Annotated in this window: 51 protein-coding genes and 2 pseudogenes (1 of these 53 running past the window's edge); 30 read left to right on the forward strand and 23 right to left on the reverse strand. The window is 73.8% G+C overall.

Annotated elements, in window-relative coordinates; genetic code table 11:
- A pseudogene (locus AB7J25_RS09555) lies at positions 1-127 on the forward strand (IS630 family transposase); the annotation flags it as partial.
- 75 nt (positions 128-202) lie between these two features.
- On the opposite strand, the gene AB7J25_RS09560 reads toward AB7J25_RS09555, so the two are convergent.
- Both AB7J25_RS09560 and AB7J25_RS09565 read right to left on the reverse strand, forming a co-directional pair.
- Complete coding sequence (locus AB7J25_RS09560) at positions 203-700, reverse strand: SRPBCC family protein (RefSeq protein WP_428507263.1); 498 nt, start codon at positions 698-700, stop codon at positions 203-205.
- The gene (locus AB7J25_RS09565; protein ID WP_428507265.1) at positions 697-1,086 is read right to left on the reverse strand and encodes an ArsR/SmtB family transcription factor; all 390 of its coding nucleotides are present in this window, start codon (positions 1,084-1,086) and stop codon (positions 697-699) included. The genes AB7J25_RS09560 and AB7J25_RS09565 overlap by 4 nt, the downstream gene beginning before the upstream one ends.
- Positions 1,087-1,131: 45 nt before the next feature.
- On the opposite strand from AB7J25_RS09565, the gene rsmD reads away from it, so the two are divergent.
- The 8 genes and pseudogenes from rsmD (at position 1,132) to mutM (ending at position 6,892) form a co-directional block, all read left to right on the forward strand.
- Complete coding sequence (gene rsmD, locus AB7J25_RS09570) at positions 1,132-1,695, forward strand: 16S rRNA (guanine(966)-N(2))-methyltransferase RsmD (protein WP_428507267.1); 564 nt, start codon at positions 1,132-1,134, stop codon at positions 1,693-1,695.
- A gap of 146 nt (positions 1,696-1,841) precedes the next feature.
- On the forward strand, positions 1,842-2,324 hold the full coding sequence (gene coaD, locus AB7J25_RS09575; RefSeq protein WP_428507269.1) for a pantetheine-phosphate adenylyltransferase: 483 nt from the start codon (positions 1,842-1,844) through the stop codon (positions 2,322-2,324).
- Between the two features lie 71 nt (positions 2,325-2,395).
- Complete coding sequence (locus AB7J25_RS09580) at positions 2,396-3,109, forward strand: DivIVA domain-containing protein (RefSeq protein WP_428507271.1); 714 nt, start codon at positions 2,396-2,398, stop codon at positions 3,107-3,109.
- A 60-nt stretch (positions 3,110-3,169) separates the two neighbouring features.
- Positions 3,170-4,291: a MinD/ParA family ATP-binding protein gene (locus AB7J25_RS09585; RefSeq protein WP_428507273.1), complete on the forward strand. Its 1,122-nt coding sequence runs from the start codon at positions 3,170-3,172 to the stop codon at positions 4,289-4,291.
- A gap of 72 nt (positions 4,292-4,363) precedes the next feature.
- On the forward strand, positions 4,364-4,864 hold the full coding sequence (locus AB7J25_RS09590; protein ID WP_428507384.1) for a YceD family protein: 501 nt from the start codon (positions 4,364-4,366) through the stop codon (positions 4,862-4,864).
- A gap of 30 nt (positions 4,865-4,894) precedes the next feature.
- Positions 4,895-5,077: a 50S ribosomal protein L32 gene (gene rpmF, locus AB7J25_RS09595; RefSeq protein ID WP_428507275.1), complete on the forward strand. Its 183-nt coding sequence runs from the start codon at positions 4,895-4,897 to the stop codon at positions 5,075-5,077.
- Between the two features lie 8 nt (positions 5,078-5,085).
- Positions 5,086-5,856, forward strand: a pseudogene (rnc, locus tag AB7J25_RS09600) (ribonuclease III); the annotation flags it as partial.
- 139 nt (positions 5,857-5,995) lie between these two features.
- A complete protein-coding gene (gene mutM, locus AB7J25_RS09605) occupies positions 5,996-6,892 on the forward strand; it encodes a bifunctional DNA-formamidopyrimidine glycosylase/DNA-(apurinic or apyrimidinic site) lyase (RefSeq protein ID WP_428507277.1) in 897 nt (298 codons plus the stop codon).
- Between the two features lie 66 nt (positions 6,893-6,958).
- On the opposite strand, the gene AB7J25_RS09610 is transcribed toward mutM, so the two are convergent.
- The 3 genes from AB7J25_RS09610 to lat are packed head-to-tail and all read right to left on the reverse strand — an operon-like array spanning position 6,959 to position 10,859.
- A complete protein-coding gene (locus AB7J25_RS09610; RefSeq protein WP_428507279.1) occupies positions 6,959-7,990 on the reverse strand; it encodes a magnesium and cobalt transport protein CorA in 1,032 nt (343 codons plus the stop codon).
- Between the two features lie 17 nt (positions 7,991-8,007).
- Positions 8,008-9,564: an aldehyde dehydrogenase family protein gene (locus tag AB7J25_RS09615; protein ID WP_428507281.1), complete on the reverse strand. Its 1,557-nt coding sequence runs from the start codon at positions 9,562-9,564 to the stop codon at positions 8,008-8,010.
- Complete coding sequence (lat, locus tag AB7J25_RS09620; protein ID WP_428507283.1) at positions 9,561-10,859, reverse strand: L-lysine 6-transaminase; 1,299 nt, start codon at positions 10,857-10,859, stop codon at positions 9,561-9,563. Before lat ends, AB7J25_RS09615 begins: the two co-directional genes overlap by 4 nt.
- An 81-nt stretch (positions 10,860-10,940) precedes the next feature.
- On the opposite strand from lat, the gene AB7J25_RS09625 reads away from it, so the two are divergent.
- On the forward strand, positions 10,941-11,381 hold the full coding sequence (locus tag AB7J25_RS09625) for an Lrp/AsnC family transcriptional regulator (protein ID WP_428507285.1): 441 nt from the start codon (positions 10,941-10,943) through the stop codon (positions 11,379-11,381).
- Between the two features lie 7 nt (positions 11,382-11,388).
- Here AB7J25_RS09625 and AB7J25_RS09630 read toward each other — a convergent pair whose 3' ends face one another.
- Positions 11,389-14,013, reverse strand: coding sequence for a CHAT domain-containing protein (locus AB7J25_RS09630; RefSeq protein ID WP_428507287.1), 2,625 nt, complete (start codon positions 14,011-14,013; stop codon positions 11,389-11,391).
- A 96-nt stretch (positions 14,014-14,109) separates the two neighbouring features.
- Between AB7J25_RS09630 and AB7J25_RS09635 the strand changes: the two genes are divergently transcribed.
- The 7 genes from AB7J25_RS09635 (at position 14,110) to AB7J25_RS09665 (ending at position 24,146) form a co-directional block, all read left to right on the forward strand.
- Positions 14,110-15,249 (forward strand): S8 family peptidase, encoded by a 1,140-nt coding sequence (locus AB7J25_RS09635; protein WP_428507289.1) that lies wholly within the window; start codon positions 14,110-14,112, stop codon positions 15,247-15,249.
- A 7-nt stretch (positions 15,250-15,256) separates the two neighbouring features.
- Positions 15,257-15,826, forward strand: coding sequence for an RNA polymerase sigma factor (locus tag AB7J25_RS09640; RefSeq protein ID WP_428507291.1), 570 nt, complete (start codon positions 15,257-15,259; stop codon positions 15,824-15,826).
- On the forward strand, positions 15,823-16,275 hold the full coding sequence (locus AB7J25_RS09645) for a hypothetical protein (RefSeq protein WP_428507293.1): 453 nt from the start codon (positions 15,823-15,825) through the stop codon (positions 16,273-16,275). Before AB7J25_RS09640 ends, AB7J25_RS09645 begins: the two co-directional genes overlap by 4 nt.
- Before the next feature lie 74 nt (positions 16,276-16,349).
- Positions 16,350-17,273: a M12 family metallopeptidase gene (locus tag AB7J25_RS09650; protein WP_428507295.1), complete on the forward strand. Its 924-nt coding sequence runs from the start codon at positions 16,350-16,352 to the stop codon at positions 17,271-17,273.
- 34 nt (positions 17,274-17,307) lie between these two features.
- The gene (locus tag AB7J25_RS09655; protein ID WP_428507297.1) at positions 17,308-19,305 is read left to right on the forward strand and encodes a hypothetical protein; all 1,998 of its coding nucleotides are present in this window, start codon (positions 17,308-17,310) and stop codon (positions 19,303-19,305) included.
- Positions 19,305-20,921 carry a YncE family protein gene (locus AB7J25_RS09660; protein ID WP_428507299.1) on the forward strand — a complete coding sequence of 539 codons (1,617 nt, stop codon included), beginning with the start codon at positions 19,305-19,307 and terminating at the stop codon, positions 20,919-20,921. Before AB7J25_RS09655 ends, AB7J25_RS09660 begins: the two co-directional genes overlap by 1 nt.
- Positions 20,922-21,572: 651 nt before the next feature.
- A complete protein-coding gene (locus AB7J25_RS09665) occupies positions 21,573-24,146 on the forward strand; it encodes a DNA translocase FtsK (RefSeq protein ID WP_428507300.1) in 2,574 nt (857 codons plus the stop codon).
- 129 nt (positions 24,147-24,275) lie between these two features.
- Here AB7J25_RS09665 and AB7J25_RS09670 read toward each other — a convergent pair whose 3' ends face one another.
- Positions 24,276-25,079, reverse strand: coding sequence for a helix-turn-helix domain-containing protein (locus AB7J25_RS09670; RefSeq protein ID WP_428507302.1), 804 nt, complete (start codon positions 25,077-25,079; stop codon positions 24,276-24,278).
- Between the two features lie 30 nt (positions 25,080-25,109).
- Positions 25,110-25,601, reverse strand: coding sequence for an amino-acid N-acetyltransferase (locus AB7J25_RS09675; protein ID WP_428507386.1), 492 nt, complete (start codon positions 25,599-25,601; stop codon positions 25,110-25,112).
- Positions 25,602-25,662: 61 nt separating this feature from the next.
- Here AB7J25_RS09675 and rimO point away from each other — a divergent pair, with 61 nt between their 5' ends.
- The 4 genes from rimO to AB7J25_RS09695 all read left to right on the forward strand — a co-directional run bounded on the left by rimO (position 25,663) and on the right by AB7J25_RS09695 (position 29,899).
- Entirely contained in the window at positions 25,663-27,168 is a 1,506-nt protein-coding gene (gene rimO, locus AB7J25_RS09680; RefSeq protein ID WP_428507304.1) for a 30S ribosomal protein S12 methylthiotransferase RimO, read from the forward strand.
- The gene (pgsA, locus tag AB7J25_RS09685; protein WP_428507306.1) at positions 27,165-27,761 is read left to right on the forward strand and encodes a CDP-diacylglycerol--glycerol-3-phosphate 3-phosphatidyltransferase; all 597 of its coding nucleotides are present in this window, start codon (positions 27,165-27,167) and stop codon (positions 27,759-27,761) included. The genes rimO and pgsA overlap by 4 nt, the downstream gene beginning before the upstream one ends.
- A gap of 154 nt (positions 27,762-27,915) precedes the next feature.
- On the forward strand, positions 27,916-28,296 hold the full coding sequence (locus tag AB7J25_RS09690) for a helix-turn-helix domain-containing protein (RefSeq protein ID WP_428507308.1): 381 nt from the start codon (positions 27,916-27,918) through the stop codon (positions 28,294-28,296).
- 763 nt (positions 28,297-29,059) lie between these two features.
- The gene (locus tag AB7J25_RS09695; RefSeq protein ID WP_428507310.1) at positions 29,060-29,899 is read left to right on the forward strand and encodes a PspA/IM30 family protein; all 840 of its coding nucleotides are present in this window, start codon (positions 29,060-29,062) and stop codon (positions 29,897-29,899) included.
- Between the two features lie 194 nt (positions 29,900-30,093).
- On the opposite strand, the gene AB7J25_RS09700 is transcribed toward AB7J25_RS09695, so the two are convergent.
- The 5 genes from AB7J25_RS09700 to AB7J25_RS09720 all read right to left on the reverse strand — a co-directional run bounded on the left by AB7J25_RS09700 (position 30,094) and on the right by AB7J25_RS09720 (position 36,064).
- Positions 30,094-30,897, reverse strand: coding sequence for a DNA-formamidopyrimidine glycosylase family protein (locus AB7J25_RS09700; protein ID WP_428507311.1), 804 nt, complete (start codon positions 30,895-30,897; stop codon positions 30,094-30,096).
- A gap of 20 nt (positions 30,898-30,917) precedes the next feature.
- Positions 30,918-31,790 carry a serine protease gene (locus AB7J25_RS09705; RefSeq protein ID WP_428507313.1) on the reverse strand — a complete coding sequence of 291 codons (873 nt, stop codon included), beginning with the start codon at positions 31,788-31,790 and terminating at the stop codon, positions 30,918-30,920.
- 116 nt (positions 31,791-31,906) lie between these two features.
- Complete coding sequence (locus tag AB7J25_RS09710; RefSeq protein WP_428507315.1) at positions 31,907-33,760, reverse strand: helix-turn-helix domain-containing protein; 1,854 nt, start codon at positions 33,758-33,760, stop codon at positions 31,907-31,909.
- A 117-nt stretch (positions 33,761-33,877) separates the two neighbouring features.
- Positions 33,878-35,245 carry an MFS transporter gene (locus AB7J25_RS09715; RefSeq protein WP_428507317.1) on the reverse strand — a complete coding sequence of 456 codons (1,368 nt, stop codon included), beginning with the start codon at positions 35,243-35,245 and terminating at the stop codon, positions 33,878-33,880.
- Between the two features lie 51 nt (positions 35,246-35,296).
- Positions 35,297-36,064, reverse strand: a complete 768-nt coding sequence (locus tag AB7J25_RS09720; protein ID WP_428507319.1) for a 3-hydroxybutyrate dehydrogenase — start codon at positions 36,062-36,064, stop codon at positions 35,297-35,299.
- 258 nt (positions 36,065-36,322) lie between these two features.
- On the opposite strand from AB7J25_RS09720, the gene AB7J25_RS09725 reads away from it, so the two are divergent.
- The 3 genes from AB7J25_RS09725 to AB7J25_RS09735 all read left to right on the forward strand — a co-directional run bounded on the left by AB7J25_RS09725 (position 36,323) and on the right by AB7J25_RS09735 (position 38,098).
- Positions 36,323-36,946 (forward strand): DedA family protein, encoded by a 624-nt coding sequence (locus tag AB7J25_RS09725; protein ID WP_428507321.1) that lies wholly within the window; start codon positions 36,323-36,325, stop codon positions 36,944-36,946.
- A 169-nt stretch (positions 36,947-37,115) separates the two neighbouring features.
- On the forward strand, positions 37,116-37,373 hold the full coding sequence (locus AB7J25_RS09730) for a hypothetical protein (protein ID WP_428507323.1): 258 nt from the start codon (positions 37,116-37,118) through the stop codon (positions 37,371-37,373).
- Positions 37,374-37,381: 8 nt separating this feature from the next.
- Positions 37,382-38,098: a 2'-5' RNA ligase family protein gene (locus tag AB7J25_RS09735; protein ID WP_428507325.1), complete on the forward strand. Its 717-nt coding sequence runs from the start codon at positions 37,382-37,384 to the stop codon at positions 38,096-38,098.
- 158 nt (positions 38,099-38,256) lie between these two features.
- Here the strand turns inward: AB7J25_RS09735 and AB7J25_RS09740 are convergent, their stop codons facing one another.
- Together AB7J25_RS09740 and gltB are read right to left on the reverse strand one after the other, a co-directional pair.
- The gene (locus AB7J25_RS09740; RefSeq protein WP_428507327.1) at positions 38,257-39,711 is read right to left on the reverse strand and encodes a glutamate synthase subunit beta; all 1,455 of its coding nucleotides are present in this window, start codon (positions 39,709-39,711) and stop codon (positions 38,257-38,259) included.
- 68 nt (positions 39,712-39,779) lie between these two features.
- Positions 39,780-44,348, reverse strand: coding sequence for a glutamate synthase large subunit (gene gltB / locus AB7J25_RS09745; protein ID WP_428507329.1), 4,569 nt, complete (start codon positions 44,346-44,348; stop codon positions 39,780-39,782).
- Between the two features lie 377 nt (positions 44,349-44,725).
- On the opposite strand from gltB, the gene AB7J25_RS09750 reads away from it, so the two are divergent.
- Entirely contained in the window at positions 44,726-45,655 is a 930-nt protein-coding gene (locus AB7J25_RS09750) for a hypothetical protein (RefSeq protein ID WP_428507331.1), read from the forward strand.
- 73 nt (positions 45,656-45,728) lie between these two features.
- On the opposite strand, the gene AB7J25_RS09755 is transcribed toward AB7J25_RS09750, so the two are convergent.
- The 6 genes from AB7J25_RS09755 to AB7J25_RS09780 all read right to left on the reverse strand — a co-directional run bounded on the left by AB7J25_RS09755 (position 45,729) and on the right by AB7J25_RS09780 (position 50,016).
- Entirely contained in the window at positions 45,729-46,307 is a 579-nt protein-coding gene (locus AB7J25_RS09755; RefSeq protein ID WP_428507333.1) for a beta-class carbonic anhydrase, read from the reverse strand.
- 43 nt (positions 46,308-46,350) lie between these two features.
- Positions 46,351-47,358, reverse strand: a complete 1,008-nt coding sequence (locus AB7J25_RS09760) for an aromatic/alkene monooxygenase hydroxylase subunit beta (protein WP_428507335.1) — start codon at positions 47,356-47,358, stop codon at positions 46,351-46,353.
- Positions 47,359-47,361: 3 nt separating this feature from the next.
- Positions 47,362-47,667 (reverse strand): MmoB/DmpM family protein, encoded by a 306-nt coding sequence (locus tag AB7J25_RS09765; protein ID WP_428507388.1) that lies wholly within the window; start codon positions 47,665-47,667, stop codon positions 47,362-47,364.
- 114 nt (positions 47,668-47,781) lie between these two features.
- Entirely contained in the window at positions 47,782-48,150 is a 369-nt protein-coding gene (locus tag AB7J25_RS09770; protein WP_428507337.1) for a Rieske 2Fe-2S domain-containing protein, read from the reverse strand.
- 53 nt (positions 48,151-48,203) lie between these two features.
- Positions 48,204-48,467, reverse strand: a complete 264-nt coding sequence (locus AB7J25_RS09775; RefSeq protein ID WP_428507339.1) for a toluene-4-monooxygenase system B family protein — start codon at positions 48,465-48,467, stop codon at positions 48,204-48,206.
- Positions 48,468-48,498: 31 nt separating this feature from the next.
- Positions 48,499-50,016, reverse strand: coding sequence for an aromatic/alkene/methane monooxygenase hydroxylase/oxygenase subunit alpha (locus AB7J25_RS09780; RefSeq protein ID WP_428507341.1), 1,518 nt, complete (start codon positions 50,014-50,016; stop codon positions 48,499-48,501).
- A 251-nt stretch (positions 50,017-50,267) separates the two neighbouring features.
- On the opposite strand from AB7J25_RS09780, the gene AB7J25_RS09785 reads away from it, so the two are divergent.
- The 3 genes from AB7J25_RS09785 to AB7J25_RS09795 all read left to right on the forward strand — a co-directional run bounded on the left by AB7J25_RS09785 (position 50,268) and on the right by AB7J25_RS09795 (position 52,058).
- Entirely contained in the window at positions 50,268-50,411 is a 144-nt protein-coding gene (locus tag AB7J25_RS09785) for a hypothetical protein (RefSeq protein ID WP_428507343.1), read from the forward strand.
- Positions 50,412-50,530: 119 nt separating this feature from the next.
- Positions 50,531-51,169, forward strand: coding sequence for a MarR family winged helix-turn-helix transcriptional regulator (locus AB7J25_RS09790; RefSeq protein WP_428507345.1), 639 nt, complete (start codon positions 50,531-50,533; stop codon positions 51,167-51,169).
- A gap of 163 nt (positions 51,170-51,332) precedes the next feature.
- The gene (locus tag AB7J25_RS09795; RefSeq protein WP_428507347.1) at positions 51,333-52,058 is read left to right on the forward strand and encodes a (2Fe-2S)-binding protein; all 726 of its coding nucleotides are present in this window, start codon (positions 51,333-51,335) and stop codon (positions 52,056-52,058) included.
- 125 nt (positions 52,059-52,183) lie between these two features.
- On the opposite strand, the gene AB7J25_RS09800 is transcribed toward AB7J25_RS09795, so the two are convergent.
- Positions 52,184-53,617 (reverse strand): maltokinase N-terminal cap-like domain-containing protein, encoded by a 1,434-nt coding sequence (locus tag AB7J25_RS09800; protein ID WP_428507348.1) that lies wholly within the window; start codon positions 53,615-53,617, stop codon positions 52,184-52,186.
- Between the two features lie 73 nt (positions 53,618-53,690).
- Positions 53,691-55,433, reverse strand: coding sequence for a maltose alpha-D-glucosyltransferase (treS, locus tag AB7J25_RS09805; RefSeq protein WP_428507350.1), 1,743 nt, complete (start codon positions 55,431-55,433; stop codon positions 53,691-53,693).
- Positions 55,434-55,521: 88 nt separating this feature from the next.
- On the opposite strand from treS, the gene AB7J25_RS09810 reads away from it, so the two are divergent.
- Together AB7J25_RS09810 and AB7J25_RS09815 are read left to right on the forward strand one after the other, a co-directional pair.
- Positions 55,522-56,181 carry a RibD family protein gene (locus tag AB7J25_RS09810; RefSeq protein WP_428507352.1) on the forward strand — a complete coding sequence of 220 codons (660 nt, stop codon included), beginning with the start codon at positions 55,522-55,524 and terminating at the stop codon, positions 56,179-56,181.
- A 114-nt stretch (positions 56,182-56,295) separates the two neighbouring features.
- Positions 56,296-56,576 carry the 5' end (the start) of a GDSL-type esterase/lipase family protein gene (locus AB7J25_RS09815; protein ID WP_428507354.1) on the forward strand. 316 nt of this gene lie beyond the right edge of the window, so the window shows 281 of its 597 coding nt (coding positions 1-281); it begins with the start codon at positions 56,296-56,298; its stop codon lies off the right edge, out of view.

Here is a 56,576-nt window from a genome sequence, read left to right on the forward strand (position 1 = left end):
CGACATCCGCGACTGGATCACGACCTGGAACGACAACCCGCGGCCCTACGTCTGGACCAAGACTGCCAACGAGATCCTCGACAGCATCGCCCGATACTGCGCCCGAATTAACGACTCAGGACACTAGCGGACCCGCGCCACCTGTCGAACGTGACGAACCGCCCGGCGAGGGCGAGCAGGGAGGCGTCCGTGTCGCCCCGGGTCAGAGCGTCTTCGCGAGCGCCACGAGCTGGTCCAGCGCGGCGCCCCACCCCTCGTGGAAGCCCATCCCCTCGTGGGTCTTGCGCGCCGCGGGATCGGCGTGCAGCGCCGTCGCGGTGTAGCGGGTGCCGTCGCCGTCGGGGGCGATGTCGACCACGGCGGTGAACGGGAAGCCACCCTCCTCCGCCTGCGCGGGGCGGAAGCCCGGCCCGAGGCCGGAGGTGAAGACCAGCCGGCGACCCTCCTCGACGTGCAGGACGCAGCCGGCGTTGGGGAACTCCTGGCCCTCCGGGGAGCGCATGACCGAGTTGAACGCGCCGCCGGGCCGCAGGTCGAGCTCGACCGAGACGGTCGACCACGGCTTCGGGGTGAACCACTGGACGAGCAGGTCCGGGGTGGTCCAGGCCCGCCAGACCAGTTCGGGTGCGACGTCGACGGTGCGCTCCAGCACGAGGTCGAGGTCGGGGTTGGGGGTGGCTGTGGCCATCGCCGTGGTCATCGGTGCTCCTCGGTGTCGGGTTCGGTGTCGGTGTCGTGACCGGAGCGGCCCAGGTCGCGCAGGAGGGCGTCGAGCTGGTCCAGACGCCGGGTCCATTCCGACCGCTGGCGTTCGAGCCAGGCGCCCGCCTCCTCCAGCGGCTGCGGGGCGAGCCGGTAGGTCCGCACGCGCCCGCGCTTCTCGGACGTGACGAGGCCCACACGTTCGAGCACCCCCAGGTGCTGTGTGAACGAGGCCAGCGCCATGTCGAACGGGCGCGCCAGCTCGCTGGTGGACGCCGGGCCGAGGCCCAGGTGCTCGACGACGCGGCGACGGGTGGGATCGGCGAGGGCGTGGAACACCCCGCTCAGACCTCCCGGGTCCGCGAGCGCCGAAAACTTAGGCATATACCTGAGTATCAGCTCGGGGTGGGGTCGGTCAACACTCGCCCGGTGACGCGGATCATCGCCGGGACCGCGGGCGGGCGCCGGATCGCCGTGCCCCCGCGGGGCACCCGCCCGACGTCCGACCGCGTACGGGAGGCCCTGTTCAGCGCGCTGGACGTCGATCCCGGCCTCGACGGCGCCTGCGTCCTCGACCTCTGCGCTGGCTCCGGTGCCCTCGGCCTGGAGGCGCTCTCGCGGGGGGCGACGCGGGCGACGTTCGTCGAGTCGGACCGGCGGACGGCGACCGTCCTGCGCCGCAACGTCGCCGCGCTCAGCGCCGATCTCGGGCTGCCCGCCGTGGAGGTGCACGTCGCGGCGGCCGCCACCGTCCTCGCGCGCCCGGCGCCCGCCGTCCACGATGTGATGCTCGTCGACCCGCCCTACGACGTCCCGGACGCCGAGATCGCCCGCTGGCTCGTCGACGCCGCCGCGCACGGCTGGCTCGCCCCCGACGCCGTCGTGGTCGTCGAGCGGGGGGCGCGGTCGGGCCGATTCCCCTGGCCGGAGGGGTTCGCGCCCGTCCGGGAACGTCGCTACGGCGACACGGTGCTGCACGTGGCCCACCGTTGATGATCCGCTGTTGATCCGTTGATGATCCGCGGTTGCGGTACCCGGCGGACATCGGTGACCGCTTCCCACCGCGGATGCGGATCATGGGAACGTGATGCTCGTCGGTTCGCGGGGGTGCCGGCCCGCGGAGCTGTTACGGTCCGCGCATGCGGCGCGCCGTCTGCCCCGGATCGTTCGACCCGGTGACCAACGGGCACCTCGACATCGTCGTCCGGGCGGCGGCCCTGTTCGACGAGGTCGTCGTCGCGGTGCTGGTGAACAAGAACAAGCGGAGCCTGTTCACCGTCGAGGAGCGGATCGCGATGCTCGTCGACGTCACGGCGGGGTATCCCAACGTGACGATCGGGTCGTTCCACGGCCTGCTCGTCGACTACTGCCGCGAGCACGACATCCGCGCGATCGTCAAGGGCCTGCGCGCGGTCACGGACTTCGACTACGAGCTGCAGATGGCGCAGATGAACCAGCGCCTCTCCGGGGTGGACACGCTGTTCATGTCCACCAGCCCCGAGTACAGCTTCGTCTCCAGCTCCCTGGTCAAGGAGGTCGCCACCTACGGGGGCGACGTCGCGCACCTGCTGCCCCCGCAGGTGCACGCGCAGCTGCTCGCCCGGATCGCCGAGCGCGCCTGAGGAGCCCCAGGACACGCCGGGTGCGCTGTCAATGGCCCGTCCGGGCGGCGTCCGATGGGAGGATGCGCCGCGTGTACCGGGTCTTCGAGTCGCTGGACGCGCTGGTCACGGTCGTCGAGGAGGCTCGCGGCCTGCCCATGACGGCGCTGTGTGCGGTGCCGCGCGGCGACGTCCTCGAGCTGCTCGACGACGTCCGCGAGGCGCTGCCCGCCGAGGTCGACGACGCCCAGGACGTCCTGGACCGCCGCGACCAGATCCTCGGCGACGCCGAGCAGGAGGCGGACCGGGTCCGCTCGGACGCCCGCACCGAGGCCGACGAGCTGACCGGGCGGGCGCGGGCGGCGGCGGAGGAGACGCTCGCGCACACGCGCCACGAGGCCGAGCGGATCGTCGCCGAGGCCCGCCGCGCCGCGGAGGACCTCGCCGACGCCGCCCGGGACGAGGCGGACCGCGTCGCCGCGGCGGGTCAGGCCGCGCAGGAGCGCTTCGTGGCCGACGGCCGCAGCGAGCAGGCCCGGCTCGTGTCGCAGGCCGAGGTCGTGCGCGCCGCCCGCGCGGAGGCGACGCGGATCGTGGACGACGCGGAGGCCGAGTCCGCGCGGCTGCGCGAGGAGTGCGACGCCTACGTGGACTCGCGTCTCGCCCAGTTCGAGGACGCGCTCACCCAGGCGCTGCGCACGGTCGGCCGCGGCCGGACGACGCTGCGCCGCACGCCGGGTGCGGCGAACGGGCGGATCCCCACCGGGACGGGCCGCACGGGCACGGGGATGGACCTGATCGACTGACCCTGATCGACTGACACTGCGCTCCACGTCGGACGGTGATCGACGCGCTACGCTGCGTCGATGGCGCGTGATCCGGAGACCGACGGCTGGTGGGACCGCTACGGGCACCGGCTCGAACTGCGCCACGCCTCCCCGGCGGATCCGCCGATCGCGCCCGCCCCGCAGCGACCACCGTCCGCACCGCGCCCCCCGGCGTCCGACATCCTCCCCGAGCTCAGCGAGGAGGCGATCCTCCGCCCGCGCAACGAGCTGCCCACCGGCGGCTGGCGCCGGGCCCTGCTCACCGCCACCGGGGGCCTGGTCAACCCGGGTCCCGGGGAGGCCGAGCTCGCCCGCCGCGAGCTGCTGCACCGGGTCCGGCGCCCGCTCGCCGGCTCCCACCGCATCGCCGTCACCTCCATGAAGGGCGGCGTCGGCAAGACCACCGTCGCCACCTGCCTCGGCCTCGTGCTGGCCGAGAACCGCGGCGACCGCGCGATCGTCGTGGACGCCAACCCGGACGCGGGCACGCTCGCGGACCGGCTCACCGGTGAGTGCACCGTCACCGTCCGGGAGCTGCTCCACGATCTCGACCACGTCCGCTCCTGGGCGGACGTGTCGCGCTACACGAGCCTCGCCGGGCGCCTGCAGGTGCTGGCCTCCGAGCAGGACCCGGCGTCGGGCGCGGCGTTCCACCGCGACGAGTACGAGCGGGTCATCGGCGTCCTGGCCCGGTACTTCGACCTCGTGGTCACCGACTCCGGGACCGGGCTCGTGCACTCGGCGATGGAGGGCACCCTCGCGCTGGCCGACTCCGTCATCGTCGTCGGCGCGCCGACGGTGGACGGGGCGAGCCGGGCGAGCAAGACGCTGGACTGGCTCGCCGCGCACGGGCACGCCGATCTCGCCGCGGCCGCGATCGTGGTGCTGTCCTGCGACCGCGGCAGCGCCGAGGTGGACCGCGAGCGGATCCGTGGGCACTTCGCCGCCCGTTGCCGGGCCGTCGTCGAGGTGCCCCAGGACCCGCACCTCGCCACCGGCGGCCGGGTCGAGCTCGCCCGGCTGCGCGGCGCGACGCTCGACGCGTTCCTGGAGCTCGCCGCGCTCGTCGCGGACCGCTTCGGCGAGGGGGGCGGTGCACCGCCGGGCGCGGTCGGCCCGCCCGCCCCGGCCGCACCGGCCCTCGGGCATGCGCCCGCCTGAACGGCCTACCCTGGTCCGGTGAGTTCTGGATGGGTGTTCAGCACGCGCGAGCTGGGCCGGCGGGCCGGGGCCATGCGCAGCTACCACCGCACCGTCCCCGCCCCGGCCGATCCGCCGCTGGGTATCGACGTGATCGGCGTGCCCGCGGGTGCTCCCGTCGAGCTGGAGGTGCGGCTGGAGTCGGTGTCGGAGGGCGTCTACGTCTCCGGCAGCGTGCAGGCGCCCCTGGCCGGTGAGTGCGCCCGCTGCCTCGACACGGTCACCGACGCCGTGGACGTCGAGCTGGGCGAGCTCTTCGCCTACCCCGACAGCGTCACCGACGAGACGACGGACGCCGACGAGCTGCCGCGCGTGGTGGACGAGCAGGTCGACGTCGAGCAGGTGGTGCGTGACGCCGTCGTCCTGGGGCTGCCGCTGTCCCCGCTGTGCGCCCCGGACTGCGCCGGGCTCTGCCCGGACTGCGGCGAGCGCCGGGCCGACCTCGCGCCCGACCACGGGCATGAGACACTGGATCCTCGATGGGCCGCGCTGCGCGGTCGCACCTTCGGCGAGGCGACACCGTCCGCCGACTGACACCAGCTCTGCACCGCAAGGAGAAATGCCGTGGCCGTTCCCAAGCGCCGTATGTCGCGCTCCAACACGCGCTCGCGACGGGCGCAGTGGAAGGCCGCCGTGCCGACGCTCGTCGCCTGCTCCAACCGCGCCTGTAAGGCCATGAAGCCGCCGCACCACGCCTGCCCGGAGTGCGGTCTCTACGACGGCCGGCCGGTCGTCACCCCGGCCTGATCCCAGGCGTGGCCCGGGACGGCCAGGCAGGACGCGGCCGCCGGGGCGCGGTCACGGACCGCGCCCCGCTCCTCGTCGCGCTCGGCGTCGACCTCGACGACGAGCTGCTGGTCCTTGCCCTCACCCACCGGTCCTACGCCTACGAGCACGGCGGCCTGCCCACGAACGAGCGCCTCGAGTTCCTGGGCGACTCCGTGCTGTCCATCGTCGTCACCGAGCGGCTCTACCGCGACCACCCGGAGCTGCCGGAGGGCCAGCTCGCGAAGCTGCGCGCGAGCGTCGTCAACATGCACGCGCTCGCCGGGGTGGCGGCGTCGCTCTCGTCGTCGGGGCTGGGCGCCTATCTCTACCTGGGACGCGGCGAGGAGCTCACCGGCGGCCGCACCAAGACGAGCATCCTCGCGGACGCCACCGAGGCCCTGATCGGCGCGATCTATCTCGAGCACGGGCTGGAGACGGCCCGCGCGGTGATCCACCGGCACTTCGCCACGCTGCTGCGCAACGCCCCCCTGCTCGGCGCGGGCCTGGACTGGAAGACCAGCCTCCAGGAGCTCACCGCGGCCCAGGAGCTGGGGGTGCCCGAGTACCGCATCGCCGAGGACGGGCCGGACCACCTCAAGACCTTCACCGCCACCGCCGTCGTCGGCGGCCGGGAGCTGGGATCGGGCGACGGGCGCACCAAGAAGGAGGCCGAGCAGAAGGCCGCCGAGATCGCGTGGCGCACCCTCACCGCTGAGGCGAACGGCACGGCGAACGGGACGGCGAACGTTCGCGTCGACGTCCAGGCGGGCGAGGCGGCCGACGGCCCGCAGGGCGCGGTCGAGGACGCGCCCGACGGCGCGGTGTCCGGAACGGTCGGCGACCCGGAGGGCACGCCCGCCGAGGGCGGCTCCGCCGCCACCTCCGTCTGAGCGTCCGATGCCCGAGCTGCCCGAGGTCGAGGTCGTCCGCCGCGGCCTCGCCGAGCACGTCGTCGGGCGCGCCATCGCGTCCGTCACGGTCACGCATCCCCGCGCCGTCCGCCGCCATCCGGCCGGATCCGCGGACTTCACCGCCCGGCTCGCCGGACGCACGATCACCGCCGCGCGCCGCCGCGGCAAGTACCTCTGGCTCGAGCTGGACGATCCCGCACCCGGCGCCGACGCCGTCCTCGCCCATCTCGGGATGAGCGGGCAGATGCTCGTCGCGGACCCGGGGCGGGCGGCGGAGAAGCACCTGCGGGTGCGCTTCCGGTTCACCGACGGCGGCCTCGAGCTGCGCTTCGTCGACCAGCGCACCTTCGGCGGGCTGTCGGTGCATCCCCTCGCGCCCGAGACCCCCGGGGTCGAGCTCCTGCCCGAGCCGATCGCCCACATCGCCCGCGACCCCATGGACCCCGCGTTCGACCTGGACGCCGCCGTCGCCGGCATCCGCGGGCGCCGCACCGAGATCAAGCGCGCTCTCCTGGACCAGACGGTCGTCTCCGGCATCGGCAACATCTACGCCGACGAGGCCCTCTGGCGGGCGAGGCTGCACGGTGCCCGGCCCACCGAACGCCTCACCCGCGCCCAGGGGCGCACGGTCCTCACCGCCGCGGCTGAGGTGATGGACGCGGCACTCGCCGCCGGCGGCACGAGCTTCGACGCGCTCTACGTCAACGTGAACGGCGCCTCCGGCTACTTCGACCGCTCGCTCGCGGTCTACGGGCAGGCCGAGCGGCCGTGCCCGCGCTGCGGCACCCCGGTGCGTCGCGAGGCGTTCATGAACCGGTCGTCGTACTCCTGCCCGCGCTGCCAGCCCCGCCCGCGGGTACCGTCGAGAACGACATTGGGCTGATCAACTAGCCGAGTTGATCAGCGTAACGTCGTTCTCGACGGCACACGCGCGGGCGGCTCGGATCGGCTAGAGCCAGCTGTTGCGCTTGAACAGCAGATACAGGCCCACCGCGGAGAGCAGCATCAGCGCCAGCGCGAACGGGTAGCCCAGCGCCCAGTGCAGCTCGGGCATGAGGTCGAAGTTCATGCCGTAGATCCCGGCGACGAGCGTCGGCGCGAAGGCGATCGCCGCCCACGCCGAGATCCGCTTCACCTGCTCGTTCTGCTGGAAGCCCGCCTCGGTCAGGCGTGCCATCTCCTCGTTCTGCCGCTGCGCGACCAGCGTCGAGTTGACGGTGAGGATGTTCTCCAGCAGGGCCCGCAGCCCTTGCGCCCGCTCGCGCACCCGGGTGGCGTGGTCGCGGACGTCGCGCATGAGGCGGCGCAGTTCGAGGTCCGGCGTGCTGCTCTGCTTGCCGAACCGCTCCCGCATCTCGTCGAAGATCTCGTTCAGCGGCTCGACCGCCCGCTGGAACTCGATCACCTCGCGGGAGAGGTGGTAGATGCGCCGCGACACCGCCGGGTCCCCGCCCCACACCTGGGACTCGATCTGGTCGATGTCGTCCTGCAGGCCGTCCAGGACGGGCCCGTAGTCGTCGACGACCCGGTCCAGCACCGCGTAGAACACCGCGAACGGCCCGTGGGCGAGCAGCTTCGGGTCCTTCTCCAGGCGCTGGCGCACCCCGGCCAGGTCCGGCTCCACGGCGTGGCGGACGGTGACGACGAAATCCGGGCCGAGGAACAGGTGCACCTCGCCGATCTCGATCGACTCCCGCTCGTCCACGTAGCGGGCGGGGCGCAACACCGCGAACACGGTGTCGCCGTAGCGCTCCAGCTTGGGCCGCTGGTGGCCGTTCAGCGTGTCCTCGACGGAGAGGTCGTGCAGCCCGAACTCGTCGGCGATCTCCCGGATGTCCGGCTCCTCCGGGCGCAGCAGCCCGATCCAGCAGAAGCCGCTGTCGGCGCCGCACTCGCGCAGCGTCTCGACGGTACGGTCCAGCGACTCCGGCTCGCGGAACCGGTGCCCGTCCACGTAGATGGCGTTGTCGACGACCGACATGCGACCGAGCGTAGGTGCTATCCGAGCCGGAATCCGAGATCCGCCGGTAGATCGGCGACGTCCATCTGCGCCTTCTGGAGGGTCCCGGCGTAGTCCCAGTTGAGTGCCTGCCAGCGGGTGAACTGGTCGAGCACCCAGATCCCGGACTGGCGCGAGCCGTTGCCGGAGCGGCCGTTGCCGCCGAAGGGCAGGTGCGCCTCGGCACCGGAGGTCGAGTTGTTGACGCTGATCATCCCCGCGCCCACCCGCTCCCGGAACCGGAAGGCGTGCACCGGGTCGCGGGTGTAGATCGCCGCCGAGAGCCCGTAACCGGGGCCGTTCGCGAGCGTGACCGCCTCGTCGAAGGTCGCGAACGACGCCACGCCGACGATCGGACCGAACGTCTCGGTGTTCGCGAGCGCGTCGCCGGCGCGCACGCCCGAGACGACCGTCGGGTGGGCGTAGCAGCCCGCGAGGTCGCCCACGAAGCCCTCCCGCTGGCTGGCCGCGGTGATCCGCCCGGTGCCGGTCGAGCCGTGGAGGTGGTGGTGCGGCTCGACGAGGTCGAGGTGGCGCTCGAACGCCGCCAGGAACCGCTCGGAGATCATCGGCCCGTACAGCACATCGTCGCGGGTGGGGTCGCCGATCACCGCGCCGCGCACGGCGGCGTCGAACCGGCGCAGGAACTCGTCGTGGACCGACTCGTGCACGATCGCCGTCCCCAGCGAGGTGCAGCGCTGGCCCGCGGTGCCGAACCCGGAGAAGAGCGCACCCTCCACGGCCAGGTCGAGATCCGCGTCGGGCATCACGACCAGCGGGTTCTTCCCGCCCAGCTCCAGGCACGGGGTCTGCAGGTGCCGGCCGGCCAGCTCGCCGATGCGCGCGCCGACGGCCGTCGAGCCGGTGAAGCCGATCTTGTCGACGAGCCCCGCGCCCAGCGCGGCGGACAGGCCGTCGAACGTGGCCGGGCCGTCGGCGAGCACGGTGTGCAGCACCCCGTCCGGGACGCCCGCGTGCCGGAACAGCTCGGTGAACGCGCGCGCGATCGCCGGGGTGTACTCCGCGGGCTTCCACACCACGGTGTTGCCGCACAGGAGCGCCGGCACCAGGTACCACGAGGGCACCGCCACCGGGAAGTTCCCCGCCGTGACGATCACGGCCACGCCGACGGGCGTGCGGAAGGTGAACAGCTGCTTGTCCCGCATCTCGCTGGGCACCGTCTGGCCGTAGAGGCGGCGGCCCTCGCCCGCGAAGAACGTGCAGGTGTCGATCACCTCCTGCACCTCGCCGCGGGACTCGGCGACCGGCTTGCCGATCTCCTTGACGACCAACGCGGCAAGTGCTTCCTTGTTGGCCTCGACGAGCCGCCCGATCCGGGCCACCACCTGGCCGCGCACCGGCGCCGGCGTGGCGGCCCAGCCGCGCTGGGCGTCGCGGGCCGCGCGGCAGGCCTCGACGAGCGTGCCCGCGTCGCCGAGCAGGGCCGTCGCCACCGGCTCACCCGTCGCCGGGTTCACCGAGCCGAGCCGCCCGCCGGGGGCGTCGGCATCGGCGGAGACCCACTTGCCGTCGATGAAGGAACCGATCGTGGTCATCGCGTCACCGCCCGCTGGAGCGCGGCGACGGCGAGATCGCACTCGTCCTCCGCGACGGTGAGCGCCGGGCGGAAGCGGATCGACCGCTCCCCGCAGCCCAGCACGAGCACCCGCTCCTCGCGGTGCATCCGCGCCAGCACGGCGTCGCGGCGCGCCGGGTCCGGGAGGTCCACGGCGACCATCAGGCCACGCCCGCGGACGTTGTCGACCTGCCTGATCGTGCCCAGCCCGTCGAGCAGGCGCTTGCCGACCGCCGCGGCGCGCTCGCACAGTCCGTCACGCTCGATCACCTCCAGGTAGCGGGTGGCGCGGACGATGTCGGTCAGGTTCCCACCCCAGGTCGAGTTGATGCGCGACGCGACGCGGAAGACGTTGTCGGCGACCTCGTCGACGCGCCGGCCCGCCATGATCCCGCAGACCTGCAGCTTCTTGCCGAACGCGACGACGTCGGGCGCGAGGCCGAGCTGCTGGTAGGCCCACGGGGTGCCGGTGGCACCGCAGCCGGTCTGCACCTCGTCGAGGACGAACAGCGCGTCGTGGGCGTGGCAGAGCTCCTGCATCTGCAGCAGGAACTCCGCGCGCAGGTGCCGGTCCCCGCCTTCGCCCTGGATGGGCTCGGCGATGAAGCAGGCGATGTCGTGCGGGTGCGCGGCGAACGCGGCCCGCGCCTGCGCCAGTGCCGCCTCCTCGGCGGCGCGCAGCTCGGCGAGGTGGTCGGTGAGCGGGAACCGGATCGCGGGGGAGTCGATGCGGGGCCAGTCGAACGTCGGGAACAGGGCGGTCTTGGCCGGGTCGGTGTTGGTCAGCGACATCGTGTAGCCGCTGCGGCCGTGGAACGCCCTACGCAGGTGCAGCACCTTCGTGCCTCGCTCGGGTGGCCGTCCGTGCAGCGCGTTGTGCCTGCGCTTCCAGTCGAACGCCGTCTTGAGCGCGTTCTCCACCGCCGCAGCGCCGCCCTCGACGAGGAACAGGTGCGGGAGCGCGGGATCGCCGAGCACCCGGGCGAACGTGTCGACGAAATCGGCGAGCGCGACGGTCGGGACGTCGGAGTTGGACGGCTTGTTCAGCGCGGTGCGCAGGAGGCGGGCCAGGAACTCGGGGTCCTCGGCGAGCGCCGGATGGTTGAGCCCGAGCGGCGCGGAGGCGAAGAAGCTGAACATGTCGAGGTAGCGGGTGCCGTCGCGGGCGTCGACCAGCCAGGAGCCGCGGCTCGCGGCGAGGTCGAGCACCAGGTCGAAGCCGTCCACGAGCAGGTGGCGGCGCAGGACGTCGGGCACGCGGGCGGGATCGATCATCATCCGAGTGTGTGCGGGCGCGGTGTCGGCGCGCAGCGGCGTGCGCGTCGGCACCGGTGACGAACTGTCAGGATGTGGCGCGTGGCACGTGCGGATCGTCAGCTCGACGACCTGGACCGCGCCCTGCTCGCCCGCCTCACCGTGGACGGGCGGGCGACGCACACCGAGCTGGGGCGCGCCGTGGGGCTCTCGCGCACGGCAGTGCTCGCCCGGGTGCAGCGCCTGGAGCGGGCCGGGATCATCCGCGGCTACCGGGCCGACGTCGCGCTGCCCGGCGAGGCGGCCGCGCACCGGGCCCGGGTCGGCATCGTCGTGCGCACCGCGGACGTCGCCGGGTACGTGCGGCGGCTGCGCGGCCTGCCCGGCATGCAGGAGATCGAGACGGTCGCGGGGGAGTACGACTTCATCGTCGGGGTGTCGGCGCCGACCGCGGGCGAGCTCGACCGGGTGCTCGACCTGATCGCGGGCCTGCCCGAGACCGTGCGGACGACGACCTGGGTGGTGCTGACCCGCTACGCGTGATCGCGGCTCACCCGGCCCCGGAGCCGAGGCAGACGAATCCGGCGGCCGCGGCGGCGTCGCGGGGATCGTCCCCACCCGGGTCGGCCTGGACGGCGGCGAGCGCGGCGGCCGGGCCCTCGCCCGCGGCGAGCCGGCGGTGCAGCGCGATCATCGCGGGTGCGGTCCGCGCGTCCGGCACCGCGACGACAGGGGCGACGAGGCGGGCCGAGCCCCGCGCGAGGAAGGCGGCGGCGAGCCCGAGCAGCTCGTCGCCCGCGCACACCTGCGAGCGCCCGCCCTCGCAGGCCGCGAGCACCACGGTGCGCGGGACGCGCGGGAGCCGTTCGATGTCGTGGACCATCAGCGGCCCGTCGGCGAGGAGCAGGTCGGAGAAGAGCGCGTTGCCGACGGCCAGGCGCCCGTGCGCGGCCAGGTGCACGAGCCCGGCGCCCGCGAGCGCGGCGAGCACCGCAGGCGCGGTGGCCGCGTCCCCGGCGAGCAGGGCGCCCGCGTGCAGGGCCGCGACGGCCGCCGCCTCGTCGCGGGCACCGGCCAGCCCCGGCCCGGCGACGGCCACGGTGCCGGTCACGGTGTCGGTCGCGGTGCCAGCCACGGTGCCGGTCACGGTGCCGGTGTCGGTCGCTGCCCCGGCCTCCCGCAGCGCGGCCTCCTGCCACAGCGTCGCGGACGGGCACACGCTCACCTCCCGCCCCCGGCACGACGGCAGTACCGACCACGCCATGCTGTGCAGCGCCCCGGTCGGCACGACGACCAGCGGGCGCCCCGCGACCTCCGGCAACGGCCCGAGCAGCAGCTCGTCGAGGCCGGCGGCCGCAGCGCCCAGCAGCGCCAGCGGGCCGCGGGCCGGGTCCGGGCCCGCTGTGCGGGCGATCCGGTGCAGCGCGAACGGGATCCGCGCGGCGAGGTCGTCGACCGTCGCCAGCGGTCCGAGACGCCGCAGCGCGACGCGACCCTCGACGACCGTGAGCGCCAGCAGCTTGCCGTCGAGGTGCAGGAACTCGACCAGGGCCGTGTCGCCGAGCACGAGCTCGCGCGGCCGGACCGGCTCGACCACCGCACCCCCGCCGCCGCGAGCCCGGCGGGTGTGGTCGCGGATGCGGCGTTCGAGCGCCGCCTGCCGTCCCGGCGCGGAGTCCGCGCGGGCCACGGCCCGCAGCTCGGCGAGCATCCCGGCGAGCTCGGCGTCCGCGGGTGGGACGACGGTGCGCAGCCGGCTCGCCCGGCCCCGTTCGGCCCACTCGAACACCGCCGACGCCCGCCCGCCGTCCAGCGCGGTGCGCAGCCCGAGCTCGACGAGGTCGCGGCGATGGGTGGCGGCGTGCACCCGCAGGTCGGTGGCGCCCAGGGCGGCGCCGTACCCGTCGAGCAGCCGCAGACCGGCGCGGGCGGCACGCACGGTCGCCCCGCGCGCGCCCGCCGCCCGGTGTCGCAACGCGGTGGCGTACCAGCCGCGGGCGCGCAGCGTGACCGGTCCGCGGCGGCGGGCCGCCGCAGCCTGCACCAGCAGCCGGTCGGCCTGCCGGGGAGCGAGCCTGCTCGCGACGATCCGCGCCTCGACGGCGGCACCGGGCCAGCCCGCGCCGTCCAGCGTCGCGACGAGCGCCTCCAGGTCGCGCACCGAGACCCTCGGCCGGCCGGGCAGCTCCCGCCACGCTCGCAGCTCCGCCAGCCTGGCGAGCGCCGCACGCTCGGGGCGCCGCTGTCCCCGCAGCTCGCGGCGGGCGTCGCGGGCCTGCGCCAGCGCCGTGGCCGGGTCGCCGTCGAGGAGCGCGGCCTGCGACAGCACGAGCCGCACCTCCGGCACCTTCAGGGCCCGGCCCTCGCGCCGGTACGCGTCGACGGCCTTCGCGGCCGCGTCGCGCGCCTCGGCCACGAGCCCCACCGACAGCAGCAGCTCGGAACGGCACTGGTGGCCGGTGCCGAGCTGGGCGCCGTGCGCGCCGATGATCTGCTCGGCGCGGTCGAAGTGGGCGAGCGCGGCGGGGACGTCCCCGCGCGCGGTCTCCATCAGGCCCAGGTTGCTCGCGACGAGCCCGACGGTCAGGGCGCGCCCCAGCCGCCGGGCCAGCTCCTCGGCCTCCCGCAGGTCGCGCCCGGCGGCGGGGAAGTCGTGCAGGGCGCTGTGCACCAGCGCCCGGTTGATGAGCGCGCGCTGTACCGCGAGCAGGTCCTCCGCCGCGCGCATCATGCCCAGCGCGGTGCCGAGTGCCGCCCGGGCCTCCTCGAAGCGGCCGATGTCGTAGAGCACGATCCCGCGGGTGCCGTGGAAGCGGTCGGCGGACGCCCCGCCGAGCGCACCGAGCGCAGTGTCGATCTCGCGCAGTGCCGCCCGCGGCCGTCCCGCCTGCAGCACCGCGTACGCCAGCTTGAGCCGCGCTTCGGCGACCAGCCTCGGCGAGCAGGCCCGCCTGCCGTGGGCGACGGCCCGGCGCAGGTGGCGCGTCGCGTCCCCGACGGTGCCGCAGTGCAGCAGGGCGTGGCCCCACGCCCGTTCCGCGACCGACGCCGCGGCGGGATCCCGGGCCCGGCGGGCCGCGGCGAGCGCCTCGCGGGCGAGCGGCACGCCGCGTTCGGGATCGGTGTCGACGGCGCGCATCGCGGCCTCGGCGAGCGCGCTGACGTGCTCGGTCACGGTTCCCCCGGTCGCGGTGCATCAGATCGCGCGCCCGTCCCTCCGTGGTGGTGACCGAGCTTGTGACCGAAGACACCGCGCCAGGAGGATATCGACATGCCGGACACCGCCGGAACGCTGCATGTGCCGGACCAGCTGATCGTCGATCTCGGCCACCTGCCCGCCGTCCTGGCCACGCTCGAGCGGCTCGGCGTCCGGACGGGCACGGCCGCGTCCGGGATCACTGTGATCACTGTGGATAACGTCGAGCGGGAGGAGCTGCTCGATCTCGCCCGGATCACCGACCTCGTCGACGAGGACGGCGACGCCCTCGACCTCGACGACGTGCTCGTGGCGGTGCGCCACGCGTTCGCCGCCGAGCGCGGCGGGTTCGTCCCCACCATCGGCAAGAACCGCCTCGTCGACGGCGTGATCGGCTTCGGGAAGCGCAACACCAAGCCGTTCGACTTCGAGGAGCCGCAGCCGCTCGCGGACGGGGAGGCGCCGCCGGAGATCCCCGGACCCGGGTCCGCCGGGCAGGGGGTGCGGGTCGGGGTCGTCGACACCCCGCTGCGGCCCGGTCCGTCGACGGGCCCCCTCAGTCACCGCCTGGGCCACGGGCTGTTCGTCGACGGCCTGATCCGCCGCCAGGCGCCAGGAGCGACCGTGGAGCACCGCGGCGCGCTCGACGGCCCGGACGGCCGCGGCGACTCGTGGACGGTCGCCCGCGCGATCGTGGAGCTCGCGCGCAGCGGGATCGACGTCCTCAACCTGTCCCTCGGCTGCTACGCGCCCCCGGACGGCCCGCCGCTGGTCGTGCGCCGCGCGATCGAGCGGGTGCCGCGCGACGTGCTCGTGGTGGCCGCCGCGGGCAACCACGGTCTGTTCGCGAACCTCGCCGCGGCCCGCACCCCGCGTTCGGCGATCTGGCCGGGCGCGCTGCCCCCGGTCGTCGCCGTCGGCGCGGTCCGCGAGGACGGCACCCGCCCCGACTGGAGCCCCGACCTGCCGTGGATCACCTGCGCGGCGGCCGGGGCGGGAGTGGTGTCCACCTACCTCGACGGCGACGTGCAGCTCACCGACGGCGTCCAGGCGTTCACGGGCTTCGCCCGCTGGAGCGGCACGTCGTTCGCGGCGGCCGTGGTGAGCGGGGCCGTCGCCGCCCGGACCGTGCCGGGGCAGGTCAGCGCCCGCGAGGCGCTGGCGGCCGTCCTCGACGAGGGGACGGTGGCGCGCCGGTTCACCGCGGCGCGATGATGCTCCGGTGCGCGACGACCCGGCCGTGGTGGAACTCGTGGCGCGCGCCCGCGACGGCGACGCCTGGGACGCGATCGTGCGGCGCTACGCCGCGCTCGTCTGGGGGATCTGCCGCCGCCACGGGCTGAGCCCGGCCGATGCGGAGGACGCGGGCGGTGGGGTGTGGCTGCTGCTGGTCGAGCACCTGCCCCGGCTGCGGGAGCCCGCGGCGCTGCCCGGCTGGATTGCGACCACCACCCGGCGGGAGTGCCTGCGGCTGCAGGGCGCCCGGGCCCGCACCGTCCCGGTCGACGGCCCGGACGTGCTCGACACCCTCGGCCCGCCTGCCCCGGCCGTCGACGAGGCGCTGCTCGCGGAGGAGCGGCGGCACGCCCTGCGCACGGCGTTCGCCGAGCTCCAGGAACGCTGCCGGCAGCTGCTCACGCTGCTGTTCACCGACCCGCCCCCGCCGTACCAGGACATCAGCGCGCAGCTGGACATACCGGTCGGCGCCATCGGCCCCAACCGCAAGCGCTGCCTGGACCGGCTGCGGCGCAGCCCCGCGCTGGCCCGCCTCGCCTCCGCGGCCGCACCGTGAGCGGCGGGGGCGGGCCGGGCGGGACGGACGACGACGCGCTGCTCGCCGAGCTGGGCGAGGCGGTGCGCGCGGGTGCGGAGGTACCCGCCCGCTTCCTCGCCGCGGGCCGGGCGGCCTTCGTCTGGCGCACGGTCGACGCCGAGCTCGCCCGGCTGGTGGCCGAGCCCGCCGGGATGCGCGGCGCCACCCGGCACCTCTCCTTCCGCGCCGGCGGGCGTGCGGGTGCCGTCGGCGTCGAGCTGGAGGTCGGCCCGGACGGTCTGCGCGGGCAGCTGGACCCGCCCGGCCCCGGCAGCGTCCGCGTGCAGGTGCGCGGCGGCGAGCCCGGCGCGCCGGTGGCGGCGGACGAGATCGGCTGGTTCGTGGCCCGTCCCGTCCCGGCGGGGGAGCTGCGGGTGCACGTGCGAGCGGGCGGCGCGGCCTTCGTGACGGAGTGGTTCACCCCGTAGCGGAAGTCCGTGTATCAGGCGGGTCCCGGGCCCCTCCGACAGGTGACAGTGCATCACCACGAGGGGGGAACCCGATGTCCCGCACCGATGACCACTACCGCGACGCGCTGGCGCGGATCGCCGAGATCGCCGGGGCGGCCTGCGCCTCGCCGGCCGCACAGAGCGTCCCGGCACGCAACGGGACGGCTGCGGCCGACTTCGGCTGCGTCGTCAAGCGCCTGCCCGCGCGGCTCGCCGCGCGCGCCGCGCGGCACGCGATCGAGACCTTCCCACTCAACGCGCCGTCCCCGGCGGCCCTGGCGAGCGCCAACGCCGGGCCCGTCCCGCTCGCGATCGCGGTCGACACGCAGCGCTGGTGGGGGCCGACGCCGCGGCAGTTCACCGTCAGCTTCCTGGAGACCACCCCGGCCGACCTGCGCGCCCGCATCGTCGCGCACCTCAACGCCTGGTCGGCCCGCTGTGGCATGTCGTTCGTCGAGACCGGCGGCGTCGGCGAGGTGCGCATCTCCCGCGGCCCCGGTGGCTACTACTCCTACCTGGGCACCGACATCGGCCTCATCGACCTCGGCGAGCAGACGATGAACCTCGAGGGGTTCACGATGGGTACGCCCGAGTCGGAGTACCGCAGGGTCGTCCGCCACGAGGCCGGGCACACCCTCGGCTTCCCGCACGAGCACATGCGCGCCGATCTCGTCGCCCGCATCGACCCGCAGCGCGCCTACCCGTACTTCTGGCAGACCCAGGGCTGGGACCAGGCGATGGTGGACGCCCAGGTGCTCACCCCGCTGGACGAGGCGTCGCTGTACGGCACGCCCGCCGATCAGGACTCGATCATGTGCTACCAGCTGCCCGGCAGCATCACCTACGACGGCCAGCCCATCCGGGGCGGGCTCGACATCGACTCCTGGGACTACGACTTCGCCGCCTCGCTCTACCCGCCCGTCGGATACAGCCCGGTCGCGACCCGCGCCCGGGTCGAGGACGCGGTCCCGGCCTGACCGGGGACCACGCGAGAGGCCCCTGGAGCCCGCCGTGACGCTCGACTCCGCGCAGAACACCGCGCAGAACACCGCGCACGTCCACCGTGGGCCCGCCGCCGGTCCGGGGACCCTGTCCCCGGACCGGCTCGCCGGCCCCACGGCACTCGTGCCCGTCCCGTCCGTGCCGCCGTGCCCGGAGCACGCCGCGGCACCGCCGCTGCCCGCGATGATCTCCGATCCGCTCCACCCCGCCGTGCTGCTCGACCTCGCCGCGGCTCCCGCGACGAACTTCAACCTGGTCGACGGCACGGTCTCGATCGCCACGGACGCGCAGATGCCGTTCGTGCTCTACAAGGGCACCAACCGCGACACCTGGTTCTACTCGCCCCGGTGGGGGCGCATCGCCCGCAACCCGGACGGGGAACCGGCGTTCCTGGTGACGAAGAAGGTCCGCAACAACCCCGACGGCTCGAAGACCACCGTCGGCGGCATCCTCAGCTTCATGGTCGAGCTCGTCGTGGAGCTGCCGACCGACGCGGAGCGCGAGCGCTGGACGCAGCTGATCCGCACCCTCTACAACATCTCGCCGGGATCGGGCGCGTTCAGCTTCCAGCCGCTGCGGCTCTCGCCCGGGAAGATGGACATCTCCGGGCTCGACACCTACGCCAAGCCCGGCCAGCAGCTGCGCGGGATCGACGTCGGCGCATCCTCGTCGATCGGGCTCGCCATCGAGCTGACCCCGGACGGTGCCGACCACTTCGCCGCCATGCTCGGCGCCTCACCCGCGCCGTTCCCGCCGCAGGTCGCGATCATGTTCACGTTCCGCTACCAGTACCTGGTCCCGCAGTGCGCGATCCAGGCCACCGGCTTCAAGAAGAAGGCCTACGACTACTTCTCCTGGAACGCCAAGGCCCGGGCCAGCTACTTCGGCCTCGTCGACGGCACGGTGGACTACAGCTCGGTACGGGCGGACCTGCGCCAGCAGGACGCGCTCGACGTGCACGTCGTCGGCACCCCGCCCGCGGGCGTCGACCTCGGCCGGATGCTCGACTCGATCTTCGACACCTTCGTCCGGACCGAGGTGGGGCAGTGGATCGCGCCCGACCCGCGCCCGGCGCAGGCCTCGGCCCCCGGCGGCTTCTTCGGGGGCGTCTCCGTCGCGATGAAGGACGTCGTCCTCTCCGACTCGGCCCGGTTCGACCGGCGGATCGACTACTCCGGGATCAGCGAGGGCATCCACCAGGTCTCGTTCAACTTCGAGCAGCAGCTCGGCGCCTTCTCCGCCGCGAAGCACCTGTTCATCGAGGAGGACGACATCAAGCTGCCGTTCCAGGTGTCGATCAGCAACAGCACGCTGGTGAAGCGGGTCGCCGCGGCGGCGAGCTACACGACCACCACCGGCCCGCGGATGGTGCAGTGCGGCGCGGTCGACGGCCGCGAGGGTGGCCTGCGCGAGGGGATCATCCAGTACACCTGGCCGAACCGCCCGACGTCCGCGCAGGTCGCGCTGACCGTCGACTTCGACGCGCCGCACGTCGGCTACGTCTTCCACCGCACGCACCCGGTGTCGGACACCGGCGCGGTGTTCGAGTTCCACCCCGACCAGTTCGTGCAGCGCACCCGGCTGTTCTTCGTGATGGCGGCGCTCGTCACCGACGCCACCTCGAAGGCGCTGTTCAAGTGGGAGTGGACGCCGCCGCCGGGCGACGGCCCCGCACGGCCCCCGGTCTCGGGGTACTTCCTGCTCGCTCCGGACCCGGCCGGGCTGACCGGCAACCTCCCGACCCACGACATCGAGTTCCCCTACCACCCCGACGACTACATCGGCGAGGGCACGCCCCGCGTCCGGTTCGCCCTGCAGGGGCTCACGGGGGAGTGGCGCAACCGCGTCCTGACCGGCTCGATCGCCCTCGGCGAGAACGCCCTCGCCGTCGACTGGGACGGCCTCGTGACCGTCGGGCTCGACACGCTCGCCGTGCCGGCCGCCGGGCTCGGGCCGGCCTACCGCAGGCGCCTCGCGGCGCAGGCGGCGCTGCACGGGAGCTCGTGATGACCGCCGTCGCGGACGCGGTCGGCCCGGTGCGGGCGCCCGCGGCCGTCCCGGCACCGGTGCCGCACCGGCTCGTCACCACGGTCACGACGGCAGCGGGCTGGGTGTCGGCGGTGGCCGTCGCGGGCAGGCGGGTGTACGCGGTGCACTCCGAGCCGGCGCAGCTGCGTTCGACGCTGCTGGTCCTCGACCGGGGGACGCACGGCGTCGTCGCCACCGTCGACCTCGGATGGGGAGCCGGGTCGATCGTCGTGTCGGGGAACCGCGCGTACCTGTTCGTGTCCGGCCGGAACTGGAACGAGCGGTTCGCGCCCCCGGCGGTCGTCGTGGTCGATCGCAGCACCGACACGGTGTACCGGCGGATCGCGGTCGAGGGGGAATACGGCGGCGTCGTCGGGGCTCCGGACGGGGGCGTGTACGTCCTCACCGCCCTCGGCCTGCGCATTCTCGACCCGGCCACGGACGAGCTGCGCCCGGCGCCTGCGACGGGCGGCGGGCTCGTCGGGGTGACCGGGAGCCATTTCTACAGCAGCTACACGAGCACGAGCTTCTCGGCGGGGCTGATCGCCTCGGAGATCGAGATCGTCGCGCGGGCGACCGGTGCGGCCGGGACGTCGATCAACATCCACCCGAGCACGTTCGGCGCGATGGCAGCGACGGCCACGCACGCCTTCCTGCAGGTGGGCCGGGAGATCCGCGTGCTGGACCGGCAGACCCACGCCGAGGTGGCCCGCATCGGCGGGCCCGTCCCGGACTGGTACCCGGACGGCCTCGCGGCCACCGGCGACGGGCGTCGCGTCTACGCGGTCGGCCGGGGCGTCCTGTCCCAGATCGACCCGGCGACGAACACGCTCGCGCCCACCGTCGACCTGCCCGGGCTCAGCGGGGAGCTCGCGGTCTCGCCGGACGGCAGCCGGATCTACGCGCCGCTCGCCGGGGGAGCGGGCGGGATGGCCGTCGTCGAGGCAGTCCTGCCGCTGCGCTACCGCGACGTGCAGGTCACGGCGGGCAGCGCCCCGGACTGGCTGGTGAGCCGCTACACCGTGGCCTGCACCTACCGAACGCCCAACGGCGACCGGGAGTGCGGCAGCGCCGTCCTCGGCCCCGACGGCGGGGTGGTCGGCGGGCAGGTGTCCGACGAGGGCGGCGCGTTCCCGCCGACCGTCCAGGTCGCGATCACCGTGGACTTCGCACCCGGCACGGGCCTGCCGGGCTTCGTGCAGCACGTCGACGTACCCGTCACGGCGACCGGTGCGAGCTACCTGTTCGAGCCGAACCAGGTGCTGCGGCGCACGCTGCTCGTGTTCGACCTGCGGCCGACCCCGCTGGAGTCGGACTATCTCCTCCTGCGCTGGCGCTACACCGCGGGCGGCGCCGGGGTCGCGAGCGGCCAGAAGACCCTGATCGGCGACGAGCTGCGGCGCACGCCGGTCGCGCAGTACGAGATCGTCGTCGTGCCGGACCCGCTCGCCGTCCCGGAGCTGCACCTGGAGATCGACGGCCGCTACCAGGACGAGGTGCTCGTCCACTTCGCCGCCGACCTGGGGATCGCGGCCGGCGCCGTCGTGCTGACCGCGCGCCGGGGGACGGGCGGATACGAGCTGGTCGCGGGCTGAGGGGGCCGGGGAGCCTGCCGGGTCCGGGTGCCCGGGTCCGGGTGCCCGGACCCGGGTACCCGGGTCGGCCGGGTGGTGGCACACCTGTGCGAGCGGTGGCACACCTGTGCGAGCGGTGGCACACACTCGCGGGTGGTGGCACACACGGTGGGCGGTCTGTGTGAGCGCCGCCGGGTGTGTGTGAGCGCCGCCAGGTATGTGCTTGCGCCGCCGGGTGGTCGTGGGCGCCGCAGGTACGTGCGGGGGCCGCCGGGTGGTCGCGGGTGGTGGCACACCTGTGCGAGCGGTGGCACACACTCGCGGGTGGTGGCACACACGGTGCGCGGTCTGTGTGAGCGCTGCCGGGTATGTGCGGGCGCCGCCGGGCGGTCGGGGGCCCCGGTGGTCGTGGGCGCCGCCGGGTGGTCGGGGGCGCCGCCGGTACGTGCGGGGGCCGCCGCGCGGTCGCGGGTGGTGGCACACCTGTGCGAGCGGTGGCACACACTCGCGGGTGGTGGCACACACGGTGGGCGGTCTGTGCGAGCGCCGCCGGGTGTGTGCGAGCGCCGCCGGGTGTGTGCGAGCGCCGCCGGGTGTGTGCGGGCGCACGGGGCCCGGCCCGGGGTGCGTCGCTTCGGCGGACGATCTTGTCACCGGGATAGCGTGGTGACCATGGCGGGACGGACGACGGCACGCGGCAGGGGCAACCGGGGAACCGGGTCCCGTCGGTCCACGCGCCGCACCCCCGCGCGCCGCCCCGCCGCGCGCCAGGGCCCCGACCTCATCGACCGCGGCATCGACGCCACCGGCCGCGGCCTCGCCGCCCTCGGGCGCGGCGCCGGGAGGGCCCTGGGCCGCACCCGCGACATCGATCCCGCGCACCGACGCGACGGCCTCGGCGTCGTCATGCTCGCCCTCGCGCTCGTCACCGCCGCCGGGATCTGGTGGGAGGCGGCTGGGCCCGTCGGGCGTGGGTTCGCCACGGGTGTCGCGGTCGTCGTCGGGGTGGGCGCGGTGCTCGTCCCGGTGCTCCTCGCCGCCGCCGGGCTGGCCCTGCTGCTCACCGAGCCGAGCCCGGACACCCGGCCGCGCGTCGCGCTCGGCTCCACCCTGCTCGCCCTGGGGCTGCTCGGGTTGCTCCACATCGCCGCGGGACTGCCCAGCGAGCCGGACCGCTGGGGTGTCGGCGGCGGGATCGTCGGCTACCTCGCCGCTGTGCCGCTCTCGACGGGCCTGACGACGTGGGTGGCCGGCCCGCTGCTCGTGCTGGTCAGCGCGTACGGCGGCCTCTTGCTGACCGGCATCCCCGTCCGCGAGGTCCCCGCGCGGGTGCGGCGGCTCATGGGTACGGCACCTGCGCCGTCCGAGACCGACGAAGGGCCCGCGTCGCGCCGTCGCCGCGTCGCGGACCTCGTGCGGGAGGGCTCGCCGGACGGCGACGGGCAGGCCGCGGCTCCGGGCCTGCGCCGTCCGGGTCGGGGCCGGCGCGGGTCCGGGACCTCGGCCGAGGCCTCGGGCGCCGGGGCTGCGGACGGCCCGTCCGACGGGCGCGGCACGGCCGGATCGGCGGACGTCGCGGGCGGCGTCGGCGAGCCCGTCGTGCCGGTGGCCGGGCCCGCCGCCGTGCCGCCGGGTCGCGCCGCCCCCCCGGTCACGGTGACCCCGCCCGCGGAGCCTCAACCCGATCCGGACGCCGGCGAGGACGGCCAGCTGCGCCTCACCACCGAGCGCCCGGACGGCGAGGTGGCGGACTACAAGCTCCCGCCTGCGGACCTGCTGCCCACCGGGCCGGCGCCGAAGCTGCGCAGCAGGGCCAACGACGTCATGATCGAGTCGATCACCGGGGTGCTGGAGCAGTTCGCGGTGGACGCGATGGTCACCGGCTTCACCCGCGGCCCGACCGTCACCCGCTACGAGATCGAGCTCGGCCCCGCCGTCAAGGTCGAGAAGATCACCCAGCTCACCCGCAACATTGCCTACGCCGTTGCCACGGACAACGTCCGGATCCTCGCGCCGATCCCGGGCAAGTCCGCGGTGGGCATCGAGGTGCCGAACACGGACCGCGAGATGGTGCGCCTCGGCGATGTCCTGCGTTCGGGCAGCGCGCGGGGCGAGCAGCACCCGCTGGTCATCGGCCTGGGCAAGGACATCGAGGGCCACTTCCTCTGCGCGAACCTCGCCAAGATGCCGCACCTGCTGGTGGCGGGCTCCACGGGCTCGGGCAAGTCGAGCTTCGTGAACTCCATGCTGGTGTCGCTGCTCTCGCGCGCCACGCCGGACGAGGTCCGGATGATCCTCATCGACCCCAAGATGGTCGAGCTCACTCCCTACGAGGGCATCCCGCACCTCATCACGCCGATCATCACCCAGCCGAAGAAGGCGGCGTCGGCGCTCGCGTGGCTCGTCGAGGAGATGGAGCAGCGCTACCAGGACATGCAGGCCAACAAGGTCCGCCACGTCGACGACTTCAACAAGCGGGTGCGATCCGGTGACATCAGTGCACCCCCCGGCAGCGAGCGCGAGTACCGGCCCTACCCGTACATCCTCTGCATCGTCGACGAGCTCGCGGACCTCATGATGACCGCGCCCCGCGACGTCGAGGACGCGATCGTGCGGATCACCCAGAAGGCCCGGGCGGCCGGCATCCACCTGGTGCTCGCGACCCAGCGGCCGTCGGTGGACGTCGTCACCGGCCTGATCAAGACGAACGTCCCGTCCCGGCTGGCGTTCGCCACCTCGTCCCTCACGGACTCGCGGGTCATCCTGGACCAGCCGGGCGCCGAGAAGCTCATCGGCATGGGCGACGGGCTCTACCTGCCGATGGGCGCCTCGAAACCCGTGCGCATGCAGGGTGCCTACGTCGGAGACGACGAGATCACCTCCGTCGTCACCTTCACGAAGGACCAGGCCGAGCCCGAGTACACCGAGGGCGTCACCGCGCAGAAGCAGGGCGAGCAGCGCGAGATCGACCCCGACATCGGCGACGACCTGGAGCTGCTCTGCCAGGCCGCGGAGCTCATCGTCACCTCGCAGTTCGGGTCGACGTCGATGCTGCAGCGCAAGCTGCGCGTCGGTTTCGCCAAGGCCGGGCGGCTCATGGACCTGCTGGAGACGCGCGGCGTCGTCGGCCCGTCCGAGGGGTCGAAGGCGCGCGACGTGCTGGTCAAGCCGGACGAGCTGGAGGGCGTGCTCTGGCTGATGCGCGGCGGGGGCGGCGCGGAGCCGGAGGACGACGCGGAGGGCTGATCGGCCCACTGCGGCAGCGCTGCGGCCGTGCACACGGTGCAGGCGGAGCGATGCACAGTGGGCGGGAGCGGTGCACGGTGCAGGCGGGAGCGAGGCGGGGTCGGAACGTGCACGACGGCGAGCCGGGCCTCAGCCGGGGCGCTCCGCCAGCCACCCCGTGGCGGTGAGTCCCGCGAGCTCGCGGAAGTCGCGCGCCAGGTGGGCCTGGTCGGCGTAGCCGCCGTCTGCAGCGACCGTGGCGAGCGAGGGCCGGGACGGGGTGAGCAGCCGCGCGCATGCCCGCTCGAAGCGGATGACCCGGGCCGCGGACTTGGGCGGGAGCCCGATCTCTGTGCGGAACCGCTCCGCGAGATGGCGGCGGCTCCACCCGATCTCGCGGGCCAGCGGCTCGATGCGCTGGGTGCCGCCGGTGGCGACGAGCCGGTCCCAGGCGTACCGGACTTCCGCGGCCACCCCCGCCTCGCCCCGGCCGCGGGTGGCGAGGGCGAGCAGGGCGTCGTCGAGCAGGGCGAACCGCGCGGGCCAGTCCGGGGCCGACGCGAGCCGGTCCTGCAGCGTGGCGGAGCGCGACCCGAGCACCGCCCCGAGGTCCACGACGTCCCCCGCCAGCACCCCGGCGGGCAGCCCCAGGAGCGCCCGGGCGCCGCGCCAGGTGAGCGCGAGCTGGAGCCCGGTGGCCGCTCGCCCCTGCGCGATGACGGCGGGCGAGTCGTGCAGCCCGCCGACCATCGCGCTGAACGCGCGGGGCGAGCGGGCCGGATCGGGCATCCGCAACAGCTCGACCTCGCCGTCCAGGCACAGGATGAACGTCAGGTGCCCCGACGGGACGCCCTGGTGCGTGGACGGCGGCCCGTCGGTGAGCCGGTAGCCGCAGTACGACGAGACGTACGGCCGCAATGCGGGCGCCGGGCGGCGCGCGTGGATGTCGGCCATGGTGCGCAGGCTACGGCCGGGCACCGACATTCACAGGCGCAGCAGCATCCGGAAGTTGCCCAGGGTGTTCGGCTTGACGTGCGCGAGGTCGAGGAACTCCGCCACACCGGCGTCGTAGGAGCGCAGCATCTCGGCGAACACCTCGGGTTCGACGGGGGTGCCGTCGATCTCGACGAAGCCGTGCCGGCCGAAGAACGTCTTCTCGAACGTCAGCACGAACAGGCGCTCGAGCCCGAGCCTGCGTGCGGCGTCGATGAGGGAGCCGACGATCCGGTGCCCGATGCCGCGCCCGGACAGCGCCGGGTGCACGGCGACCGTGCGGATCTCCCCCAGGTCCTCCCACAGCACGTGCAGGGCCCCGCACCCGACGACCTCGCCGCCGCGCTCGGCGACCAGGAACTCCTGCACGTCCTCGTAGAGGGTGACGGTCTCCTTCGCGAGCAGCACCTTGCCCGCGTACGCGTTGACGAGCTCCCGGATCGCCCGCACGTCCGCGGTACGTGCGGGCCGCACGACGATCATGTCCGGGACGTCCGTCACGGCTCGCCAGGGTAGATCAGCCCCCGCCGGTTACCCTGGCCGAGTGCCGCACACCGACCGCCCCCGCCGGGCCGCCCTGCTCACGCTGGGCTGCGCCCGCAACGAGGTCGACTCCGAGGAGCTGGCGGGCCGGCTGGCCGGAAGCGGCTGGGAGCTCGTCGAGGCGGACGCGGGCGACGACGGCTCGGACGGCCGGGCACCGGACGTGATCGTGGTGAACACCTGCGCGTTCGTCGAGCAGGCCAAGAAGGACTCGATCGACACCCTGCTCGCGGCGTCCGACGTGGCCCGGGCGCGGGGCGCGAAGGTCGTCGCCGTCGGCTGCCTGGCCGAGCGCTACGGCGCCGAGCTGGCCGAGAGTCTGCCCGAGGCGGACGCCGTGCTCGGCTTCGACCACTACCCGGAGCTCGCGCAGCGCCTCGGGGACGTGCTCGGCGGGCACGCGCCCGCCCCGCACGTGCCCGCGGACCGCCGCACGCTGCTGCCGGTCAGCCCGGTGGAGCGGCCCGCGGCGGCCGCGTCGGTGGCGGTGCCCGGCCACGCCTGGCTGCCCGGCGCGGGGCGGGTGCGGTTGAACGACGCCCCCGTCGCCCCGCTCAAGATCGCCTCCGGGTGCGACCGGCGATGCGCGTTCTGCGCCATCCCGAGCTTCCGCGGCTCGTTCGTCTCCCGCCCGCCGGACGACGTAGTCGCGGAGGCGGCGTGGCTGGGCATGAACGGTGTCCGCGAGCTGTACCTGGTCAGCGAGAACTCGACGTCCTACGGCAAGGACCTCCCCGGTGGCTCCCGGGCGCTCGTGCACCTGCTGCGACGCCTGGCCCAGGTGCCGGGGATCGATCGCGTGCGCGCGAGCTACCTGCAGCCCGCGGAGCTGCGACCGGATCTGCTGGAGGTCATCGCGACCACGCAGGGCGTCGCGCCGTACTTCGACCTGTCGTTCCAGCACTCCTCGCCGTCGGTGCTGCGCCGGATGCGCCGCTTCGGCTCCACGACGGACTTCCTCGACCTCTGCGAGCGCATCCGCGCCCTCGCCCCGGAGGCGGGCATCCGCAGCAACGTCATCGTCGGGTTCCCCGGTGAGACGGAGTCCGACGTCGCCGAGCTGGAGGGGTTCCTCACCGCGGCGCGGCTGGACGCCGTCGGGGTGTTCGGCTACTCCGACGAGGACGGCACCGAGGCCGAGGGCTTCGCGGGCAAGGTCGACCCGGACGAGGTCGCGGCGCGCGTGTCGCGGATCTCGGCGCTGGTCGACGAGCTGATGGCGCAGCGCGCCGAGGAGCGCGTCGGTACCGAGGTCGACGTGCTGGTCGAGGTCGCCGAGGACGACGATCTCGAGTGCACCGGCCGGGCCGCGCACCAGGCCCCGGACTCCGACGGTGAGTGCGTCGTCGAGCGCGGGTCCGGGCTCGAGGTGGGGGAGCTGGTCCGCGCGGTCGTCGTGGGCACCGAGGGCGCCGATCTGGTGGTGTCGCCGCGCGAGAGGCTGCCGCGCCGGCACGCCGCGCTCGTCGGAGCGCAGGGTCGACCATCACGACGGTCCGGGCCGTGACGGCGCAGGCACCGGTTCCGGTGCTGAACATCGCCAACGTCCTCACCGGGATCCGGATCGCGCTGATCCCCGTCTTCCTCGCGACGCTGTTCGCGGGCGGCGGGCAGGAACCGAAGTGGCGGCTCGCGGCCTTCACGGTGTTCGCGGTCGCGATGGCCACGGACCGGCTGGACGGCGAGCTGGCGCGCCGGCGCGGCCTCGTCACGACGTTCGGTGTGATCGCGGACCCGATCGCGGACAAGGCACTCACCGGCGCCGCGCTCGTCGGGCTGTCCGTGCTCGACCTCGTCCCCTGGTGGGCGACGGTCGTCATCATGGTGCGCGAGGTGGGGATCACCGTCCTGCGCTTCGCGGTGCTGCGCCACGGCGTGATCCCGGCCAACCGGGGCGGCAAGACGAAGACGCTCGTCCAGACGCTCGCGATCGGGCTGTACCTGCTGCCGCTCACGGAGCTGTTCGGTCCGAGCGCCCTGATCGACGGCGTGCGGTGGACGGTCCTCTTCGCGGCGGTGGCGCTCACCGTCGTGACCGGAGTGGACTACGTCGTGCAGGCCGTACGCCTGCGGGCCTCGGCGCTGCCGGAGGTGTCCTGACCAGCGGCTCGACCTGCATGGACGGCCCGTGTTCGCCCTGGGCGGACGTGGCGTGCGCGTCGATCCGGCGACGTTGCAGCGGTCGCATGGGTACGGTGGGGCGCACCGGGCGCCCGACCTGCGGGATCCCGACCGCCCACGAGGAGGAGCGCCCATGGCCGTGCTGCTGCGGGAGGCGATCGGCGGCAGCCTGCGCCGCGTGCGGACGGCGCGGCGGCGCACGCTGCGCGACGTCTCGCGGCGGGCCCGGGTGAGCCTCGGGTACCTGTCGGAGGTCGAGCGCGGGCGCAAGGAGCCGTCGAGCGAGCTGCTGGCCGCGATCTGCGAGGCGCTGGAGATCGAGGTGGCGGAGCTGCTCGCGGATGCGGCGGAGCGCATGTGGGCGGCCGCCGCCGTGGACCGTGCGACCGACCCCGGCTCGCTGGTGCACCCGATCGGCCTGCGCCACACGAGCCTGCGCCTGGCGGACGCGGGCGGCAGCGCGGGGCTGGAGCGCCCGGCGGTGCCCGCGGGCGGGGTGCGGGCGGCTGCCTGACCGGGTTGGCCGCCGCGCCGACCCGTACACGCTCGCGCAGCCCCTGAGTCGCCGCGCACATCGCGGGGCCGGCCTCGCAGACGTCAGCCGCGCTTCGCAGGTGCTGCAGCCTCTGTGAGGGGTGTCTGCTCCCTGCGAGGTGGGCGGGGGTCCGGCGCTGGCCGTCTGTCGCTGTCGCCAGCCGGACGCGCAGGCCTCCCGAGGCGGCCTCTCGGCTCGGCCTCGCAGACCTCGGGCGCGCTTCGCAGGCGCTGCAGCCTCTGCGAGGGGTGTCTGCTCCCTGCGAGGTGGTCCGGTCCGACCCCCGCCGTTCGCCGTCGTCGCCAACCGGACCCGCAGGCCTCCCGAGGCGACCTCGCAGACCCCTGGCCCACCGCAGAGGCGGTCCGGGCCCCGCGGGGCGAGTGCGGCCCCCGCGGGGCGGGTCCACCCCAGCAAGGCAGGTCCACCCCCCGCGGGGCGGGCCCACCCCAGCGGGGCGGGCCCACCCAGCAAAGGCAGGTCTACCCCAGCAAGGCAGGTCCACCCCAGCAAGGCAGGTCCACCCCAGCGGGGCGGGTCCACCCCCTCCGCAGCCCGCGCTTTACCCTGCTCGGGGGTCCGGTCGACCCCGGGACGTCCCGGAGCCGCACTCGGGGTGATCACCGGATATCGTCGCCGCCGGTGGCAGGGCCCGCGGTGGCGATGCCACGATGGGTGACGACAGCCCCGGGCCGACGCGTCGGCAGGCCGGGCGACGAGGGTCCGAGATTAGGCGGAGGACATGGCCAACCCGTTCGTGAAGGCCTGGAGGTATTTCCTGGCGGCGTTCTCGTCGAAGATCGACGAGCATGCCGATCCCAAGGTGCAGATCCAGCAGGCCATCGAGGAGGCCCAGCGGCAGCACCAGGCTCTGTCGCAGCAGGCCGCCGCCGTGATCGGCAACCAGCGCCAGCTGGAGATGAAGCTCAACCGCCAGCTGGGCGAGATCGAGAAGACGCAGGCGTCGGCGCGGCAGGCGCTCATCCTGGCCGACCAGGCCAGGGCGAACGGCGATGAGGCGAGCGCCCAGCGGTACGAGGAGACGGCGCAGGTCTACGCCACGCAGCTGGTGACGGCCGAGCAGTCCGTCGAGGACCTCAAGACGCTGCACGACCAGTCGATCCAGGCTGCCGAGCAGGCCAAGCAGGCCGTCAAGCGCAACGAGATGGTGCTCCAGCAGAAGATCGCCGAGCGCACGAAGCTGCTCAGCCAGCTCGAGCAGGCGAAGATGCAGGAGCAGGCCGCGGCGTCGCTGCGGCAGATGAGCGAGCTCACCGCGCCGAGCAACACGCCGTCGCTGGAGGACGTCCGCGAGAAGATCGAGAAGCGGTACGCGAACGCGCTCGGCTCGGCGGAGCTGGCGCAGAACTCGGTCGCGGGTCGCATGCTGGAGGTCCAGCAGGCCACCACGGACATGGCGGGGGCGAACCGGCTGGAGCAGATCCGCGCCTCCCTGCGCGGTACGCCGGTGGCGGGCCAGGTCACATCCGGGCAGCAGCAGGCGCCCACCCAGGCCCTCCCGCCCCAGCCCGCGCCGACCCAGGCCGTCCCTCCGGGGCAGGCGCAGCCCGGCACGAATTGACCCCGTCCCCGGACGCGGGAGCGCGGTGGGCGGCTCCGCCCAGGATCACCTCGCTGCCGTGCGCGTCACCTCGCAGCCGTCCGGACGGCTGCGAGGTGCTCCGTGATGCTGCGAGGTCGCGGCGGATGCGGGGGCACAAGGGCGAGGCTGCGACGGGTGCACGGGCCTGCCAGTGAGCCCCGCGCGTGTCGCGGTCACCCGGGCCCTGGCCCCGGCTGGCAGCGCGGGCACCAGTACGTCACCCGCGCATGGACGCCCCCGCCCTGGGGTGCGGCCCGGACGCGGCTGCCGCATCGCCGGCACGGCTGCCGCGCCCGCCCGTACACCCACTGCTCGCGGCCCCGGCCGAGCTCCCCGGTGGTGGATTGCTGGGGGCGGTCCTTGTTGCGCAGCAGGAGCTCCCGGGCGAGGGTGATCGCGGCGGCCGGATCGGGCATGTCGCGCACGAGCGTCCAGGGAGAGAGCCCGAGCAGGAAGCACACCTCGGCCTTGTAGAGGTTGCCCACGCCCGCCATCACGCGCTGTTCGAGCAGCACGAGGCCCAGCTCGTGGTCGTCGCGGGCGGTGAACCGCCGCAGCGCCTCGGCGACGTGGCCGCCGTCCCAGGCGGGGTCGAGCAGGTCCGGCCCGAGGTGGCCGACGAGCCGCTCCTCCCGGTCGGTGGGCACCAGCTCCAGGTCGTGCAGCGCGAAGCCGACCGCCACCCGGTCTCCGGTGACGAGCAGCGCGCGGGCCTCGTGGGCGGGCCGTTGCCACCTCATACCGGGCCGGTAGAGGTGCCAGGAGCCGTCCATGCGCAGGTGGCTGTGCAGGCTGCGGCCGTCGTCGAAGCGGGTGAGCAGGTGCTTGCCGACGGTCCGGACGCCGAGGACCGCGCGGCCCGCGAGGTCCTGATCGACCAGGCGGGGATGGCGCAGCTCGCCCCGCAGGAGCACGTGCCCGGTGAGCGCGGCGTCGAGCCGGCGTCCGGTGAGGTAGACGGTGTCGCCCTCGGGCACGCCGTCGAACCTAGCGCCGGTCAGCGTCCCGAGGCGCGGATCTCCTCGGCGGCGGCGTCCGGGGCGACCGGCTGCGGCGCCCGGAAGGCGCGACGACCGGGCAGGAGCTCCACCTCACCGACGTCGCCGTGGCGCTGGGCGTAGTCGAGCGCGTGCGGCAGGTCGGTGACGCCGCTGGTGGCGGACCGGTCGAGGTAGCGGGTGGCGAGGACGCCGAACGCGCGGCCCTCGCCGTCGACCATGCCGCTGCCGGAGTCGCCGAGGCTCGCCGACGGGCTGAGATCGACGCGGTGGCTCCAGCCGTCACCGCGGACGCCCAACGAGCTGCCGTCCTTGATCGCGGGCCGGGTGTTGTGGGGCTGCAGGCTCAGGACCCGTTCGAAGCGGGCCGGGGCGCCGTCGCGCAGCGCGGTGGGGCCGCCGAGACCGGGGACGGTCGGATCGAGGCTCGCGGTGTCGCGGGGATCGACGGCGACGAGCGCGAAGTCGTTGAAGCGGCAGCGGTTCTCGTCGGTCTCGCCGAGCGTGCGCATCGTGGACCACGAGCTGTAGGCGAGGTGACCGCGCGCGGTGGCGCCGGTCGCGCCCCGGAGCTGGACGGGCGTGCCGAGCGGGAGTGTCTCGTACTCGCATCCGGTGCGGTGCTGCGGCTGGACGGGGATGGCGCAGTGCGCGGCGTAGGCGACGAAGGTCGTGGTGGCGTTGCGCAGGACGAACGCGGCCGTGCAGGAGCTGGTGACCTCGGGGCCCACGGTGGTGATCATGAGGGCGCCCGGGCCGATCGTGCCAGCACGCTGGGCCGCGACCCGCGTGATCAGGTCCGTCGCGGGCGCGAGGCCGACGAGCGCGGAGAATGCGCAGAGTACGCAAAGGGTGGCGATTGCCCGGCGCATCACCCGATATGCCACGCCTACCCCCCGCAGCCGGCGACCGATGTGATCGACGGTAGTCGATCACCGGGGCTGCGGGATCACTCACAGGTGGACACTCGGTGTGTGGTAGAGGGACCTCAGCCACCCCGGTCGGCGCGCAGCCGCAGCAAGCGCAACGCCAGCTGGATGTCCAGCGCTCGATCCGGTAGTTGCCAGCCCTCGCCGAGCAGCGCCGTCACCCGCTCCAGCCGCTGCGCCACCGTGTTGACGTGGACGTGCAGCTCCGCGGCGGCGCGCCGCGGGCTCGCGCCCGCCACGAAGTACTCCTCGACGGTGGCGACCAGCGCGCTGCCGCGGCGCTCGTCGTAGTCGAGCAGCGGGCCGAGCACGCGCCGCAGGTAGGCATCGACGTCCCCGCGCGGGCTCGCGACCAGCCCGGCGAAGCCCAGCTCGCGCACCGAGCCGCCGCGCCCCGTCATCCCCAGCGCAACCATGGCGTCGCAGATGCGGCGGGCCTCCGCGTACGCCGCTGCCAGCCCGGCGGCCGGGACGACCGGTCCCGCGGCGCCGACCGTCACCTCGGTGCCGTCCTCGCCGAGGCGGCGCGCGAGCGCGTCGGCGACCGCCGACGCGTCCTGCCCCGGCAGCAGCGCCACGACGACCCCGTCGTGCTCACCTGCGAGCCCTCGCCCGTCCCCGCTGCGCGCCGCCGCCACGAGCAGGCCCCGCGGGCGCGCGACGCACCGGCACACCGCCACGACGTGCGGCGCGAGCAGCCGCAGCCCGAGCACCCGGCCGCGTTCGGCGAGCGCACGGTCCGGGGCGCCCGCGCCGCGGCGGGCCAGCAGCTCCGCGAGCAGGTCCGTGCGCACCCGCTGCTCCGCGTCGGCCGCCCGCATCCCGAACAGGAGGACCAGCGCCGTCACCATCGCCGCCCGCTCGACGGTGCGGCCGCTGCCCTCGTCGAGCGCGTCGATGCCGCCGAGCACGATCGTGCCCAGCCGCTGGCCCGCCGCCGCCACGGCCACCGCCCACAGCCCGTCCGCCGATGTCAGCCGCCCCGTCGTCCCGGACCGGCGCACCGCGGGGGCGTCCGCGAGCTGGTCGCGGCCCGGCGGGGAGGGCGGGGCGCCCCCGCAGGCGGCGATCCGCTGGTCGTCGGCATCGAGGACGGCCACCCAGCAGCCGAGCAGGCCGCCGAGCGCGGCCGCGAGATCGGTGACGTCCCCGCCGCCGAGGACGACGCTCGAGAACCGGTCGTGCGCGGTCGCGGCCTGCTCGATCGCGCGGTGCGCCTGCTCCAGCGCCGCGAGCGCCCGCGCGGTCTCCGCAGCGCGCCGGGTCTGCACCAGCGACACCGCCGCGAGCGCGGCGAACGATCCCAGCAGCGCGATCTCCTCGCGGCTGAACGGGCGCGCGGTCCGGTTGGCCGCGAACAGCACCCCGACGAACTCGCCGTCCACCAGCAGCGGGGTGCCGCAGATCGCGATGAGCCCCTCCTCGCCGACGGCCGCGTCGATCTCGGTCGTGTGCCGGTAGCGGGGGTCGGCGGGGTAGTCCGAGGTCCAGTACGGCCGCTTCGTCTGGGCCACCAGCCCGCCGAGGCCCGCGCCCCGCGGCAGCCGCAACTCCTGGAAGCGCGCCGACACCGATCCCGACGTCGCGCGCATGTAGGTGTCGCCGCGCTCGGGATCGGCCAGCGCCAGGTAGGCGACATCCGTGCCGATGAGCGAGCGGGCCCGGCGGACGATGGCGTCGAGGACGGTGCCGGGGTCGTCGAGCGAGGCGAGGTCGCGGGCCACGTCGACCAGTGCGGCGAGCCCGGCCTCGCGCCTGCGGTGCGCGTCGATCGCGGCCTGTACGCGCAGGGCGAGCTCGGCGGCGGCGCCGGCCTCGGGATCGCCGGGGACCAGCACCGCCGCCTTCTCGAACTCGGCCACGGGCCCGCCCTGGGCGAGCAGTCGCAGCAGCGCGAGCGCGGTAGGGGACACGAGGGGATCCTGGCAGGGATCGTCTCCGCCCGGCCCGCTCGCGTCGGCAGGGAAAGCCACCTTCACCGCGTCCTGCGCGGTGAAGGCGGCTTTCCGTGCATCAGGGTCGGCCTGCGGTCAGCGCGCCGACCCGGCGGGCTCGACGGCGTCGTCCGCCGCCAGATCGCGCGAGCTCGTTTCCTGGTAGGAGGCCACCGCGACGATCGTGATCAGCGCCGCGATCGCGACGTACACCGCGACGGCGTACCCGCTGTCCCAGGTCGTGTAGAGCGAGACGGCGATCAGCGGAGCGAGGCCGCCCGCCACGATCGAGGCGAGCTGGTAGCCCACCGACACCCCGGAGTAGCGCACCTTCGTGCCGAACAGCTCGGACAGGAACGCCGCCTGCGGCCCGTACATGGCCCCGTGCAGCACCAGGCCGACGACGATCGCGAGCACGGTCAGCGGGAAGCTCTCGGTGTCGATCAGCCAGATGAAGGCGAACGCCCACACCCCGACGCCCACGGCGCCGAAGAGGTAGACGGGCCTGCGGCCGAAGCGGTCCGAGGCGGCACCCCACATCGGGATCGTCACCAGGTGCACGGCCGCGCCGATGAGCACCGCGTTGAGGACGAAGGAGCTGGACAGCTGGTGCACCGGCGGGTTCTTCGTCAGGTAGGTGACGACGACGATCGTGAAGATGTAGTACGACACGTTCTCGGCGAACCGTGCGCCCATCGCGGTGAACACCTCGCGCGGGTAGCGGCGGAACACCTCGACGATCGGCATGGACTGCTTCTCGCCTGCCGCGGCCTGCGCCTCGGCCTTGGCCTGCGCGGCCTTGAAGATGGGCGACTCCTCGACGGCGAGCCGGATGTAGAGCCCGATGCCGACGAGCACCGCGGAGAGCAGGAACGGGATGCGCCAGCCCCAGGCCAGGAACGCGTCCTCGGGCTGCACGAGCGCGAGCAGCGCGAGCAGGCCGTTGGCGAGCAGCTGCCCGCCGGGCGCACCCGCCTGCGGCCAGCTCGCCCAGAAGCCGCGCCGGGACGGTTCGCCGTGCTCGGAGACGATGAGGACGGCGCCACCCCACTCGCCGCCGAGCGCGAAGCCCTGCAGCAGCCGCAGCAGCACCAGGATGATCGGCGCTGCGATGCCGATGGTGGCGTAACCCGGCAGGAGGCCGATCGCGAACGTCGAGAGCCCCATCATGAGCAGGCTCGCGACGAGCAGCTTCTTGCGGCCGATCTTGTCGCCGTAGTGGCCGAAGACCAGCCCGCCCACCGGCCGGGCGATGAACCCGATCGCGAACGTGCCGAGCGCGAGCAGCGTCGCGACCGCGGGGTCGTTGGCGGGGAAGAAGACCTTGGGGAAGACGACGGCGGCGGCCACCCCGTAGAGGAAGAAGTCGTACCACTCGACGGTCGTGCCCGCCATGCTGGCGGCCACCACCCTCACGATGTTGCCGCGGGATGCGTCGTGTGGTCGTGCGTCGGATGAGGACATGGGGATCTCCCGGGTCGGTTCGACGTGCTGCGGTTCGTGGTGGGGCAGGGCTCAGCGGGCGGTCCAGCCGCCATCCACGGCCAGCGACGTGCCCGTGATGGACGAGGACGCGGGGCCGTAGAGCACGGCGGCCAGCTCCGCGACCTCGTCCGGTTCGATGAGGCGTTTCACCGCGACCGGGGTGAGCATGATCTCCTCGACGACGGTGTCCTCGGAAATGCCGTGCGCGCGGGCCTGGTCGGCGATCTGCTTCTCGACCAGGGGGGTGCGCACGTAGGCGGGGTTGATGCAGTTGCTGGTGACGCCGCGGGGGCCGCCCTCCAGCGCGATGACCTTGGACAGGCCTTCGAGGCCGTGCTTGGCGCTGACGTAGGCCGCCTTGAACGGGCTGGCGCGCAGGCCGTGCGCGCTCGAGATGTTGATCACGCGGCCCCAGCCGCGGTCGTACATGTGCGGGAGGGTGCGCCGGGCCAGCCGGAACGGCGCCTCCAGCATCACGCGCAGGATGAGGGAGAAGCGCTCCGGGTCGAACTCCTGCACCGGCGAGACGTGCTGCAGGCCGGCGTTGTTCACCAGAACGTCGACCTCGGCCGGCAGTTCGTCGACGGCGTCGAGGTCGGACAGATCGCACGGCACGGGACGGACGGCGGGCAGGTCCTCGGCGAGGGCCTTGACGCCTGCCTCGTCACGGTCGACGGCGAGCACGCTCGCCCCGTCGGAGGCCAGCCGCCGCACGATGGCGGCGCCGATTCCGGACGCCGCACCCGTCACGAGGGCCGTCCGGCCGGAGAGGATGCGTTCACGCGAACTGGTGGTCACCGCGATGACGCTACGTGCGTGAGGAGCATCTCGCTGGGTGGCGGGCAGCCACATGACATGCCTAGTGTATGTGGCCGGAACACAGCTCGAACCCTGTGCGGTCGTCCGGACGGGCACGCATCGCCCACCGTCGCACGACCGTCCGGCGAGCCACCCGCCACCCGAACGGGGCGCTCTGGCACGCTGGACCACGGTTCGTCGCGCGGCCGGGGTCGTGCGGCTCCGGGCGCCGCAGCCGAGCGGAAGGACGACCAGCGCGTGGATCTCACGGCGGTGTGTGCGGCTGTGCTGCACAGCAGCTGGCTCCTGCCGGTGCTCGCCCTGATGATCGCGGTGGACGGTCCGGTGCCGATGCTGCCCAGCGAGACCGTCCTGCTCACGGCGCTCGCCCTCGCGCTCGCCGACCGCGACGTGTGGATGCTCGGTGGCCTCTTCCTCGTCTCGGTGCTCGGCTCCGTCGGGGGTGATCTCGCCGTGTTCGGCCTGGGCCGCACGTCGCGGCGGATCGTGCGCGCGACCGACGGCGGGACCCGGACGACGCGCTGGATCCGCCGCAACGTCCTGCACAGGCCCGGGGTGACGATCGTCGGTGCCCGGTTCGTGCCGGCGGGCAGGCTCGTGAGCACCGCGGCGGCCGGGCGGTTCTGCCTGCCCGCGCGCACCTTCGTTCCATGGTCGCTCGCCAGCTCCTCGGCGTGGGCGCTCTACATGGCGCTCGTCGCGGCCCTCATCAACCCGATCGCGGACGGGCGGCCCGTCTCCGCGCTCCTCGCCGGGATCGCCGCTGGAGTCCTCACGGCCGCGCTGTTCGCCGTCGTCTCGTTCGTGCAGGATCGGCGTTCCGCCGGGAGGCGGCGGTTGGCGCTCCTGCGCGCGGGCTGAGCGCCGGCCCGGGGATCGACCGGCACCGGCGGGGGCTCCCCGTCCCGCCGGCACCGGTCATCGGTTCCAACGGCCCGCGTCACACCCGGTTTCGCTCCGCGCCCGCCCCCGTCGGATGAACCTTCCGCGCCGATGGCGGACGGCCGCGATCCCGGCCAGACTCTGCGGCATGTGGGCACAGACCTGGGTGGCCGACGTCGGCCCTGAGAACGCGCAGCTGCTGGCCACGGAGAGCCGCACCGCGGTCCTCGCCTCCGAGTACCGTCCCCAGGACCTCGGTGACGGGCGCATCGCCTACAGCCACCTCGCCCTCGGCGCGTCCCGCGAGTTGAGCGAGGAGGAGGAAGGGGCGATCACCGACGACGCAGAGGGCCTGCGGGTCTGGGTCGGGGACGACGCCTACGAGCTGGTGCTCGTCGAGGAGTAGGCGCGCCCGTGCGGCTGTTCGTCGCGATCCTGCCCCCGCCGGAGGCGCTCGCGGAGCTGGGCTCGGCGCTCGCACCGCTGCGGGAGCCGGCCGCAGGGGAGCGGGTCGACCCGCGGGTGCGCTGGGTGCGCCCGGAGCAGTGGCACGTCACGCTCGCGTTCCTCGGTGAGGTCGCGGCACCGGCCGCCGACGCCGTTGCGGCGCGCCTGGCGCGGGTCGCCGCCCGGTGCCCGCCGCTGACGCTGGCGTTGGTGGGTGGTGGGCGGTTCTCCGACCGCGTGCTGTGGACGGGCGTCACGGCCGGTGCCTGCGGCGCGAGCGGCGCGACCAGCCCGGCCGGATCCACCGGCGCGACCGGCGGGACCGGCCCGGCCGGAACCACCGGTCCGACCGGCCGGGCCGATCCCGCCGACGTGCGCGCCCTCGCGGCATCCGTGCGGGCCGCCGCGCGACGGTGCGGCATCCCGGGCCAGGAGCCCGATCGCCGCTACCGGCCGCACCTCACCCTGGCCCGCGGCCGCCCCGGCGCCGACCTGGCACCGCTGGCCGCCCGGCTCGCCGGCTTCTCGGGCGCCCCCTGGCCGGCCAGGGAGCTGCACCTCGTGCGCAGCGAGCTGAACGCGGGCCCCGGCGGCACGGCCCGCCACACCGTGCACGGGACGTGGTCGCTCACCGGCCGTCAGCCCGCGACCGGGTCGAACCAGTCCAGATCTTGTCGCGGGTGAACCCCGGTCCGATCGCCACCCCCACCGCACGCCCCGACGAACGGCCCGTTCGTCCAAACCAGTTGGACGAACGCGCCGTTCGTTGCGCGGGGACCCGGGCCCGGGAGGTGTGCGCGGGGACCCTAGGCCCGGGAGGGTGCGCGGTGAGACCCGGAGGGTCAGACGAGCGGCCGGTCCGTCGGCTCGATCGGCCGGGGCAGGATGTGCCGCCCGGTGAGGTACGCGTCGACGCCCGCCGCGGCGGACCGGCCCTCCGCGATCGCCCACACGATCAGCGACTGGCCCCGGCCCATGTCGCCCGCGGAGAACACGCCGTCCACGTTCGTCATGTAGTCCCGGCCTCGCGCCACGTTGCCGCGCGCGTCCAGGTCGACCGCGAGGTCGGCGAGGAGCTTGCCCTTCTCCGGCCCGAGGAAGCCCATCGCGAGCAGCACGAGCTGGGCGGGCAGCTGCCGCTCGGTGCCCTCGACGGGCACGAACCGGCCGTCCGCGTCCCGGGCGACCTCGACGATGCGGATCCCGGTGAGCGTGCCCTCGTCGTCCGCGACGAACTCGGTGGTGTTCACCGAGTAGACGCGCTCGCCGCCTTCCTCGTGTGCGGACGAGACGCGGTAGATCATCGGGTAGGTCGGCCAGGGCATCGCCTCGGTGCGGTGTTCCGGCGGCAGGGGCATGATCTCCAGCTGCGTGACGGAGCGGGCGCCCTGGCGGTGCGACGTCCCGAGGCAGTCCGCGCCGGTGTCGCCGCCGCCGATGATGACGACGTCCTTGCCCTCGGCGCTCACCGGTGGGGCGTCGCAGTCGCCCTGCTGCACGTGGTTGGCCCACGGCAGGAACTCCATCGCCTGGTAGACGCCCTCGACGTCGCGCCCGGGCGCGGGCAGGTCCCGCCAGGCGGTGGCCCCGCCCGCGAGGACGACGGCGTCGAAGTCCCGGCGCAGGTCCGCGGCCGTGACGTCCGTGCCCACGTCCACCGACGCCCGGAAGATCGTGCCCTCGGCCCTCATCTGCTGCAGCCGCCGGTCCAGGCGCGACTTCTCCATCTTGAACTCGGGGATGCCGTAGCGCAGCAGCCCACCGATGCGGTCCGCCCGCTCGAACACGACGACGTCGTGCCCGACCCGGGTGAGCTGCTGGGCCGCGGCGAGCCCCGCAGGCCCCGATCCCACGACGGCGACCTTCTTGCCGGTGCGCACCGGCGCCGGCTGCGGCGGCACCCACCCCTCGTCCCAGGCCCGGTCGATCAGCTCGATCTCGACCTGCTTGATCGTGACGGCATCGTCGTTGATGGCCAGCACGCATGCGGCCTCGCACGGCGCCGGGCAGAGCGTCCCGGTGAACTCGGGGAAGTTGTTCGTGGCGTGCAGCCGCTCGATGCCTTCGCGCCACTCCCCGCGCCAGACCAGGTCGTTCCACTCGGGGATGAGGTTGCCGAGCGGGCAGCCCTGGTGGCAGAACGGGATGCCGCAGTTCATGCAGCGACCGGCCTGCGCCTCGAGCGTCCGGTGCGGGAAGTCCTCGTAGACCTCACGCCAGTCCTGCAGCCGCAGGTCGACCGGGCGGCGCTTCGGGCCCTCGCGGTGCGTGGTGAGGAATCCCTTCGGGTCACCCATGCGCGGGCACTCCTTCGATCGTGCGCCGCGCCGCGGCGATGGTGGTGGTGGACCGGGCCGAGTGAGGCCTAGCCATGCGCGGCCTCCATGATCGCGGCGTTGACGTCGCGGCCGTCGCGCTCGGCGGCGGCCCGGGCCTGCAGGACCCGCTTGAAGTCCTTCGGCATGATCTTGCCGAACCGCTCGACGGCCTCCTCCCATTCGGTGAGCAGCGTCTTCGCCACCGCCGAGTCCGTCTCGGTGTAGTGACGCTCGACGGCGTCACGCAGGAACTCGCGGTCCTCGTCGTCGAGCGGGTCGATGTCGACCATCTCGGGGTTGACGCGGTGGCGCAGCCGGTCGATGTCGAGCAGGTAGGCCACGCCGCCGGACATGCCGGCCGCGAAGTTGCGGCCGATGCCGCCCAGCACGACGACCTTGCCGCCGGTCATGTACTCGCAGCCGTGGTCGCCCACGCCCTCGACGACCGCGAGAGCACCGGAGTTGCGCACGCAGAACCGCTCGCCGACGACGCCGCGCACGAAGATCTCCCCGGACGTCGCCCCGTAGAGGATGACGTTGCCCGCGATGATGTTCTCCTCGGCCGCGAACGGCGCCGACGGGTCCGGACGCAGCGTGAGGCGCCCACCGGACAGGCCCTTGCCGAAGTAGTCGTTGGTGTCGCCGACCAGCCGCAGCGTGATGCCGCGCGGCACGAACGCGCCGAACGACTGCCCGGCCGAACCGGTGAGGGTGACGTCGATCGTGTCGTCGGGCAGGCCCTCGCCGCCCCAGCGCCGGGTGAGCTCGTAGCCGAGCATCGTGCCGACGGTGCGGTTGACGTTGCGCACCGGCATTTCCAGCCGCACCTTGTCGCCGGAGGACAGCGCCCCCTCGCAGAGCTGGATGAGGGTGTTGTCGAGGGCCTTCTCCAGGCCGTGGTCCTGCTCCCGGGTGCGGTGGCGGGCGGTGCCCGCGGGCAGTTCCGGGGTGTGGAAGATCGGTCGAAGATCCAGGCCCGCGGCCTTCCAGTGCAGCGCCGCGGCGTCCGTGTCGAGCATCTCGGCGTGCCCGACGGCCTCCTCCAGCGTGCGGAAGCCCAGCTCGGCGAGGTACTCGCGCACCTCCTCGGCGATGAACCGCATGAAGTTGACGACGTACTCGGGCCTGCCGTCGAACTTCTTGCGCAGGACCGGGTTCTGGGTCGCGACGCCGACCGGACACGTGTCGAGATGGCAGACCCGCATCATGATGCATCCCGACACCACCAGCGGCGCGGTGGCGAAGCCGAACTCCTCGGCGCCGAGCAGCGCGGCGATGACCACGTCGCGCCCGGTCTTGAGCTGGCCGTCGGTCTGCACGACGATGCGGTCGCGCAGGCCGTTGACCAGCAGCGTCTGCTGCGTCTCTGCCAGGCCCAGCTCCCACGGCCCGCCCGCGTGCTTGATCGACGACAGCGGCGAGGCGCCGGTGCCGCCGTCGTGGCCCGAGATGAGCACGACGTCGGAGTAGGCCTTCGCCACGCCTGCCGCGACCGTGCCGACGCCGAGCTGGCTCACCAGCTTGACGTGGACGCGCGCCTGCGGGTTCGCGTTCTTGAGGTCGTGGATGAGCTGCTTGATGTCCTCGATCGAGTAGATGTCGTGGTGCGGAGGCGGCGAGATGAGGCCGACGCCCGGCGTGGAGTAGCGGGTCTTCGCGATCCACGGGTAGACCTTGCTGCCCGGCAGCTGCCCGCCCTCGCCCGGCTTCGCGCCCTGCGAGATCTTGATCTGGAGGTCGCTGGAGTTCACCAGGTACTCGCTGGTGACGCCGAAGCGCCCGGACGCGACCTGCTTGATCGCCGAGCGCCGGGAGTCGCCGTTCGGGTCCGGCTCGAAGCGGTCCGGGTCCTCGCCGCCCTCACCGGTGTTGGACCGCGCGCCGAGCCGGTTCATCGCGATCGCGAGGACCTCGTGCATCTCCTTGGAGATCGACCCGTAGGAGATCGCGCCGGTGGAGAACCGCTTCACGATCGACTCGACGGGCTCCACCTCCTCGATCGGCACCGGCGGGCGCAGGCCCTTACGGAAGGTGAACAGCCCCCGCAGCGTCATCAGCTGTGTCGACTGGTCGTTGACGGCCCGCGTGTACTGCTTGAAGACGTCGTAGCGGCCCTGCCGGGTGGAGTGCTGCAGCTTGAACACCGTGGCCGGGTTGAACAGGTGCAGCTCGCCCTCGCGGCGCCACTGGTACTCGCCGCCGACGTCGAGGGCGCGGTGCGCCGGGCGCACGCCGTCCGCGGGGAACGCGCGCCGGTGCCAGCGCAACACCTCCTCGGCCAGCACGTCGAAGCCGACACCGCCCAGGCGCGATGTGGTGCCGGTGAAGCACGAGTCGATGACCTCGCGGCCCAGACCGACCGCCTCGAAGATCTGCGCGCCCGTGTAGGACGCGACGGTGGAGACGCCCATCTTCGACATCGTCTTGCGGACGCCCTTGCCGAGCGCCTTGACGAGGTTGCGCGACGCCGCGGCCGGGTCCACGCCCGGGACGTCGCCACGCTTGGCGAGGTCCTCGACCGTGGCCATGGCGAGGAACGGGTTCACCGCCGACGCGCCGTAGCCGAGCAGCAGCGCGATGTGGTGCACCTCGCGGGCGTCGCCCGCCTCGACCAGCAGGCCGACCCGGGTGCGGGTCTTCTCCCGCACCAGGTGCTCGTGCACCGCACCCGTGAGCAGCAGGGACGGGATCGGAGCCTTGTCGGCGGTGACCCCGCGGTTGGACAGCACGATGAGCCGGGCGCCGTCCGCGATGGCCTGCGACACCTCCACGCGGATCTCGTCCAGCCGCCGGATCAGGCCCTCGCCGCCGTCCGCGGCGACGAACAGACCCTCGACGACGTGGGAGGCGAATCCGGGCAGCTCCCCGTCGTCGTTGATGTGCACGACCCGGGCCAGCTCGTCGTTGTCGAGCACCGGGAAGGGCAGCGCGATCGTGCGACAGCTCGCGGGCGAGGCGTCCAGCAGGTTGTGCTCCGGACCCAGCAGGCTGCGCAGGCTCGTGACCAGCTCCTCGCGGATCGCGTCCAGGGGCGGGTTCGTCACCTGCGCGAACAGCTGGATGAAGTAGTCGAAGAGCTGCCGGGGCCGCGCCGAGAGCGGTGCGATCGGCGCGTCGTTGCCCATCGAGCCGATCGGCTCCGCCGAGGTGCGGGCCATCGGCTTGAGCAGGACGTTCAGCTCCTCCTCGGTGTAGCCGTACGCCTGCTGGGCGTGGGTGAGCGCAGCCACCGAGGAGAGGTCGCCGGGATCGTCGCGGTGGCGGGCGGGCAGGTCCTCCAACCGGATCAGCCCGGCGTGCAGCCAGTCCGCGTACGGGTGCTCGGCGGCGAGCGCGCCCTTGATCTCGGCGTCGTCCACGAGCCGGCCCGCGGCGGTGTCCACCAGGAACATGCGACCCGGCTCCAGGCGGCCCTTGCGCACGACCGCGGACGGCTCCACGTCGAGGACGCCCACCTCAGAGGCGAGCGACACGAGGCCGTCCTCGGTGACCCAGTAGCGCGCCGGGCGCAGGCCGTTGCGGTCCAGCACCGCGCCGATGACCGTGCCGTCGGTGAACGCGACCAGCGCGGGCCCGTCCCACGGTTCCATGAGGCAGGAGTGGAACTCGTAGAAGGCGCGCCGGGCCGGGTCCATCTCGGCGTGGTTCTCCCACGCCTCGGGGATCATCATCAGCACCGCGTGCGGCAGGGTGCGCCCGGCGAGGTGCAGCAGTTCCAGGACCTCGTCGAACGTGGCGGAGTCGCTCGCGTCCGGGGTGACGATCGGGGAGAGCCGGGAGAGGTCGCCGGGCAGGGCGCCCGAGCGCAGGAGGGCCTCGCGCGCGGCCATCCAGTTACGGTTGCCGCGCAGGGTGTTGATCTCGCCGTTGTGCGCCACGTAGCGGTACGGGTGCGCGAGCGGCCAGGCCGGGAACGTGTTCGTGGAGAAGCGGGAGTGCACCAGCGCGAGGGCCGACGTCACGCGCTCGTCGGAGAGGTCCGGATAGAACGCCTCGACCTGCGGCTCGGTGAGCATGCCCTTGTAGACGACGGTGCGCGGCGACAGGCTCGGGAAGTACGTGCCCGTGGCGTGCTCGGCCCGCTTGCGCAGGCAGAACGTGCGGCGCTCCAGGTCGATCCCCGCGGGCGGCTCGGCGCCGTCGGCGAACTCCGCGCCCGCGACGAACAGCTGGCGGAAGCTCGGCATCGCCGAGCGGGCGGTGGGACCGATGCCGGCGCCGTCCGGGTCGGTCGGCAGCTCGCGCCAGCCCAGGACGGTGAGGTTCTCCTCGGCGGCGAGCGCGTCGATCCGCGCCACGGCCTCGTCCGCCGCGGCGCGATCGACCGGCAGGAACGCGATGCCCACCGCGTAGGCGCCCTCCGCGGGCAGGGCGAAGTCCACGACCTCCCGGAAGAAGGCGTCCGGGACCTGGATCAGAATCCCCGCACCGTCTCCGGTGTTCTCCTCGCTGCCGCGCGCACCGCGGTGCTCCAGGCGCAGCAGCGCGGTGAGGCCCTTGCGGACGATGCCGTGGTCGCGACGTCCTGTGAGATCGGCCACCATGGCCACACCGCACGCGTCGTGTTCCTGAGTGGGATCGTAGAGGCCCGGGGACGAGTCGCTGATCGCAGCCAACAGTTCCTCCTGTCGTCTCGGTGCACCCCGACGACAGCATCGGGACGACTAGTGGTCCGAAGAGAGTATCCGACGGCCCCTCGGCGCGGCGATGATCGCCCGTGGGGCATCGGTCGGGCCGGGCCCCGGGCGTCCCCGGGCACCGCGCCGCGCCCGGTTGACACCGTGGTGGGGTGGCGTCCGGTGATCAGGGGTTCGGGTGCGTGCCCGCACACGGCGTCGGATGCGGCTCGCGCTGCCCAATGTGACATGCCGCCCGGCGTTGCGCCAGTGCTCGCAGAAGTTGTGCCGGTCTCCTCCGCCCGGCGCCGTGACCTGCGCCGGATAGCCCGAACGGCCGTGGCACGCGTCCCTGTGGCCGACCATGATGGCGCGCTGTGGGGCGGGGGACGGTGCGGCGGGCGGGATGGTCGCACCGGCTGTCGGTGATCGTGCTGGCCGCCACGCTGGCCGTGCTGCTCGCCGTTCCCGCCGCCGGGTCACCCGCTGGCGGCGCGCTCGTCGCGCAGGCCCTGCGCACCCCCGGGACGGGCAGTTACGTGTTCACCGGCTACCCGCCGCTGGCGGACCGGCCCGTCCGGGTGTGGTACTCCGCGCCCCGCGACCCGGCCACCGCGCAGATCGTCGTCGCCGTCCACGGGCTCAGCCGCGACGGCCGCGCCCACCGCGACGACTGGGCCCGACTCGTCGCGGGCCGCAACGTCCTGGTGCTGGTCCCGGAGCTGACCCGGGCCGCGTACCCCGACTACAACACCGGCCACGTCGTCGACGACCGCGGTGTGCGACAACCACCCGATCGGTGGACATTCCCGCTCGTCGAGGCGCTGTTCGACCACGCCGTCGCCGCCACGGGCAGCCGGGAGCGGGACTACGCCCTGTTCGGCTTCTCCGGCGGAGCGCAGTTCGTGCACCGCTTCGTCGAGCTGATGCCGGTCCACCGGGCGCGCGTGGCGGTGGCGGCGAATGCGGGCTGGTACACGATGCCCGACGACACCGTGCCCTACCCGTACGGGCTTGCCGGGGCCCCGGTGCGGTCGGCGGGGCTGGGCCGGGCGTTCGCGACGGAGCTGGTGCTGCTGCTCGGGCAGCGCGACACCGATCCGCGCGACCCCTCGCTGCTGCACGATCCGCGCGCCGACCGCCAGGGGATGCAGCGGCTCGAACGGGGGCGGGCGTTCTTCGCCGCCGCCGCGCGCACCGCCCGCGCGCACGGGTTCCCGCTGCACTGGCGGGTGTGGGAGGTCCCGGGGCTGGGGCACGTCCACGCGACGGCGGCGCAGGCGGCGCTGCCGTACCTGCTGGTGTGACGGGGCCCGGCCGCGCTGCACGGACGGCAGCGCGGCCGGGCCCGTCGGAAGGTCGTTCGAGTACCCGGTCGGCTCAGGCCGCCGCGCCGATCGCGGTGGCCTCGGGGACCTCGAGCAGCCTGCCGGACTTGACGTCGTAGATGTAGCCGTAGACGGGGATCCGGGCGGGCACGAGCGGGTGGGTCTTGATGCGGCGGACGTCCTCGACGACGCTCTTGGCGTTGTCGGCGATCGTGAGCCAGTCGATGTAGTCGCCCGCGTGGGAGCCGGGGCCCTCGCCCACGTCGTAGAAGCCGTTCTCGCCGAGTGCTGCGGTCTCCAGGCTGTTGGCCAGCAGGCCGCGGATGACCTCGTCGGTGAAGAACTCCATGCCGCAGTCGGTGTGGTGGATGACGAACCACTCCTTGGTGCCCAGCAGTTTGTACGAGATGACGAGCGAGCGGATGGCGTCGTCCGACGCGCGGCCGCCTGCGTTGCGGGTCACGTGCGCGTCGCCCTCGGCGAGCCCCGCGTACTTGGCCGGGTCGAGGCGGGCGTCCATGCAGGTGAGGATCGCGAACCCGCGGGCGGGGGGCAGGGCGAGCTCGCCCTTCTCGCCGAAGGAGGCGGCGTACTCCTCGTTGGCGGCCAGGACCTCGTTCAGGACGGACATGGGTTCCCTTTCGTGACGGGGTGGGGGTGGATCCGGGGCGGGCTCAGCCCGCCCAGTCCGTGTGTAGCCCGGCGAGCGACCGGCGTACAGCGTCGGCGACGCCGGCGGGCTCGGCCGGGACGGGCGCCTCGGCGAACAGCGGGGCCAGCCCGGCCACGGCCGCCTCGGCACGCGGCAGCCAGGCCTGCTCCCATCCGGCGAGCACGGCGCGGTTCTCCGGGCGGGCGTCGATCGCGTAGCGGGCGAGCGCGGTGCTCCACTCCCGGCTGCGCTCGCCGTCGCGACGCGCCTCGTGGAGCAGCTGCGCGGTGAGGTCGTCGCCGTTGGCCTCGGCGAGCGCGGCGAGCCGGTCCAGGAACAGCGCGTCGAGCGCGGGTTTCACGACGAGGTTGAGCGCGGTGAACGCCTCGCCCCAGTCGTAGGCGATGAGCAGGCGTTCCAGCGTCTCCCGCGCCGGCTGCCAGGCCGCGTCGTCCTCCCAGCGCCTGCGGGCGAGACCGGCGTCGGCGATCTCGGTGCCGTGCACCGTCGCGAGTGCGACGGCCCGGTAGGCGATCCACTGCACGGCGCGCAGCTCGTCGGCCGCCTGGAAGTAGGACGCGTTGGCCACCGCAGCGCTCGGCGCGAGCTGCCCGACGTAGAGGCCCGCGAGCTGCAGCACGTGCAGCGCGAACCGGGCGGGCACGTACAGCCTGCCCAGCACGGCGACCCAGGCGGGGTCGAGGTGCGCGTCGTGGTCGAGCTCCTCGAAGTGGTCGACGACGCCCTCGGCGTAGGTCTCCCGGTCGTGCTGGGCGGCGATGTAGCGGCGGTAGTTGAGCTGGGCGGGGTCCTGGAAGCCCTCCCAGTCCGGCGCGGCGAGCGGCGAGCCCTCGCGGTGGCGCAGGTACCACCGGTTGATCGGGCTGTCCGGGTCGAGGTCGAACGGCGCGGGTCGGCGGCCGAAGTGGTAGTGGAACCGCCGGGTCACCACCTCGTACTCGGTCGGCTTGCGGCGCACGGCGTCGGTGACGCTCCAGGTACGCAGCCGGGACGGGACGGTGGAGGTCATGGGTCAGTCCTCTCGTTCCAGGTACCAGACCAGCTCGTCGTCGGCCGCGTAGCGCATGCGGCCGGCGAACCCCGAGATGGCCGGTTCGAGGCTGGGCAGCGGGAGCGGGTGACCGGCGGCCTCCTCGAGGCTCGCCCGGGTGACCCGCAGGTAGCGCTCGGCGTGGATGCGCACGTAGCCGGAGCGGTCCTCCACGACGATCGTGCGGTCGGGGTTGTCCTTCTCGATCGCCGTGCGCAGCGCGTCGACGATGTCGGGGTCGAAGCCCCGGACGACGGGGCCGACCAGGCGGTGCCGGGCGTCGGTCATCTCGCTCACTGCTCCTCGCTGACGCTCGTCGCCGGTGCGCGGCGCTGCTGTGTCTGATGGCGACCTCGCAAGCTCGGTCGCGTCCGTTCGGTGTGGTGTGCGGGCAGGTGGGCGCTACTCCCGGCATCGGTGGTGGTGGCGGACGCCGTCCTCGGGGATCCCGACCTCCACCCGGTCGCCGTCGCGGCGGACCGGGAAGCGGTAGAGCGCGCAGCCCGGCGGGTTGACGCCCTCGCCGGTGTGCAGGTCGAACTCCCAGAGGTGCGCGGCGCAGGTCAGGACGGTGCCGTCGAGATCGCCGTCGGCGAGGGAGAACTCCTGGTGCGGGCACCGGGCCTGGTAGGCGCGCAGCTCGCCGCCGGGCAGGTGGGCGAGCAGCACGCGCTCCCCGCCCGCGGCGACCTCCAGCAGGTCGCCCTCCCACAGGTCGTCGAGCCCGGCGGCGGGCACCCAGCGCACCGTGGCGGTGCGCCCGCCGCTCATCGAAGGCCGGCCTGCTCATCGGCGAACGCTCTACTCATCGAAGGCCGCCCTACTCATCGACGAACGCCCTGCTCATCGAAGAACGCCTCGACGTGGTCGAGCAGGCCCAGCCCGTACTCGCCGATCGGCCGGTCCGGGTCGAGCACGCGTCCGTCGTAGCGGACCCCGACCGGCGCCGCCCGCGCCGGGATCCGCCTGCCGACGACGTGGTGGGCGATCTTCTGCCCGACGACGGCGACGCTGTCCTGGTCGTCGACCGCCACCAGCAGCCCGACGAAATCGCCCTCGAACACCGCGCTGAGCGGTAGTGGTGCCATGGGTTGCTCCCTGGGTGGGGTGGGGACGGGATCAGGGGCGCACGCGCGCGCCGTTGGTCGCGGCGGGCTCGTGCGCCCAGGCGTAGCCGGTGGCGTCCTGGCCCTGCTCCGCCTCGGAAAGGCCCATGTAGGCGAGCACGCCCCCGAGGTCGGGCGGGCTGATCCGGCCCAGCAGGAAGCGGTCCACCAGTGAGAGGTGCCCGGCGAACCGCTCCGGGCGCTCCGTGAAGATCCACTTGCAGGGCCGGGAGCAGAACAGGTATGTGCGCCCGTCGTGGACGTGCCGCAACGGCTCGGGCGAGTCGAGATGGCCGGCCTCGACGCCAGCCGGGCGGACGATCGGCAGCTGGCACAGGTTGCACACCAGCGGAAGCGTCTCGGGGAAGGTGTCGGCGATCCGGCCCGCGCGGACGTTGTCCCCGATGACGTCCCAGTACCCGCCGAACGTCCGGTTCCAGCCCGGGTACTTGGCCTCCAGCCACTCCCGCTCCGCACGGGAGACGCCGGCGTCGGGGTTCCACCACACGGTCGGCCGCCAGTTCCAGACGCCGAGGTGGATGGCGTGGTGGTACCAGTTGAGCTCCGCGACGAACTCGTCCCAGTACCAGGCGTGGTCGAGCCCGAAGTCGCGGAACTGGTCGGCGAACTGCTTGATCACCCACTCGTCCATGAACTCCTTGAACGACATCGTGCGGTGCTCCAGTGGCGTGTAGTAGTCCATCGACAGGCCGGTGAGCAGGGCGAACACCCGCCAGGACCGCCAGAACATGTGGTCGATGAGGAACTGCGCGTACTCCTTGTGGCCGTTCTCGATCAGCACGCGGATCGTCGGCTCGCCCTGCTGGGCGTGGCGGGCCTCGTCGGTCTGGATGCTGGAGATGAGCGAGCCGAACTCGATGTCGCCGACGTCGAGGGCGTCGGCCGCCATGCCGAGGAACTGCAGGTTGGTGAACCCGGTCTCCAGCGTGAAGGTGAGCTGCAGCGCGAGCGAGGCCGCGTCGTTGGCGACGAACATGTCGTCGAAGAGCTGGCGGACGGCCAGCACGATCCAGTTGTCGGTGTGGAAGGCCTTGAGCGCCCAGTCGCTGCGCGGCTCCTTGCCGATCGAGCCGTGCGGGAAGAAGGCCTGGATCTGGCCGTGGCGGACCTCGTCGAGCGTGCCGAAGGTGGCGGTGTTGCGCCAGGCCGCCGCCCGCCCGAACCGGCCCATCCGCGCCTCGCCGATGGAGGCGAGGTACTCCGGCATGGTGATCGCGCCGTAGTGGGCGAGGATGGCCGACTTCCATCCGGGGTCGAGGTTCTCGAAGATCTTCGAGCGGGCGGTGGCGCTGCGCACGGAGTAGGTCGTGGTGTCCTTCGTGACCTGGTTGTGCACGTACTCGCGATAGCCGATCTTGTACGGCTCGTCCCAGGCGAGCCAGCTCCCGGCGGACACCCGGTGGGTGCCGGAGAGGTCCTCGGGAAAGGCCTCCTCGTCGGAGACGTAGCGGAGGGTCCAGTTGGTGTCGCGGGCGAGGTCGTACCAGTCGCTGCGGTTGAGGCGGGGCACGGTCGTCTCCTTCGTGCGGGACGGCGGGTCGTTGCGCCGGAAGGGTCGAACCCGGGGTCCGGCGGACGGTGCCGGGCGGGCGCGGGCGCGCGCCGGTGGCGGAATGCGGACGGCGGACCGCGACGGGAGGGTGATCAGTGGGCGATCACGGCGTGCGCGGTGCCGGGTCCCGGGTCAGGACGTCGCGTGGCGGACGAGCGGGAGCCTGGTCAGTGACGACACCCGTGGGCGCAGACCCGGAGGAGGTCGACGTGCCTGCGGCTGACCAGCCGGACCGCGCAGGCCAGCACCGCGCGGACGCGAGCGGCCTGCGGGTCGCTGTGATCGCCTACGGGCTGCGGCATGGTTCCTCGTCGTCCCTGGCTGGGTGGTCCGGCTCGGGCCTGCTCGGGTGATCGGACCGGCGGGGCGGACGGCCCCCGGCCGATGATCACTTCCGCTGCGGAGTCTAGCGACGACCGCGCGCAGATATCAAGGAGTCCTGATTGTTAGCTCTGCGGAGTACCGTGGGGCCGTGCGGCCACCCGGAACACCCGAGGAACGCCACCCGGGCCTCGATGCCAAGATCGTCGCTGGGCTGGACCGGATCGGCGAGGCTCTGGGCGTGCTGGCCCGGCGCGCGGCGGAGGCCCACGACCTCTCGGTGACCCAGATGCGGCTGCTGGCGCGCCTCGCCGCAGGCCCGCCGCCGGACGCCACCACCAGCGCGCTCGCCCGCGAGCTCGACGTGACCGATCCGACGGTCAGCGACGCGTTCGGTGCGCTGCGCCGGAAGGGGCTGGTGGAGCGGGAGCAGAACCCGCACGACCGCCGCCAGTACCACCTGCGTCTCACGCCGGCCGGCCGGGAGGTCGCCGCCGCGGTGGCGCGCTGGACCGCGCCCGCCGAGATGCTCACCGCCCGCATCGGGCGCACCGAGGCCGAACAGCTGCTCGCCGGGCTCCTGGAGGTGCTGGGCAGGCTGTGCGCGGGCGGGCTCGTCGATGGGGTGCGCGCGTGCTCCACGTGCCGCCACCTGAGGCCCGGTGACGGCGCGGGCCCGCCGTACCGGTGCGCGCTGTTCGACGTCCCGATGGGCCACTCGGACCTGCGGGTCGACTGCGCCCAGCACGAGGTCCTGCCGCAGCCCGTCGGAGCCCCCGGCGCCGCCTAGCCTCCGCGAGTTGCGCATCTCGCCGGCGCGAGTTGCGGATCTCGCCGGCGCGAGTTGCGCGTCTCGCCGGCCGGATCGGCCCGGATCGACGCTGGATCGACGCTGGATCGACGCTGGATCGACGTGGCGTGCCGGCCGCGCCGCCGGGTGCGAGACTGCGGCCGTGCAGACCGACGCGCGGGGCGCGCTCGCCGCCGCCGCGGAGCTCGGCCCGTTCTTCGCCGTCGCGACGGGGCCGACCGACGCCTCCGGCCTGCGTCCGGTGCGGGACCTCTACACCGATCCCGGGCCACTGCGCGCCCGGCTCGCCCACGTCGAGGCGGTCCTCGGCAGCGATGCCCGCACCGCGGCGTCGATCACGTTCCAAGGGCTCGCCGCCCGGGTGCTCTCGGCGCCGCTCGCCGCGGCGATGCTGTGCGGCACCGTCCCGCTGCTCACCCCGGACGTCCTGCACTTCCGCGTCACCGACGACAAGCCCTGGCCGCTGTGGTGCGCCGACCCGGACGCGATCGCCGTCCCGGACGCCGCCGCCGCCGCACGGGCGCTCGCCGAGCTCCTCATCGATCCCCATCTCGCCCCGCTCGTTGCGGCCGTGCGCGCCCAGGTGGCCGTCTCGCCGCGGCTGCTGTGGGGCAACGTCGCGTCCTCGGTGGCGGCCGGCAAGCGGCTGGTCGCCGCCCACCGCCCGGATGTCGCGGAGCGGGCCGCCGCGATCGCCGAGCACCTGCTGGCCACCGGCTCGCTGCAGGGCGCCGGGGAACTCCTCCCACCGCGGCCCCCGGACCACGGCTGGACCTTCCGGCGCCACTCCTGCTGCCTCTACTACCGCGTCCCCGGCGGCGGGCTGTGCGGCGACTGCGCACTCGACGAGGTGCCCCGGCGCTCCTGACGGTCCCGGACGGCGCGAGCGCGACCGTGATCACCAGGAGTGGTCCGTGCCGCCCACATCCGGGCGTCCTGCGCCGCTTTCGACGATCATGGCCGGGCGACCGCCCGCGTCAGCTCACGCCCGCGTCAGCTCACGCCCGCGTCCGTGTCGATGTCGATCTCGGTGTCGATCTCCCTGGCGATCTCGGTCGTGATCCGGGCGATCGACGCCAGCGGGATCGGCGCCCAGGTCGGGCGGCTGCGGGTCTCGTAGACCGCCTCGTAGACGGCCTTGTCCAGCTCGAACGCCCGCAGCATGACGGCGTGGGCGCGCGGGTCGTCCCCGCTCGCCGCGGCGTAGCCGTCGCAGAACGCGTCCCGGTTGCGCGCTGCCCATTGGTGGGCGTGCCAGGACAGCTGCGCGTCCGGCTCGTTGGGGCCGGGTTGCCAGGCGAGGAGCTGGTGGAAGGCGGCGTAGTCGAACGAGCGGAGCATGCCCGCGACGTCGCGCAACGTCGAGTCCGGCCGCACCCGCTCCGCGAGCGGGGCCGACGGTTCGCCCTCGAAGTCGATGACGAGCCACCCGTACGGCGTGCGCAGGGTTTGGCCCAGGTGCAGGTCGCCGTGCACCCGCTGGGCGGGGATCGGTGCGTCCAGCCCGGCGACGGCGTCGAAGGCCGCGCGGACCGCGTCCGCGTGCTCGGCGAGTGCCGGTACCTCCGTGGCGGCCACGCCGAGCCGCACCAGCATGGCGTCCGCGATCTCGCCCGGGTCGCGCTCGACGGTGCCCAGCGCCCCGGCCAGCTCGGAGTGCACGACCGCGACCGTCTCACCGAGGCGGTACGCCTCGGACGCGAAGTCGCCGCCGACCTCGTCCGCGTGCAGGTCGGCCTCGGCGAGGAGGTCCCGCACGCTGGTCAGCGCCATCGCCCAGCCCTCGGCGGAGTTGGCGGCGAAATTCTGGACCATCGCGAACGTGGCCGTCTGGCCGTCCGCCCCGACGGTGCCCTCGATCGCGCCCTGGACGGACGCCACCTGCGTGCTGCCGACGGCACGCAGTGCCCGGTGCAGCTCGAGGTCGGGGTTCAGCCCGGGCACGACGCGGCGGAAGAGCTTGAGGATCGACCGGTCGCCGTAGACCACCGAGGTGTTGGACTGCTCCGCCCCGACCACCCGGCCGGGGACGCCCTCGGCCAGCTCCGCGTCCGGCTCCGGGACGAACTGGACGCCACCCACCTCGACGCCGGTGCGCACCGCGTCGATCAGCCACGTCGTGACGGCCGGGTCCCACAGCGCGTCGTAGGCGGTCCAGCCGTCGAACCGCCCGATGACGACGTGCTCCAGCTCGTCGCCGGTCTCGCTGCGCCTGCCCACGAGCAGCTGGTAGGTCTGCACGGGGGAGCCGTCGTCGAACTCGACGTCCGCGAGCACGAGGTCCAGGTACGGCTCGCCCCCGGTGCACAGCGGGATCTCCGTGGCGACCGCCACCGACCGCACCGGGCGGCCCTTCGCGGCGAACCACCGCTGGCGGGCGAGGAACCCGGGCAGGTGTGCCGCCAGCGCGGCGGCGAGGCCGGTCACGACCGCTCCTCGCTGACGAGCGTCGCCGCAGCGCCCGGCGGTGCCGTGTCGAATGGTGACCTCGCACGCTCGGTCACGCTGCCTCCGCCGCCGGGACGATCGAGAACCAGTAGAACCCGTGTCCGGGCAGGGTGAGCAGGTAGGGCAGGTCTCCGATGCGGGGGAACGGCACGCCGCCGGTCAGCTCCTTCGGTGCGCAGCCCGAGTAGGCCGAGAGGTCCAGCTCGACCGGCTGCGGGAAGCGCGACATGTTGTTGACGCACAGGACGGTGTCCCCGCTGCCGTCCGGGAACTCGAACGAGCGGGTGTAGGCCAGCACCGACGGGTTCGAGCCGCCCAGCTCGTGGAAGTCGCCGCGGCCGAACGCGTGGTGGCGTTTACGGATCTCGATCATGTGGCGCGTCCAGTGCAGCAGCGACGTGGTGGAGTTCAGCTGCGCCTCGACGTTCACTGCCTGGTAACCGTACAGAGGGTCCATCACCACCGGAAGGTAAAGGCGTCCCGGGTCGCAGGTGGAGAAGCCCGCGTTGCGGTCCGGCGTCCACTGCATCGGGCTGCGGACGCCGTCGCGGTCGCCGAGCCAGATGTTGTCGCCCATCCCGATCTCGTCGCCGTAGTAGAGGACGGGCGAGCCGGGCAGCGAGAGCAGGAGCGCGGTGAACAGCTCCAGCTGGTTGCGGTCGTTGTCGAGCAGGGGCGCGAGGCGCCGCCGGATCCCGATGTTCGCCTTCATCCGCGGATCCTTGGCGTACTCCGCGTACATGTAGTCGCGTTCCTCGTCGGTGACCATCTCGAGGGTCAGCTCGTCGTGGTTGCGCAGGAAGATCCCCCACTGGCAGCCCGACGGGATCGGCGGGGTCTGCGCGAGGATCTCCGAGATCGGGAAGCGGTTCTCCCGGCGGACGGCCATGAAGATGCGCGGCATCAGCGGGAAGTGGAAGGCCATCTGGCACTCGTCGCCGCCGACCTCGGCGTCCCCGAAGTACTCGACGACGTCCGCGGGCCACTGGTTGGCCTCCGCGAGCAGCACCCGGCCCGGGTACTCGTCCTGCATCACCTTGCGGCAGCGCTTGAGGAACTGGTGGGTCTCGGGGAGGTTCTCGCAGTTCGTGCCGTCCCGCTCGTAGAGGTAGGGGACGGCGTCGAGGCGGAAGCCGTCGATGCCGAGATCGAGCCAGAAGCGCAGGACGTCGAGCATCGCCTCCTGCACGGCCGGGTTGTCGAAGTTCAGGTCCGGCTGGTGGGAGAAGAAGCGGTGCCAGTAGAACTGGCCGCGCACCGGGTCGTAGGTCCAGTTGGAGGACTCGGTGTCGACGAAGATGATCCGCGCCTCGGGGTAGCGGGTGTCGTCGTCGGACCACACGTAGAAGTCCCCATACGGTCCGTCCGGGTGGCGCCGGGACTCCTCGAACCACTGGTGGGTGTCGGAGGTGTGGTTCATGACGAGGTCGGTGATGACGCGGATGCCGCGCTTGTGCGCCTCGTCGAGGAACACCACGAAGCACTCGACGGTGCCGAACTCGGGTAGCACCGCCCGGAAGTCGCGGATGTCGTAGCCGCCGTCGCGCAGGGGCGAGTCGTAGAACGGCGGCAGCCACAGGCAGTCCACGCCGAGCCACTGGATGTAGTCCAGCTTCTCGGTCAGCCCCGGCAGGTCGCCCGTGCCGTCCCGGTTGGTGTCGGCGAACGCGCGTACCAGGACCTCGTAGAAGACCGCACCTTTGAACCAGTCCGGCTCGATCTCGAGGGTGCGCGCGTGTGCGTAGTCCTCGGCGTCCGGCTCGGCGACCCGACCGCCTTCGCTCGTCTCGCTCATCGCCTCGCAGGCTAGCCCTGACCGGGCGGTTCCTCCTCTCGTGGGCCACGTCGTCAAGATCGATCAAGGCGGTACGCTGCCGGGCTCGATGAACGACGTCACACGTCCCCACGTGCTGCTGTCCGTTGCGGTGTCCCTCGACGGCTGCATCGACGACGCCACGCCGCGGCGCCTCGTGCTCTCCGGACCCGAGGACCTGGACCGGGTCGACGCCGTCCGCGCGGCCTCCGATGCGATCCTCGTCGGTGCGGGCACCGTGCGCGCCGACGACCCGCGGTTGCTCGTCCGCTCCGCCGCCCGCCGCGCCGAACGGGTGGCACGGGGGCTCCCGGACACCCCGGTGAAGGTGACGGTGACCCGCACCGGCGGTCTCGACCCGGCGGCGGCGTTCTTCACCGCGGGCGACGGCGAGAAGCTCGTCTACGCGGCCACCCCGGCCGTCGAGGGGCTGCGCGGCCTGCCCGCCACGGTCGTCGACGCGGGCGACCCGCCGGACCTGGCCGGCATCCTCGCCGATCTCGCCGCGCGCGGGATCGAGCGCCTCATGGTCGAGGGCGGCACCGCGATGCACACCCTCTTCCTCGGCGCGGGCGTGGTGGACGAGCTGCACGTCGCCGTGTGCCCGCTGCTCGTCGGCAGCCCGGACGCGCCGCGGTTCGTCCGGGGCGAGGAGTTGCCTGCGGGACGGATGCGGCTGGTCGAGGTCCGGCAGGTGGGGGACGTCGTGCTGCTGGTCTACCGTCCCTGACCTGGTAACGCCCGGTGGACGGCTGCGCCGGGGACCGCCGGAGGGCACGATGATGTTCGTGGAGATCCTGGCGGTCCGCGGCCCCGGTGACGCCGCGGAGCCGGACCCGCGGCTGTGACGCGCGACGTGCGGGTCTGCGTGCTCGGTGACTCGTTCGTCGCAGGGCTCGGCGACCCGGAGTACCGCGGCTGGGTGGGCCGGGTCGCGGCGGCCGGACCACAGCCGGTGACCGTCTACAACCTCGGCGTGCGCCGCGAGACGTCGGCGGACGTGCTGGCCCGGTGGCGGGCGGAGTGCGTCCCCCGCCTGCCGGCCGGGGTGGACGGGCGGGTGGTCGTTGCGTTCGGCGTCAACGACACCACCGCCGAGGAGGGCACGCTGCGGGTGCGCCCCGC

The organism is Pseudonocardia sp., assembly GCF_050246655.1.
Taxonomy (GTDB): domain Bacteria; phylum Actinomycetota; class Actinomycetes; order Mycobacteriales; family Pseudonocardiaceae; genus Pseudonocardia.

Bases quoted from the DNA above. Each gene is read 5' to 3' on its own strand.
- AB7J25_RS09660 (WP_428507299.1), top strand. From the start codon at position 19,305: ATGACCGCCGTCGCGGACGCGGTCGGCCCGGTGCGGGCGCCCGCGGCC.
- AB7J25_RS09775 (WP_428507339.1), bottom strand. From the start codon at position 48,467: ATGGCACCACTACCGCTCAGCGCGGTGTTCGAGGGCGATTTCGTCGGG.
- AB7J25_RS09715 (WP_428507317.1), bottom strand. From the start codon at position 35,245: ATGTCCTCATCCGACGCACGACCACACGACGCATCCCGCGGCAACATC.
- AB7J25_RS09610 (WP_428507279.1), bottom strand. From the start codon at position 7,990: ATGTCGGTCGTCGACAACGCCATCTACGTGGACGGGCACCGGTTCCGC.
- AB7J25_RS09755 (WP_428507333.1), bottom strand. From the start codon at position 46,307: ATGTCCGTCCTGAACGAGGTCCTGGCCGCCAACGAGGAGTACGCCGCC.
- AB7J25_RS09650 (WP_428507295.1), top strand. From the start codon at position 16,350: ATGTCCCGCACCGATGACCACTACCGCGACGCGCTGGCGCGGATCGCC.
- AB7J25_RS09635 (WP_428507289.1), top strand. From the start codon at position 14,110: ATGCCGGACACCGCCGGAACGCTGCATGTGCCGGACCAGCTGATCGTC.
- AB7J25_RS09765 (WP_428507388.1), bottom strand. From the start codon at position 47,667: ATGACCGACGCCCGGCACCGCCTGGTCGGCCCCGTCGTCCGGGGCTTC.
- AB7J25_RS09675 (WP_428507386.1), bottom strand. From the start codon at position 25,601: ATGATCGTCGTGCGGCCCGCACGTACCGCGGACGTGCGGGCGATCCGG.
- AB7J25_RS09565 (WP_428507265.1), bottom strand. From the start codon at position 1,086: ATGCCTAAGTTTTCGGCGCTCGCGGACCCGGGAGGTCTGAGCGGGGTG.
- AB7J25_RS09560 (WP_428507263.1), bottom strand. From the start codon at position 700: ATGACCACGGCGATGGCCACAGCCACCCCCAACCCCGACCTCGACCTC.
- AB7J25_RS09670 (WP_428507302.1), bottom strand. From the start codon at position 25,079: ATGGCCGACATCCACGCGCGCCGCCCGGCGCCCGCATTGCGGCCGTAC.
- AB7J25_RS09665 (WP_428507300.1), top strand. From the start codon at position 21,573: ATGGCGGGACGGACGACGGCACGCGGCAGGGGCAACCGGGGAACCGGG.
- AB7J25_RS09810 (WP_428507352.1), top strand. From the start codon at position 55,522: ATGAACGACGTCACACGTCCCCACGTGCTGCTGTCCGTTGCGGTGTCC.
- AB7J25_RS09690 (WP_428507308.1), top strand. From the start codon at position 27,916: ATGGCCGTGCTGCTGCGGGAGGCGATCGGCGGCAGCCTGCGCCGCGTG.
- AB7J25_RS09695 (WP_428507310.1), top strand. From the start codon at position 29,060: ATGGCCAACCCGTTCGTGAAGGCCTGGAGGTATTTCCTGGCGGCGTTC.
- AB7J25_RS09585 (WP_428507273.1), top strand. From the start codon at position 3,170: ATGGCGCGTGATCCGGAGACCGACGGCTGGTGGGACCGCTACGGGCAC.
- lat (WP_428507283.1), bottom strand. From the start codon at position 10,859: ATGATCGATCCCGCCCGCGTGCCCGACGTCCTGCGCCGCCACCTGCTC.
- AB7J25_RS09760 (WP_428507335.1), bottom strand. From the start codon at position 47,358: ATGACCTCCACCGTCCCGTCCCGGCTGCGTACCTGGAGCGTCACCGAC.
- AB7J25_RS09615 (WP_428507281.1), bottom strand. From the start codon at position 9,564: ATGACCACGATCGGTTCCTTCATCGACGGCAAGTGGGTCTCCGCCGAT.
- treS (WP_428507350.1), bottom strand. From the start codon at position 55,433: ATGAGCGAGACGAGCGAAGGCGGTCGGGTCGCCGAGCCGGACGCCGAG.
- AB7J25_RS09730 (WP_428507323.1), top strand. From the start codon at position 37,116: ATGTGGGCACAGACCTGGGTGGCCGACGTCGGCCCTGAGAACGCGCAG.
- AB7J25_RS09590 (WP_428507384.1), top strand. From the start codon at position 4,364: ATGCGCAGCTACCACCGCACCGTCCCCGCCCCGGCCGATCCGCCGCTG.
- AB7J25_RS09740 (WP_428507327.1), bottom strand. From the start codon at position 39,711: ATGGGTGACCCGAAGGGATTCCTCACCACGCACCGCGAGGGCCCGAAG.
- coaD (WP_428507269.1), top strand. From the start codon at position 1,842: ATGCGGCGCGCCGTCTGCCCCGGATCGTTCGACCCGGTGACCAACGGG.
- mutM (WP_428507277.1), top strand. From the start codon at position 5,996: ATGCCCGAGCTGCCCGAGGTCGAGGTCGTCCGCCGCGGCCTCGCCGAG.
- AB7J25_RS09705 (WP_428507313.1), bottom strand. From the start codon at position 31,790: ATGCGCCGGGCAATCGCCACCCTTTGCGTACTCTGCGCATTCTCCGCG.
- AB7J25_RS09770 (WP_428507337.1), bottom strand. From the start codon at position 48,150: ATGAGCGGCGGGCGCACCGCCACGGTGCGCTGGGTGCCCGCCGCCGGG.